32 protein-coding genes and 1 tRNA gene (1 of these 33 running past the window's edge) are annotated in these 51312 nt (G+C 32.8%); 7 read left to right on the forward strand and 26 right to left on the reverse strand.

The genetic code is table 11. The features are described from left to right. Nucleotides 1-355, reverse strand: partial view of a T9SS type B sorting domain-containing protein gene (locus tag FUA24_RS02615; RefSeq protein ID WP_148539951.1) — the beginning only. It extends 1805 nt beyond the left edge of the window; the window shows 355 of its 2160 coding nt (coding positions 1-355); it begins with the start codon at nt 353-355; its stop codon lies off the left edge, out of view. 121 nt (nt 356-476) lie between these two features. Between FUA24_RS02615 and FUA24_RS02620 the strand changes: the two genes are divergently transcribed. Further along, nucleotides 477-2516, forward strand: a complete 2040-nt coding sequence (locus tag FUA24_RS02620) for a ComEC/Rec2 family competence protein (protein WP_148539952.1) — start codon at nt 477-479, stop codon at nt 2514-2516. Nucleotides 2517-2521: 5 nt separating this feature from the next. Here FUA24_RS02620 and FUA24_RS02625 read toward each other — a convergent pair whose 3' ends face one another. From FUA24_RS02625 to FUA24_RS02645, 5 genes are all read right to left on the reverse strand, one after another. Then, the gene (locus tag FUA24_RS02625) at nt 2522-2992 is read right to left on the reverse strand and encodes a thioredoxin family protein (protein ID WP_148539953.1); all 471 of its coding nucleotides are present in this window, start codon (nt 2990-2992) and stop codon (nt 2522-2524) included. A gap of 7 nt (nt 2993-2999) precedes the next feature. Then, nucleotides 3000-3548 carry a thioredoxin family protein gene (locus tag FUA24_RS02630; protein ID WP_148539954.1) on the reverse strand — a complete coding sequence of 183 codons (549 nt, stop codon included), beginning with the start codon at nt 3546-3548 and terminating at the stop codon, nt 3000-3002. An 87-nt stretch (nt 3549-3635) separates the two neighbouring features. Then, nucleotides 3636-5384 carry a peptide MFS transporter gene (locus FUA24_RS02635; RefSeq protein WP_148539955.1) on the reverse strand — a complete coding sequence of 583 codons (1749 nt, stop codon included), beginning with the start codon at nt 5382-5384 and terminating at the stop codon, nt 3636-3638. 13 nt (nt 5385-5397) lie between these two features. Next, nucleotides 5398-6966 (reverse strand): peptide MFS transporter, encoded by a 1569-nt coding sequence (locus tag FUA24_RS02640; protein ID WP_148539956.1) that lies wholly within the window; start codon nt 6964-6966, stop codon nt 5398-5400. Nucleotides 6967-6999: 33 nt separating this feature from the next. Further along, nucleotides 7000-9234, reverse strand: coding sequence for a S9 family peptidase (locus FUA24_RS02645; RefSeq protein WP_148539957.1), 2235 nt, complete (start codon nt 9232-9234; stop codon nt 7000-7002). A 206-nt stretch (nt 9235-9440) separates the two neighbouring features. Here FUA24_RS02645 and FUA24_RS02650 point away from each other — a divergent pair, with 206 nt between their 5' ends. After that, nucleotides 9441-10796, forward strand: a complete 1356-nt coding sequence (locus FUA24_RS02650) for a hydroxymethylglutaryl-CoA reductase, degradative (protein ID WP_262713598.1) — start codon at nt 9441-9443, stop codon at nt 10794-10796. A 1-nt stretch (nt 10797) separates the two neighbouring features. Continuing rightward, nucleotides 10798-11706 (forward strand): GYDIA family GHMP kinase, encoded by a 909-nt coding sequence (locus tag FUA24_RS02655; RefSeq protein WP_148539959.1) that lies wholly within the window; start codon nt 10798-10800, stop codon nt 11704-11706. A gap of 70 nt (nt 11707-11776) precedes the next feature. On the opposite strand, the gene FUA24_RS02660 is transcribed toward FUA24_RS02655, so the two are convergent. The 7 genes from FUA24_RS02660 to FUA24_RS02690 form a co-directional block, all read right to left on the reverse strand. Then, a complete protein-coding gene (locus FUA24_RS02660) occupies nt 11777-13900 on the reverse strand; it encodes a peptidylprolyl isomerase (protein WP_148539960.1) in 2124 nt (707 codons plus the stop codon). Nucleotides 13901-14056: 156 nt separating this feature from the next. After that, nucleotides 14057-15346, reverse strand: coding sequence for a hemolysin family protein (locus tag FUA24_RS02665; RefSeq protein WP_148539961.1), 1290 nt, complete (start codon nt 15344-15346; stop codon nt 14057-14059). Then, nucleotides 15347-15538 (reverse strand): hypothetical protein, encoded by a 192-nt coding sequence (locus tag FUA24_RS02670; protein ID WP_148539962.1) that lies wholly within the window; start codon nt 15536-15538, stop codon nt 15347-15349. A 53-nt stretch (nt 15539-15591) separates the two neighbouring features. Beyond that, nucleotides 15592-16143 (reverse strand): LPS export ABC transporter periplasmic protein LptC, encoded by a 552-nt coding sequence (lptC, locus tag FUA24_RS02675; protein WP_148539963.1) that lies wholly within the window; start codon nt 16141-16143, stop codon nt 15592-15594. 43 nt (nt 16144-16186) lie between these two features. Then, nucleotides 16187-17566, reverse strand: a complete 1380-nt coding sequence (locus tag FUA24_RS02680; RefSeq protein WP_148539964.1) for a tetratricopeptide repeat protein — start codon at nt 17564-17566, stop codon at nt 16187-16189. A 21-nt stretch (nt 17567-17587) separates the two neighbouring features. Continuing rightward, nucleotides 17588-18892: a hypothetical protein gene (locus FUA24_RS02685; protein ID WP_148539965.1), complete on the reverse strand. Its 1305-nt coding sequence runs from the start codon at nt 18890-18892 to the stop codon at nt 17588-17590. Then, nucleotides 18889-19620 carry a type III pantothenate kinase gene (locus tag FUA24_RS02690; RefSeq protein WP_148539966.1) on the reverse strand — a complete coding sequence of 244 codons (732 nt, stop codon included), beginning with the start codon at nt 19618-19620 and terminating at the stop codon, nt 18889-18891. Before FUA24_RS02690 ends, FUA24_RS02685 begins: the two co-directional genes overlap by 4 nt. Nucleotides 19621-19794: 174 nt before the next feature. Here FUA24_RS02690 and FUA24_RS02695 point away from each other — a divergent pair. Beyond that, nucleotides 19795-19867: transfer RNA gene (locus FUA24_RS02695), tRNA-Phe, on the forward strand. A 104-nt stretch (nt 19868-19971) separates the two neighbouring features. Here the strand turns inward: FUA24_RS02695 and FUA24_RS02700 are convergent. From FUA24_RS02700 to FUA24_RS02745, 10 genes are all read right to left on the reverse strand, one after another. Continuing rightward, nucleotides 19972-21399 carry a TolC family protein gene (locus FUA24_RS02700; protein ID WP_148539967.1) on the reverse strand — a complete coding sequence of 476 codons (1428 nt, stop codon included), beginning with the start codon at nt 21397-21399 and terminating at the stop codon, nt 19972-19974. Between the two features lie 14 nt (nt 21400-21413). Continuing rightward, the gene (locus FUA24_RS02705; protein WP_148539968.1) at nt 21414-22085 is read right to left on the reverse strand and encodes an ABC transporter ATP-binding protein; all 672 of its coding nucleotides are present in this window, start codon (nt 22083-22085) and stop codon (nt 21414-21416) included. Between the two features lie 29 nt (nt 22086-22114). After that, the gene (locus tag FUA24_RS02710; RefSeq protein WP_148539969.1) at nt 22115-24541 is read right to left on the reverse strand and encodes an ABC transporter permease; all 2427 of its coding nucleotides are present in this window, start codon (nt 24539-24541) and stop codon (nt 22115-22117) included. Between the two features lie 51 nt (nt 24542-24592). Beyond that, nucleotides 24593-27025, reverse strand: a complete 2433-nt coding sequence (locus FUA24_RS02715) for an ABC transporter permease (protein WP_148539970.1) — start codon at nt 27023-27025, stop codon at nt 24593-24595. Nucleotides 27026-27036: 11 nt separating this feature from the next. After that, the gene (locus FUA24_RS02720) at nt 27037-29415 is read right to left on the reverse strand and encodes an ABC transporter permease (protein WP_148539971.1); all 2379 of its coding nucleotides are present in this window, start codon (nt 29413-29415) and stop codon (nt 27037-27039) included. A gap of 18 nt (nt 29416-29433) precedes the next feature. Then, on the reverse strand, nt 29434-31836 hold the full coding sequence (locus FUA24_RS02725) for an ABC transporter permease (RefSeq protein ID WP_148539972.1): 2403 nt from the start codon (nt 31834-31836) through the stop codon (nt 29434-29436). 96 nt (nt 31837-31932) lie between these two features. After that, complete coding sequence (locus FUA24_RS02730; protein WP_148539973.1) at nt 31933-33480, reverse strand: alpha/beta hydrolase-fold protein; 1548 nt, start codon at nt 33478-33480, stop codon at nt 31933-31935. Between the two features lie 24 nt (nt 33481-33504). Next, complete coding sequence (locus FUA24_RS02735) at nt 33505-35940, reverse strand: ABC transporter permease (protein WP_148539974.1); 2436 nt, start codon at nt 35938-35940, stop codon at nt 33505-33507. Nucleotides 35941-36084: 144 nt separating this feature from the next. Further along, nucleotides 36085-36762 (reverse strand): ABC transporter ATP-binding protein, encoded by a 678-nt coding sequence (locus tag FUA24_RS02740; RefSeq protein ID WP_148539975.1) that lies wholly within the window; start codon nt 36760-36762, stop codon nt 36085-36087. A 27-nt stretch (nt 36763-36789) separates the two neighbouring features. Then, entirely contained in the window at nt 36790-38040 is a 1251-nt protein-coding gene (locus FUA24_RS02745; protein WP_148539976.1) for an efflux RND transporter periplasmic adaptor subunit, read from the reverse strand. 206 nt (nt 38041-38246) lie between these two features. Here FUA24_RS02745 and FUA24_RS02750 point away from each other — a divergent pair, with 206 nt between their 5' ends. From FUA24_RS02750 to FUA24_RS02760, 3 genes are all read left to right on the forward strand, one after another. Next, nucleotides 38247-39602, forward strand: a complete 1356-nt coding sequence (locus FUA24_RS02750) for a sigma-54-dependent transcriptional regulator (RefSeq protein ID WP_148539977.1) — start codon at nt 38247-38249, stop codon at nt 39600-39602. Further along, nucleotides 39592-40935, forward strand: a complete 1344-nt coding sequence (locus FUA24_RS02755; RefSeq protein ID WP_148539978.1) for a sensor histidine kinase — start codon at nt 39592-39594, stop codon at nt 40933-40935. Before FUA24_RS02750 ends, FUA24_RS02755 begins: the two co-directional genes overlap by 11 nt. Nucleotides 40936-41099: 164 nt before the next feature. Continuing rightward, nucleotides 41100-44510, forward strand: coding sequence for a HEAT repeat domain-containing protein (locus FUA24_RS02760; RefSeq protein WP_148539979.1), 3411 nt, complete (start codon nt 41100-41102; stop codon nt 44508-44510). A 31-nt stretch (nt 44511-44541) separates the two neighbouring features. Here the strand turns inward: FUA24_RS02760 and FUA24_RS02765 are convergent, their stop codons facing one another. The 3 genes from FUA24_RS02765 to FUA24_RS02775 all read right to left on the reverse strand — a co-directional run bounded on the left by FUA24_RS02765 (nt 44542) and on the right by FUA24_RS02775 (nt 51001). Further along, a complete protein-coding gene (locus tag FUA24_RS02765) occupies nt 44542-46044 on the reverse strand; it encodes a reverse transcriptase family protein (protein WP_148539980.1) in 1503 nt (500 codons plus the stop codon). 258 nt (nt 46045-46302) lie between these two features. Further along, nucleotides 46303-47931 (reverse strand): SWIM zinc finger family protein, encoded by a 1629-nt coding sequence (locus FUA24_RS02770; RefSeq protein WP_148539981.1) that lies wholly within the window; start codon nt 47929-47931, stop codon nt 46303-46305. A 4-nt stretch (nt 47932-47935) separates the two neighbouring features. After that, on the reverse strand, nt 47936-51001 hold the full coding sequence (locus FUA24_RS02775; RefSeq protein ID WP_148539982.1) for a WGR domain-containing protein: 3066 nt from the start codon (nt 50999-51001) through the stop codon (nt 47936-47938). Nucleotides 51002-51312: the final 311 nt, after the last annotated feature.

Consider the following 51312-nt stretch of genomic DNA (forward strand, 5'->3'; position numbering starts at 1 on the left):
TAATCTTATCATTTTCTGCTGGCCAACTTAGAAAAACGTACCCTAAATGGTTTATTAAGATATCTGTTGGAGGAACAGAATTATCATTGGTTACCAGAACACTTGGAAGGTAACTTTGTCCGTTATCAACACTTTTGGCTACCCATAGCCCATTGCTATTCCTATAGGCTACATAAATATTTCCGAAATCATCAATATCAATACTATTCACAACGTTAGTAAACTCAAAATAGCTGCCACCAAGACCTTGGTTGTTAACTTGAACCCCCTGAAACAATGGTGTTTGAGCAATTAAATTGAAAGCAAACCCTAAAAAGATGCTGTAAACAATGCTATTTTTTAAACTAAGATTCAAAATAGGTTTTTGATTTGTCAGTCAATTTTAGACTAAAACCCCAGCTATTCAAAACTTTAAACATTGACAAAAACTTGACTAAACAAAATTTATTAAATTGTAGCTTTGTTCTGTCATTAAAATGAAGATTTTTAACCTCTCAATTTTTAAACTTACGTTTTGCTTAATAATAGGCATTATTATTGGCTATGTTCTGGACGTAACTGTTTTACCATCCGTTAGTTTAACTATTACGTTTTTTACATTATTAACACTTTCGTTTATAATGGCCAGAAACCAATTTATTAAAACCCTATGGTTTGGTCTTTTTGCCTTTTTAACTATGATGTCTTTGGGTATTCTTACCACAAGCATTCATGACCAAAAGCATTTTTCTAAGCATTACACGCATCAAGTTTTAAATGCTGAAGATTCAATTAACACTATTTCGTTTAGAATAAGGGAAGTCCTAAAATCAGGTAATTATTATGACAAATATGTCATTGATCTTTTAAAAGTTAATGACGAGGATGTAAACGGAAAAATCCTTTTAAATGTTGAAAAAGATAGTCTTAAACCTGCGCTTAATGTTGATGATATACGTATCACAAGAACCGTATTTAAAAACCTTATTCCTCCTTTAAATCCTAATCAATTTGATTATAAAAGTTATCTAAGAAAACAGTATATATATCATCAATTATTTGTTAAAAATCAATCCCTTTTAAATGTCAGTTCAGAAACACACACCATTTTTGGGTTAGCTGATAACATCAGAAGTTTTATAAACTCTAAACTAAAATCTTACAACTTTAAGCCAGATGAATTAGCTATTATAAACGCCCTCTTTTTGGGCCAAAGACAGGATCTCAGCAAGGAAATTTACGCTAGTTATACAAATGCAGGAGCCATACATATTTTAGCTGTATCTGGTTTACATGTTGGTATTATACTCATCATTCTAAATTTTATGCTTAAGCCATTTGAGCGTTTAAAAAAGGGACTTTTTATAAAAACTGTAGTATTACTGATTCTTCTCTGGAGTTTTGCAATTATTGCAGGTTTGTCTGCTTCTGTAACAAGAGCTGTAACCATGTTTAGTATTGTAGCTATTGCTATGAACCTAAAACGACCAACAAATATTTATAACACCCTTGTTATATCCATGTTCTTCATTCTATTATGCAGACCTTTATTCATTTTTGATGTTGGCTTTCAATTGAGTTATTTGGCCGTTTTTTCAATTGTAGCTATTGATCCTCTTCTCTATAAACTGTGGCAGCCTAAAAACTGGATATTGGATACCTATTGGCACACACTTACGGTTACTATTTCTGCCCAATTTGGTATAATACCAATTAGCCTATATTATTTTCATCAATTTCCGAGTTTGTTCTTTGTATCTAATCTTGTAATTATCCCTTTATTAGGCCTTATTCTAGGTTTAGGCATTGTTGTTATTCTATCAGCCTCAATAGATCTATTACCTCAATTTATAGCAGATGCTTTTAGCGCTATTATTCGTTTAATGAATTGGTTTGTTAATTGGATTGCCAAACACGAGGCTTTTCTTTTCAAGGATATTTCTTTTAGCCTGTTATACGTTGTTGCTTCTTACATCTTTATTATTTCAATTTTCAGATTGCTTTTAAAACGGCATTATAGCACATTGAAATTCCTATTGATAAGCGTACTTATTTTACAGGTAGCGCTACTCTACACCAACTATAACACTCCAGAAAATCAATTCATTATTTTTCATAAAAGCAGAAATAGCCTCATTGGAAATGTAACTAAAAACAAAATTGTTATTGCCCATGATATGGATAGCATCACTTTTTTGAAGAACAAAATCATTAAAGATTATAGTGTTGGCAACCATATTCATACTATTGAAAATGCTTCACTTAAAAACCTTTATATTTTGAACACTAAAGTTCTACTGGTTGTTGATAATTTAGGGGTATACAATATAAAATCTACGAAGCCGGATTATGTATATTTGAGACAATCCCCAAAGATTAACCTCAATAGGTTGATTGACTCGATTTCTCCAAAGCAAATTATAGCAGATGGTAGTAACTACAAATCCTATCTAAAACACTGGGAGCTTATTTGTAAAAAAAGAAAACTCCCATTTCACCATACAAGCAAAAAGGGAGCGTTTATTATAAGATATTGAAATGTCTAAATAGATCTATTTACAATACTATTAGCAACATTTAACCAAGCACTGGCACCACCATTAACATAGCCTGTACTTCCTAAACTTTGAAGATTGGTTTTACCATCTGGTTTTTTTTCGGGCTTTACAAAATGTACCGAAGGGTAACCTCTTACTTTAAATATGCTTTGTAAATACAAGTTCTGATTGCGGGTATTTTGATCTTGCGGTGTTCTTTTAGGAAAATCTAATTCCACTAAGACCACTTTGCTAGACCATTTCTCAAAATCATCTGTATGAAACACTTCTTTTTGAAGCCTCTTACACCATCCGCACCAATCTGATCCTGTAAAGAACAGCATTACTTTTTTATCTTCTTTAAAAGCTATTTCTAGAGCTTGATTAACATCTGTATGCCACTTTACTCTTTGTTGAGCGTCTAAATTACAAGCAAATAGAATTGCTATAAGAAGTGTTAGAATAACCTTTTTCATGGCTTAATTATCCTTTAAATTCTGGTTTAAACGCTTTGTAATACTCGCTAAATTTTTCTTGAGTATCTATTTCCTTATACTTATCGGACTCAAATAACTTTAAATACAGTTCTATTTGGGTTGGCGTTTGATATCCTCTTATCGGTGCTATAACCTCGCCTTTTTCATCAAGAAAAACAATAGTAGGATATGCTTGAATTTGTAAATATCGTGATAGTTGATGTGCAGAATTTCGGCTATTGGCTTTAGCAGGATTATACCCCGGATTAGAATAAGTCTTACCATTAAAGCTAATCTCATCATTACCTTCCGCATTAAACTTTACTGCGTAGTAATTTTGATTAACATAGGCAGCTACATCTTTATTATGAAATGTATTTCTATCTAACATCTTACATGGACCACACCAATTAGTGTATACGTCCATCATTATCTTTTTTGGTGCCTTCTTTTGAAGCTCTACAGCCTCCTCTAAACTTACCCAATTTATTTCTTGAGCAACACCACTAACTGTTGTAAAAACCGCTAGCAGCACTATTAATTGTACTTTCTTCATAATCGATTTGTTGCAAATTATATGCCCAACTTACAAAAAATGCCCCGAAAACAGAGCATTTTGAATTATTTTTAACGTTTATTTCGATTAACGTACACCGTGCATTAGCTTTTTGATTACTGGGTACATTATGGCCGATAAAACACCCAAACCAATTGCAACTGCAGTTAATATCCAAAAGAAATAACTTAAACCATCTTGTTTGGCTATATCCGTTGAAGCTTCTCCGAACATGCCTGCTAGTTTCATACCAATAGCAATAGCTAAGTAGTAAATACCAAACATCATGGCTATCATTCTTCCTGGAACTAACTTACTTATATAAGATAAAGATACTGGAGATATGCACAGTTCTCCCATTGTATGAAATAAATAAACTAGGACTAACCAAATCATACTTACAGATGCTGATTTTGCACCTGGTTCAATAGAAGATGAACCAATGGCAACACACGCCATTCCCAAACCTAATAAAACCATACCTATGGCAAATTTCATATTGGCATTTGGATTATGTTTGCTTTCCCACCACTTAGAGAATAATGGGGCTAGAGTAATTATAAATAACGAATTTAAAGTACCAAACCAACTGGCATCAATTTCTGCTACGTCTCCTCCCAATTTATCATACAATCTAAAAATTGAGATACCCCAAATAACCACAAAACTGAATGCCAAAGTTATATTGGACCATGAATATTTTGAAAAAGTTTGCTTAAATAACTTAATAAGAACCCAAGTAATAACTCCCAGCGGTACAATTGTCAACAAAGCATCTACTACTTTAAAAATTACCGCTGAATTTCCTTCTAATATTCTGTTGGTATAATCTCTTGCAAAAATTGTTAAAGAGCCAGGGGCTTGTTCAAAAATTGCCCAAAAGAATATAGTAACGAAACAAAAGAATACTACTGCTAACATTCTATCTCTAGTTATTTTAACATACTTCGGTATTCTAATAATTAATAAGAAAACAAAAATTAAAAGGGCTGTTATAATTGCAACATCTTCCCCTTTTTGTCCAAAGACTTCGAATCCAAAAAAGTTATATTCCCCTTCTGATATTTTAGAAATAGGATCATTTAAAATCCACGTTAAACCAAGAAAAGCAGATATAGCAATTAATAATAACTCAACTTTTGTAAAAGGATTTAATCTGTCTCCTTCCTCTAAAACTACATTCTCTTTGTCTTCTTTCTTTGGTTTTAAACCAATATTTCCAAAAATATTTTGCGCTAACCAAAACTGAACCAACCCAAAAAACATAAAAATACCTGCTACACCAAAACCCCAAGACCATCCTATTTGTTCTCCTAAATATCCGCAAAGTAATATTCCGACAAAAGCACCAGCATTAACTCCCATATAAAAAATAGTGTAAGCCCCATCTTTCTTCTGTGGCCTGTCTTTATACATTTCAGAAATTATTGAAGTCATATTTGGTTTAAAGAAACCACTACCAAAAACCAATAAAGTTAATCCAGAATAAATAAAGAAAGGAGTTTCAATTGCCATACATGCATGCCCCATTGTCATTAAAAGGGCTCCAACTAGAACAGCATATCGAAATCCTATGATTTTATCCGCAAAGTAACCACCAAGTAATGTAGACAAATATACCAAAGACACATACGTTCCAAAAATAGCATACGCCCATGATTCTGGCCATTCCCAGCCACCATCAAATACTTTTGCTGTGAAAAACATTATTAGTAAAGCCCGCATTCCATAATACGAAAAGCGTTCCCACATTTCAGTAAAAAACAAGACAAATAAACCAGAAGGGTGTCCTAATACCGTACTTTTAAAAAATTGATCTGTTGAGTTATTCTCCATGTCTTATATCTTATTAATGTTTTTCATCCATTAGTTCCGATCCATCGGCACTTGAATCATCCGTATCTACACCATGCATCATTTTTTTAACCAAAGGTGAAAACAATAATAAAAGAACTCCAAATCCAACACCCGTATACAATAAGTATTCAAAAAGTTGTAAATAGCTTTCTTTAGCTATATTAAGATCTGGCGCAGTTCCGTTAGAAGTATCTACTGAAGCAATATTAGCTAAAACAGAAGCAATGAATTCAGAACTAGCCGTAGCTAAAAACCAAACACCCATCATGAATCCAACAATTTTTGGAGGAGACAATTTAGTAACAGCTGATAGGCCTACTGGAGATAAACATAATTCACCACAAGTATGTAAAAAATAAGTAATTACTAACCAATAAATAGCAACCTTACCTAATCCAGATGCATTAATACCTAATACTAGAGAACCAAAACCAAGCCCTACTAGCATTAAAGCTAAAGAAAATTTCACGGCTGTATTCGGATTATATTTTCCTAGCTTAACCCATAACCATGCAAAAATAGGCGCTAAAAGAATAATAAATAAGGCATTTAGACTTAAAAAGGTTCCCGCAGCAATATCTCCTCTATCTAAGACCCTATCCGCAAAAAGGTTTAAAGATGTATAGGCTTGTTCAAATAACGCCCAAAAGATAACAGTAAATATTATCAAAATTGTTAAAGCGAACAATTGTTGTCTGGCAATCTTGTCTAGCTGACTTATGGCATAATATACTATATAAATAAAAGAAGCCGCCCCTGCAATCATTAAAGACATTGAAACCGCTTCATGTCTTTGAACCATTTGCCAAAATATAACTGTAGATAATATGCTTATAACATATATTAACCACTCATTTTTTATACCAAGAGATACTTTATTAAGAAACTCTGGTACCGGAGATTCTCCTTTACCCATTAAATAGTTCTTACCAAGTATAAACGTTATTAACCCTAATGTCATTCCTATTCCGGCTGCCCCAAAACCATAGCTCCAGCCAAACTTCTCTCCCAGCCAGACACATACAATAGTAGCAAAGAAAGACCCTAAGTTTATACCCATATAAAAGATGGTAAATCCAGAATCGCGTCTTTTATCTCCAACTTTATATAACTCTCCCACTAAAGAAGATATATTAGCCTTTAAAAACCCAACACCAAGTATAATAAGTGCAAGTGAAAAATAAAACACTTGAAGCGCTGTATTATCTCGAGCTATTTCACCAGTTACAGATTGTGTTGCTGCATTCCCTTCATAGGCCATCCCCAAATGTCCTAAGACTAGCATAACACCACCAAAAACTATAGCCTTTCTAAAACCTAAATATTTATCGGCAATAAATCCTCCAATAACAGGAACTGCATATACCAAAGCGGCATAACTACCAATTAGTAAATTACCCGCAGTATCAGAAAACAAATGATATTTGGTTAAATAGAATATTAAAAGAGCCTTCATCCCGTAAAATGAAAATCTTTCCCACATTTCGGTAAAAAACAAAATGAATAACCCCATTGGGTGTCCAAAAAGTTCTTTTTCCTTAATCGCCTCAGTTTTCGCCATAATCTTTTTGAGTTAATTTATTTAAGTTAGTTATTATCCTTTAATCTTGTTCTTTACTTCCTTTACGTCCTCATCTTCTTTCTGTCTTCTATCACCTAATTTATCGTGAATAAAATTAGTCATCTTTTTATATAAATGAAGTCTTGTGTTACCACCATAAATCCCATGGTTTTTATCAGGATAAACCATCCATTCAAATTGTTTATCGGCTTGAATTAAAGCTTCAACCAATCGCATGGTATTTTGTAAATGTACGTTATCATCAGCAGAACCATGAACCAAAAGGAAATCGCCCTTTAATTTATCTACATGGCTTAATGGCGAGTTGTCATCATATCCAGAAGGATTCTCCTGTGGTGTTGTCATGTAACGTTCCGTGTAAACGGTATCATAAAATCTCCAGCTGGTAACAGGTGCCACAGCAATAGCCATTTTAAAAACATCATTTCCTTTAAATAAAGCATTGCTACTCATATAACCACCATAGCTCCAGCCCCAAATACCAATTCTGCTAGCATCAATATACGGTCTTTCTCCAAGCTTTTTGGCTGCAGCAATTTGGTCTTCAACTTCATATTTCCCTAATTGATTTTGAGTTACTTTTTTGAAGGCCGCTCCTTTATAACCTGTACCTCTACCATCTACACAAACTACAATGTAACCTTCTTGCGCTAAATGTTGGTACCAGTAATCATTATAACTATTCCAACTGTTGGCTACAGATTGTGAGCCTGGTCCGGAATACTGTGTCATGAATAATGGGTACTGCTTTGATTCATCAAAATTAGCAGGTTTAATCATCCACATATTCAAATCGTTTCCATTAACGTTAATTGTACTAAATTCCTTTTTAGACGTTTTATAATTGCCAAGTTTTTGAGACAACCTATCATTGTCTTTTATACTTTTAATAAGATTTCCAGAGGCTGCACTATTTAAAGTGTATTCCGAAGGATTGGTAGCACTAGAAAATGAATTTATAAAATAGGAAAAGTCTGCACTAAATGACGCACTGTTAGTACCATCACTTTTTGTTAAACGTTTTTTGTCCCTTCCGTTTAACTTAATAGAATACACGTCTCTATTAATAGACCCGTTTTCTACGGATTGGTAAAAAATACGTTTCGTTTTTTCATCATAACCATAATAGTTAGTCACCTCCCAGTTACCTTTTGTTATCTGGTCTATTAACTGTCCTTTCTTATCATAGTGGTAAATATGATTAAATCCATCCTTTTCGCTTGTCCAAATGAAACTATTATCCTTTAAAAAAGTAAGATTATCTGTTACATCAACATATGCTTTATCTTTTTCTTCTAGCACTAAATTAGATGTATTGTCTTTCGCGTTAATAAACCATAAATCTAGTTCGTTTTGGTGTCTATTCAAATAATGCGCACTTAAAACATCGGCATTATTAGTCCATTTAATTCTTGGGATATAAAAGTCACTATATGCTTTACCAGCACTAACATTGTTGGTCTTTTTGGACTCTACATTATAAATATGCAAGGACACTTTAGAATTAGCTTCACCTGCCTTTGGGTATTTAAACACTTGTTGTGTTTGATATAAGGCCGTTCCATAAACATCCATAGAGAATTGAGGCACATTAGTTTCATCAAACCTAATAAATGCTATTTTATTACTATCAGTATTCCACTCAAAGGCTCTTACAAAAGCAAACTCTTCTTCATAAACCCAATCTGTTATACCATTTATAATACTATTCTTTTTACCGTCAAAAGTTAGCTGAGTAGTTTCTCCAGATACTAAATCTTTTATAAATAGATTGTTGTTAAACCCGTAAGCCACTTTTTCTCCATTTGGTGAAAATGTTGGTTCTTGAATTAATTCTTCGGAAATAAGGTCTAAGGTTCCATCTTCAACATTATACACAAAATAATTCCCAACGGCAGAATGGCGATAGATGGATTCCTCATTTGTGGCAAGAATTACCTTTTTTTCGTCCTTACTGAACGTGTAATTGGTAAAGTATTGAATAGCACTTAATGCTTTAGAACTTACCAAGGTTTTCACCTTTTTTAAAGTTTTATAGTCATAAATATCAATTGAAGTAGACCTTGTTGCTCTATCATAGTCTAATACCGAGTATTGTTGACCATTAGCCATTGAATGCAATACATCCATTCGTTCTGTTCTAAATGCTCCGCTCCAAATTTCTTCTAGTGTAATGTTTTGATTTTGTGCGCTTAAAAATGAAGTAATAAAGAAATAAACGCAAAATGAAAATTTAAGATATCTCATCTATTAATTTATATAATTTTGAACATCAAGATACAACTTCCACATTACAAATCTTACAATTTATAATTGAAAATAGTAGATGTTTCTTTAAAAAAAAATGTTTTTTCTGTAAAATGATGTCAATTTTACTAAAAATTATTCAAAAAACAGCAATTATTAACACTTAATTAGGCACAAACAATTAACATAATCGATATTCATATCAAGTGTACTATCTTTGCGGCATTAAAAACTATTTTATGAGCAAAACTATTGCTGGTTTTTCTAAACTTAACAAATCTGAAAAAATTGATTGGATAATAGATACGTATTTCTCCAATACCCCTAATGCTAAAACTATTTTAACGCAATATTGGAATAGTGATGAAAAACTCCAACAATTACATGATGAATTTATTGAAAACACCATCACTAATTACTATTTGCCTTTAGGTGTTGCTCCTAATTTTCTAATAAACAACCAACTTTATACTATACCAATGGCAATTGAAGAAAGTTCGGTTGTAGCAGCTGCCAGTAAAGCGGCAAAGTTTTGGCTAGATAGAGGTGGTTTTAAAACCTCTGTAATTTCTACCACTAAGATTGGTCAGGTTCATTTTATATACAAGGGCGATTACAATAAACTGCAACAGTTTTTTAAAGCTGTAAAGCCAAAACTTATTTCTGACACAGCAGCTATTACTGCTAATATGGAAAAACGTGGTGGCGGTATATTAGATATTGAATTAAGAGATAAAACTGAAGATATAAGCGGTTATTACCAGTTACACGCGTCTTTTGAAACATTAGATGCTATGGGAGCAAACTTTATAAATTCTTGTTTAGAACAGTTTGCTAAAACGTTTAAAAGTGACGCTTTAAATTTCGATTTATTTTCTGAGGAAGAACGGCAAATAGATATTGTAATGAGTATTTTATCTAATTATGTTCCTGATTGCCTTGTTAGAGCTGAAGTTAATTGTCATGTTGATGATCTTGTAGAAAAAGACACTATTTCCGGAAGGGCATTTGCTGAAAAGTTTGTTCAGGCGGTAAGTATTGCAGAAAAAGAACCTTATAGAGCTGTAACTCATAATAAGGGTATCATGAATGGAATTGATGCTGTAATTTTAGCCACAGGTAATGACTTTAGAGCGGTTGAAGCTGGCGTTCATGCCTATGCTGCAAAAAATGGTCGATACAGTAGTTTAACTCATGCCAAAATTGAAAATGATATTTTTAGTTTTTGGATTGAAGTACCGCTGGCGTTAGGAACAGTTGGTGGACTTACTAGTTTACATCCTTTGGTTAAACTATCTTTAGAAATGTTAGGTAAACCTTCTGCCAAAGAATTAATGCAAATTGTGGCTGTTGCTGGTTTAGCACAAAATTTTGCTGCACTTCGTTCTCTAACAACAACTGGTATACAACAAGGACATATGAAAATGCACTTGATGAATATTTTAAATCAGTTTGAAGCGTCTAAGGAAGAAAAAGCAGTTTTAACAGAGCATTTTAAGAATAATACTGTTTCGCATAGCGCTGTTGTTGATGCTATTGAAAATTTAAGAGCAAATAACTAAAATGCCAAAATTTAAAAGCAACGGTAAACTATTACTAACAGGAGAATATGTAGTGCTAGATGGTGCAAACGCTTTAGCGGTACCAACTAAACTTGGACAGTCTTTAAGTGTTGAAGCTATTGATATTTCCAAGATATACTGGAAAAGTTTTGACAATCTTAACAACCTTTGGTATGAAGGCGAATTTGAAATAGTTGAGGGCATTTTAAGAGCAACTGAACAAAACGATGTTTCTAATAGGATTGTGCAGATATTTAACGCTGTTAATACATTAAACGGCAGTTTCCTTAGAGGAAATAGAGGTTTTAACATTGAAACCTCTTTAGACTTCCCTACAAATTGGGGCCTGGGCACTTCATCTACATTAATAAATAACATAGCCCAATGGGCCAATGTAGATGCGTTTAAGCTTTTAGAACTCACTTTTGGAGGAAGCGGTTACGATATAGCTTGCGCGCAACATAACATGCCCATTACGTATAACATTAAAAATGGGGCGCCCGAAGTAAAACAAGTTAATTTCCAACCTAGTTTTAAAGACCAGCTTTATTTTGTTTATCTAAATAAGAAGCAAAATAGTAGAGAAGGCATTGCGCATTATAAAGCTCAGGATAAAAAAGATTTGGAACATACTATCTCTGAAATAAACAGGATAACATCTAAAATGATTAATTGCGAACATTTAGAGAGTTTTCAAAAGCTTGTAGAAGAACACGAGCAATTAATCTCAAGTGTTACAAAACAGGAAACTGTTAAACGTGTATTTTTTCCAGATTTTAAGGGCAGTATTAAAAGTTTAGGTGCTTGGGGAGGCGATTTTATTTTGGTGGCCTCAAAAGACAATCCAAGAGCTTATTTTGAACAAAAGGGATTTAATACTATTGTTAGCTATAAAGACATGCTATTATAAGCCTTAGCACACAGATAAAATAAAAAAGCCTCGTTATAACGAGGCTTTTTTATCTATTATATTGGACTTCTTATTGAATTTGAGAAGCTGCTCTATTGTCTTCGATTTCTGAAGCATCTTTCAAAGCATTGTATAACTTAGTATTTACAGTACTTGCTTTTTGTTGCTCAACTCTATTCGCTGCAGCTTGATAATTATCTAACTTTACAGCCGGCGTAACTTTAGTAACCTGTACCATATAAACACCGTTTTCACCTTCAATTAAACCAGAGGTTTCACCTTCATTTAAACCGAAAGCAGTTCCTACAACTAATGGCTCTCTACCAGCTCCAGAGATTGTTGGATTCTTCATGGTAATTGCAGAAGCGCTTCTTACAGTAGTACTTTCTGCTGCTGCTAAATCTTCTAATGTTGAAACTGAGATTCTATCTTTTATTAACGCTGCCTTCTTTTCTTTTCTTAAAATTGGTAATACAGTTGCTGTAGCATCATCTGCCGACATTAAACCAGCTTTATTGTTAGCCACAACTTGAGCTACTAGGTAACCCCCATTTGGTAAACTGAAACGTTTTACATCTCCAACTTTAGTTTCTTCTTCAAAAGTCCAACGTAATATTTGTCTTTGATTTCCAATACCAGGAATGCTTTCGTCTAAAGCTTTAATTCCTTCTAAAGGTCTCACAGCATATTTGTTTTCTTTTGCTAAAGCTTCAAAATCTCCTTTACCAGCGTCTATTTCAAACTTAGATGCATCTCTAAATATTTTAGCTGATGTTTCTTCTGAAGGTTCAATTTTTCTTGCAATTGTACCAATTTGAACAGCCTTCTTCTTATCTGTTAAACCTTCAATTTCTATAATATGGAAACCAAATATTGTTTTAACAACTCCTAAATCACCTACCTTACCTTCAAACTCAAAATCATTGAATTCTGGTACCATAGAATTGTACGGGTGCCAGTCATAACGTCCTTCGTTAGCTATACTTCCTTGATCTGCAGAAAACTCTTTTACCAAATCAGGGAATTTAGAACGATTTCCTTTAATAACAGTTAATAAGCTATCTGCTCTTTCTTTAGCTTGTTCTTCTGTTAAAGTTACATTAGGAGCAGCACTTTGAGAACCGATGTATGGGATTAAAATGTGTCTTACTTTTGCAGAGTCTGGTACTTGCTTTTGAGCAATTAACTTTGAAATCTTGTAGAATCCATTTTCCTTGTAAGGTCCATAAGTCTCACCAACGTCTAACTTAATTAAGCTATCGGCTACTTGAGATCCTATTCCGTTTTTAAATACAAAACGTTCATTAAATTTAATGTCTGATTTTAAATTGATGTATTCAGCATCGTTTTCAACTTTAGAAAATGCCTCAATTACATTAGTCCTTCCGTTCTCGTCAACTTGCTGACCATTTAAAAATGTTCCTAACTCCTTTACAATAGCAGTTTCATCTGCCATTGAAGCAACTTCTTTAAACTCAACAAATTTAATATCTCTTGTCTCTTCTACCTCAAAGTCGTTTTTATGACTGTTAATGTAACTAGAGATATCAGATTTAGAAACCTTTACAATGCTATCTGGAATTGAGTTATATGATACTTGTACGTATTTAATATCTACTTTGTCTCCTTCTAATTTATGTTCTAGTTCTCCTTCTGCTAAAGTACCAGTTAAACCAGCTCTAACAAGGTTAAAATAGTTTTGTTGTAATCCATTATTAGAAAGTGTTTCCTCATATTCAACCCAAGTAGCATAAGTCTGTGGCGATGTAGCTTTAATACTTGCTATATACTCATTTAACTTGTTTTCATCAAAAAGACCAGCTTCATTTACAAATTGAGGATTGGTTGCTAAAGCGTTTCTAAGTAAATCTCTTATTTGATCTTGCTCTACAGTGATTCCTAGCTCATCATACTGCGTTTGCATAACTGCGTTTCTAACTTCTTGATCCCAAACTCTATTCATGGCTTGTGTATTAGTTGCATTAGCCCCTAATTGTTGTTGTACAGCCTCTACTTTTTTAAGGAAATCATCACGAGTAATATCAATACCATTTACAGTACCTATTACACTTTGTTTACTAGAAAAACTCGCACTTCCATCAAAAACACCTGATAATACGAATGCAAATAACGCCAACGCTATTACTGCTATTAATACAAATGTTTTTTGTCTAATCTTACTTAAAATTGCCATTTTATATTCTTGATTTTACCTTTTCAGGACTATTGGTCTAACATCATAAAAATCAATCAAAACACTATGATTGACGAAAATATCGTGCGCGAAAATACCATTTTCTATTTAATAATAAAAGTAGAAATCCCCTTTAATTAGGTTAAACTATTAGTATTAACTTTCTTCTAGTATTTTAAGATTTACTAAATCTATTTTGGTATTTGAAACCTCAGCTATTGTAAATTGAAAGTTTTCGATCTTTACAACATCTTCTTGGTCTGGAATTTCTTCAGTGTGATTCACAATTAATCCTCCTAAAGTTTCGTAGTGTTCACTTTCTGGTAAATTAATTTTAAACGTCTCGTTTATATAATCTACTTCCAATCTTGCTGAGAATACATAGTTCTCTTCATCAATCTTTTGTTCTATTAAATCTACAGTATCGTGTTCATCTTCTATCTCGCCGAATAACTCCTCTACAATATCTTCAACAGTCATTATACCCGAAGTTCCGCCATATTCATCTAAAACAACGGCAATACTTCTTCGCTTTTTAGTAAGTACATTCAATACATCTTTAATAAGGACGGTTTCCGGCACAAACTCTACGGGCATCATAACCGAACCAATACCTTTATGTTTTTTGAAAAGTTCAAAAGAATGAACGTAACCTAAAATATCATCAATTGTATCTTTATAGACTAATATTTTGGTCCTCCCGCTTTCTATAAAGAGTTTCGTTAACGTATCAATAGACTCCTTAATCTCAACAGCTATAATCTCCGTTCTTGGTATCATAACTTCCCTTGCCTTAACATCTGAAAACTCTAAGGCGTTTTGGAATATCTGAATTTCTGAGTCAATTTCATCATGTTCTTCAACAGACTCCATCTGTTCACTAATGTAATTCCCCAATTCTACTTTAGAAAAAGCCATTTGGATTTGATCTCCTTCGGTCTTAAAAAACGTTTTTAGAACAAAATCCGAAATCCAAATTACCAATTCTGAAATTATGCTAAAAAGCAAGTAAAAAATATACGCTGGAATAGCTAAAACCTTAATAAGGGTGTTAGCATAAATTTGAAAAAACACCTTGGGAAGGAACTCTGCTGTTATTAAAATAATGAAGGTAGAAATAAGCGTTTGAGAAAGTAAAACTAAATCAGTAAATAAGTAATTCACAAACTCATAATCTGTTGGAAGTAAGGTTTGGAACCAATTAACCAACAAATCCCCCATAAAGAACCCATAAATAACTAAGGCAATATTATTCCCAATTAACATTGTAGTAATAAACTTAGAGGGTTTAGCTGTTAAACGGCTTAACACCTTTGCCAATAGTCCCTCTTGCTTTTTCTCTATTTCAATATGAATTTTATTTGAAGACACATAAGCAATCTCCATACCAGAGAAAAACGCCGAAAGCATTAAAGAAACAACTATAATAACAATGTATAGTGTCATTTACTTTTGATTGTTTCTGTCTTGAAACTTTTTACTAAATTTTCTTCTGAAGAAAAACATAAAAATAGCTAAAGCCGCTAAGCCCAGAGATAAATAACCATTTTCACCATTAGTAAGTTTAGAAATGCCATCGTATAAAAACAAACCGGCAAAAACTAAATAAACATACTGAAAGATACCCAAGTATTTCATTTTATAAATTTGATGTAAAGATAATTAAAATAGGAAAGAATGCCGGATAACTTCTAATCTTCTACTGTAAAAGTACTGTTATTAACTTCTAAAACTTCAGCATTAGTAAAGTCGCCGTTAGAATCGAAACCATGTCCATGAATAATACCTGCGTCAGACTCAAAAGTAACGGGTACATTAGTAAATATCCACTCTCTTTTTCGGTCAAAATATAGCTGTTCGGATTTTAGAATTCTATTATCATGTGTGGTAATAACAACATTACCTTGTAAATCTATAATGCTAGTTTTATCATACACAATAGCGTAGTCAGAGACTATTGTACTCTTTTTTTCTTTATCAAAAATATGAAGTGTAGCCCCCTCTGGGAACTCGTAATACGGGAAGTCTCGGTTAGAATAATCTAACATTCTTTTACCAATAAGATGTCTTGTAACCTTACCCGAATCTGTAAATTTTAAATTAATGTTTTCCGCTTCTCCAATAGGCTCATTTTCAGAAACACCAATTTTTTGAACTTCCTTGTAATTGTCCTTACAAGAAAAAAACATAGCCACAGTAAAAACTGTGACTATGCTTAGAATATATTTAGTGATTTGTTTCATTTATTGTTTTGAGTTATATAAACTCAAACCCTAATATATTATATTATAGTTTAGGAACTGTAACAGAACCTCCAATCCAACAACCAATCTTTATTACTTCCCCAGCTCTTCCTGAACTAAATACATCGGCCTTAGATGGTGCTTTAGCTTTATAGTTAGCTACGGATTTAGCAGCATTTTTCTTTTGAGTTGGATCTACTCTAGCAGCTTTTTGAGCTTCTTGAGCCGCTAACCAATATACTGCTCTTTTATTAAATGTTGTATCTCCACAACTGTTTGCACTTGCTGCATACATTGCTGCTATTGATATGTGCGGACGACCATTTGAAGGGTTAAGTTTTAAAGAGTTTCTGAAATACGTTCTAGCTTGCCCATATCTTCCCTTTTTCTTTAAAATTAATCCAATTCTATTCGCTAAACCAGCTTTTTTGAAAGTGTCTTCTTCTAAATCATAAGATTGTTTAAAATAGCTAATAGCTTCATTTTCTTTACCATTCTTAAACAATATAGTACCAACGAAATATTTTGTATCGGCTGAAGGTGCAGTTTCATCATAAGCCTTTACCAACTTCTCATATAATGGAGAATCTGTACACTCTTTATAATACATTCTACTTACTGCACGTTTTAACCAAACACCATCATTAGTATGCTCTGCAAAGTCTCTTTCGTATAAAGGAATTAAGTTATCACAATTTGCACGAGGTCCTAATTTACCATCAATACCAGAAGCAATTTTATCATAAGCACTTAATACCTGCCCATAGTACTTTTTGTACTTTCCTTCTTTAGAAGTTAAAGCTGTACCGCCTTCTTCTTTTGCCACTAAAGCATTTAGTTTTCCAGATGCAAATTTAATTTCATCCTGAATTTTCTCAACGATATCATCGTATTTGTTAAATAAGTCTTTTGCTGGCTTAACTTTAGCATCATAAAGTTCTACCATTAAAGAGAAATAAGTATATAAACTTTTTGGATTCTTAAAGTTCTTTTTGTCTGCTTTGTATACAGCGTCAAAACTGTCGTATAAGGCTTCATTAGAAGTTCCTAAATCTTTCCTGTTATCATACATTAACTGACTTTTTAAAGCACCATATTTACCAACAGGTGTTCTGCTTGCAAAATGCTCTGATCTTTGATCGTATAATTTAATTAAGTCATTAATATAAGCTACCTTATCTGCCCCTGAAGAATTTTTAATCTTGTGATTTAATATTTTCTCTCCATCTACATAGATTGCATTGTTAAACTTTGGATTTTTAGTTCTCACATCCATCCAAGGTTGATATGCAGCGTCATAGTTTTTAGCTTTCACATATTCATGAAATATAGACAATTTAGTTATGCTCTCTTCATCTTGTTGTGCAAAACCAAAACTTAAGCCTATAAATAATGCTATTAAAAAAGTAATTTTCGTCTTCATGATAAAAGTTTTGTTTTGTTATTAGTTATACTTCCTTTTCTGGAACCATCTGTCGCCCAAAGATAAACTTAATTGGAAATTAATAAAATTCTCTTGTATTAAATTATTATTAGTTGTGCCGCGTTTTCCAATTTCAACACCAAAGTTAGCATTAGAGATTCCACCACTTAATGGTAATCCTACCCCAAAAGATATGCCAAACTCTTTTATTGACTCTGTATTAATTACCAATCCTGTTTTTTCATAACGCACTCCTGCCCTATAAACACTACGCTTTAGGTAGTTTGTTAAAGATCGATAATCTGGAATAAAGAACCCTCCTACTGAAATTGTTGAGGCATCTTCATAACTTGTTGTATTACTGCTAAATAAATCGTTTGAAAAGTTAGATGTTTTTTGAGTGGTATACTCGGCTCCCGCAAACCATTTTCTAGGTTGACCTATACCTAAACCAAAAGATAGTTTTGATGGTAACGTAAGCTCTGTTTCTTCTAAACCTAAACCTTCTAAATCCACATCAATAGAATTGTTTACAATTTCTTGCCCAGTACTGGAATTGGTTATAATTGTGGCAATAGATCTTTCGTTCTTAGAAACCAACTCACTTTCTGGTGTATAGGTAGCTGTTGCTGCTAACTGTAGTTTATTAGTTAACATCCTATTATAGGATAAACCAAAATTAAAATTCAGTCCACTTAAATCAGATCTATTGGTTTCCCTTGATTGGTATTGCGTAATTACACCATTATCATAAACATATTCTACAATACTGTTTCTAATATTTCCAAAATTATATTGGGCATCTACACCAAAACTTAAACCATCTGTTATTTGATACGCCATTCCTAAAAAAGCCTTATTTAGGCCTCCTTCTCCAGTAAATCTATTTTCTAAATCATTGGCGTCATTTAAAGATTCTAGTTTATACCCTACAGATGTATATGGTAATAAACCTAAACCAAAACCAAATTTACCTGCTGGAATATTAATGGCTATATAATCGAAGGTAGTTGACTTAGACGTATCACTACCATCTTCAGCTTTTAGGTTTGTACTTGTATAACTTCCACCAACTGCAAACTTTACAGGTCTGCTTTGATTATCCCAAGCCTCTATATTTTTGGTAACATAACTAGCAGGGTTTCTTAAATTTACATGAATACTATCAATAAATACACCGATACCTCCCATGCTTCTATTTTCAACTGTCCCTTTAAATTTTAGACTTCCAATTCCATAAAAAGAATATGGGGAAGCTGTTCCCTCTTGCCCATAACTTTGGATAGCTATTAAAGCAACAAAAACTAATACAAGTTTTTTAATCATTCGTTCGAATTAAATTGTAAAATGTAGTTCAAACCTTCTAAAAGAAAATTTGAATTGGCAAATATGCTACTTTTTAATTGTTTAGACAAAAAATTAGCATCGCCGCCTGTTAAAATAACTGTTAAATCTAAATATTTGGTTTTGTACTCATCTATAACACCATCTAACTCTTTTAAAATACCAGTAACTACGCCAGAGTGTATTGATTCTTCTGTTGATTGACCTATTATATTTTTAGGCAACTCCGTTTCTAATAACGGTAAATTGGCAGTTAAATTATTTAGTGATTTATATCTAGTACGTAAACCAGGAGAAATTGCCCCTCCTAAATATTCGTTCTCTTTATTTATAAAATCATAGGTAATGCATGTACCTGCATCTATGATTAAAACATTTTCATTTGGAAATTGTTTTACTGATGCACTTACTAATGCAATCCTATCTACACCTAGTGTATGGGGCGTTTTATACGTATTCTTAAAAGGCAGCTTGGTTTTTGAATTTAACACCAAAAGGTTAATTAGACCTTCTACATTGCTAAAATCTTCAGAATTTAAATGGCCAACCGAAGAAATTATGCCGTGTTTTAGGGTAGAATATTTACTTTTTAGTTCAAAAATACCTTCTACAATTTCATTATGCTTAACAACTACCTTCTCTTTTAAAGTATTTCTACTATAAACGGCTAGCTTAACATAAGAATTCCCAACGTCTATTATTAAATTCATGCTTTTAAAGAATGGGCTAAAATTACAAAACAACTTCAATTTTATTCTTAATTATATTATAATATTGCCACCGTTATTTCTTATTTAGCCTTAAAATATGTTAAAGTGATTTTTTTTCAAATTTATTTTGGCGAATAACAAAATTGAATATATATTTGCATCCGCTTACAGCGAGGTACCTTAGCTCAGTTGGTAGAGCAAAGGACTGAAAATCCTTGTGTCCCTGGTTCGATTCCTGGAGGTACCACAAAAAAATCCCGAAGCATTTGCTTACGGGATTTTTTGTTTTTAAGTGGTAATTTGTTCTTAACCAAGATTTCTGAACATTTCTCTTATTTAATCATAAGCACCTTATAATGAGAGCATATCCCCTTTATAATAGTTTAATATTTTAGTGAGTAGTAGGTATTCATACTTAGTGTTTGCTAAATTGACTTTGGCATTATCCAAATTGTTTTTACTAGTAATATAATTTAGAAAATTTGAAACCCCATTATTAAAACGTATCTCGTTAATACGATAAGACTCTTTATACGCCTCAACCTGTTTCTGTAAACTTTGGTAACGATTATATACCGCTTCCATATCAAAATGAACCTGGGCAATAGTATTTTTTATGTCCAAGTGTGTACGTTCCAATTCTAATATAGACTCTTCCATTCGCATTTTTTCTATAGCCACATTATTCTTGGCTCTAAAACCATTGAACAAAGGGACATTAACAGCAACACCAATTACTGTATTTAAATTATTATCTAATTGATCGTTATAGTTTATTTTATCTGATGAGAAATTGGTTTGTTCTGTCATTACAGGTAAATCTTGACCATTTAAGGAAACAAAATCACCTGTTTCTATAATAGTAGTTCCTGTTGATGTAAAAACCTCAGCAGCGCTTGAGTAATTCGTATTAATACCACTAAATATAGATACATTAGGAGAAAATTGTGCTTTAGCCACACTGACCCCTTTTTTAGCCGCCTTTATTCGAAGCTCATTAGCCTCAAAAGTCGCCAAATTCTCAAGCGCAAGCAGGTACACATCTGCAGCAGATAGTTTATACTTTTCTAATGCTAGCAACTCCGTCTTTGTATCTAGATTTTGAACATCCTTTAAATTCATTAATCTTAATAGACTAAGTTTAGCATTGTTTAGGTTAGACTTTGATACTAAAAGGTTGGTTTCATCATTAGCAATTTGTCCTAAAATATCTGCATAATCTGCAGGGTTTCCTGATTGATTCTCGAAAAAATCTTTTTGAACTTCTAGTTGTTTTTTTGTGGTTTGATAACGTTGTTTATTTAGCTCTAATACTGCTTTATTGTTCAAAACTTGTAAATAAGCCAATGTTACATTTAGAATTAAATCTTGTTTAGCGACCTCCTTTTCTAGCTCCGAAGCCTCTCGATTTAATCGATTTTGTTTAGCGTTGTTTAACAATCTAAATCCATTAAATACAGTCATATTTAGACTTAATCCCATATTAGAAAACGTTAATTCCTGATTGATAAAATCATTCGTAAACGGATCTATACTTCTACCATCATTGATACCTAAATTAAAACTACCATTTATACTAGGCAACATATTGGCCTTGGCCTGTTGATGTTGTATTTTAGCAGAATTAGCTCGTAAAGCAGTAGACTTTAAATCTAGATTATTTTCTAAAGCAATAGTTATACATTCATTTAAAGAATAGCTTTTAACTCCTAAATCTTGAGTGTAGCTATTAAAACTAATAAACCCAAAAAAGATTAATACTAAGTGTTTGTATTTCATGATGCGCTAATTACCTAGACTATTTTTCCGTCTAATAAATTAATTATTCTTGAACCGTATGATGCGTTTTTTTCTGAATGTGTTGCTTGTATAATAGTAACGCCTTCCTTGTTTAACTCCGTAAAAAGTTCCATAATCTCAGTGCTCTGTTTGGAATTTAGATTTCCAGTAGGTTCATCGGCTAAAAGAAGTTTGGGTTTCCCTATTAATGCTCTGGCTACACCTACCAACTGCTGTTGTCCGCCACTTAATTGAACCGGAAACAAATCTTTTTTACCAACAATATTAAAACGATCTAGCATATCTGCGACTAGAGCTTTACGTTCTGCAGATTTTATACTTTTATACAATAATGGTGTTTCAATATTTTCCCAAACTGTTAGCTCATCAATTAAATGATACGCTTGAAATACAAATCCAATGTATTCTTTATATAGTTTAGACTTGCTTCTCTCTTTCATACTATGGACTGGTTCTCCGAGAAAAACATATCCGCCCCCTGTGAAACTATCAAGCATTCCAATACAATTAAGTAAAGTTGATTTTCCTGATCCAGAAGGCCCCATGAGGGAAATAAACTCACCCTCCTTAACTTCCAAGTTTAAATTATCTAATAAAACTACTTTATTACTTCCAGAATTAACCTCTCGAGTTGCTTGACTTAATTTTAATATTGTATTTGACATTTTTGTTGTTTAATTGATTGAAAATGAATTTACTCAGAACGCAATGAGTTTACTGGGTTTGCTCTAGCTGTTTTTAAAGTTTTAACACTTATAGATATTAGCACTAAAGAAAAAACAATAACAATTGGAAAAACAAACAACCAAATATTTAAATCTATTTTATACGCGAAATTTTTAAGCCAATTCTTAACTAGCAAATAAGTTATTGGCACACTAATAATTACAGAAATAAAAACAGTTTTCATAAAATCTTTTGAAAGCAGTATCAGAATAGTTGTGCTACTTGCTCCAACCACTTTTCTAATACCTATTTCTTTCTTTCTTTTAGCTACAGAGAATGATGCTAACCCTAACAATCCGAGACATGCAATTAGTATAGAAAAAGCCGTAAGAATCATAAATACATTTTTAAACCGATCTTCTGCTTTAAACTGCTTATCATATTCCTGATCCATAAAAAAGTATGAGAACACGGCATCAGGATAAATACTTTTGAACTTTTCTTTTACTAGAGAAAGATTATCACTTGGTAAACCTCCAGTAAATTGCACGGTAGCCAAACCTCTAAATGTATTGTTATATATATGAATTAAGGGTAACAATGGCTGTTTAGGTGATTGTTGATGGTAACTTTTAACAACACCCTTTATTAACCATTCCCCGCCCCAGAATGAAAGCTTTTTTCCAATAGCGTTTTCGGGCTCCAAAATATTCCACATTTTTAATGCTTCGTCATTTACTATTACTTGCCTTTGTTGAGCTGTACTGGTATCGTCAAAATTAGTACCAGCTAATACTTCTATTCCTAGAAGCGAGGTGTAATCTTTATCAATAAATGTGAGATAAAAATTATGGTATTTCTCTGGTTTAGTACCTGTAATTCTAATTCCTGCTGTTGTAGATAAAGCACCTGAAGGCTGCCCAGGTACCGTTTGTGATAAAGAAACGGCTTTTACATTTGCGCTTGCTAACAAACTTTGCTTAAATGCAGAGTAGTTTTTAGTTGCATCTTTTATTGGGGCCTCTACCACAATATTTTGTTCTACATTAACACCTCTATCTAAACCTCTCATAAAGTCTATTTGCTCATTAACCGTAAATGTTTGAATGAGTAAAATGATTGTTATGGCAAACTGAAACACAACTAACCCTTTTCTTAAAAGTGTTCCTTTTAAGGAATGAGAAAAATTACCTTTTAAAATTGAAGAAGGTTTAAATGCCGATAAAACAAAAGCCGGATAAAGTCCAGAAAGAAAGCCTCCTAAAATAACAAATACTAAAAGTGGTAACCAAAAAGACAGCTTTGTTACGAACTCAAAATCTACAGGTAAACCTGATAAGCTTAAAAATTTAGACTTTGTCAAAAAGACTAAAAATAGAGCAAGAATAGCTGCAAGAACATTCATAACTAAAGACTCTACTAAAAATTGAATTCGTAATTGAGATTTCGTAGAGCCTAAAACCTTTTTCACACCTACCTCCTTTGCCCTATCTAAAGCTTGAGATGTTGTGAGATTTATATAATTAACAAAGGCACTAAGAATTATTAACACAGCCACAGCTAAAAGAAAAAAAACAGCCTTGGCATCTCCGTTGGTTTCTGGTTCAAATGTTTTTTTAGAGTATAGGTGAATGTCTTTTATTTTTTGCCCTACAATAACTTCACTTTCAATCTTTTTCTCTTCAATTAACCGCTTATTAAACGCTTCCAGATCTTCAGTAAAGCGATCATAATTAGCTCCATTTGCCAGTTGCACATACATATAAGAATTATTGCCATTCCAATTATCTTTAGTTTCTCCATGTCTATTCACCATTTCCTTATCAGAAATCATTGTAGGATATGAAATTAACATATCAAATTTGAGATGCGTATTGAGAGGGCTATCATGAGTAACCCCAACTATATTGTACAGGATATGACCATTTACACCAGGTGATTTAAGAACTTCTCCAACAACATTTGTACGATTAAAATATTTCAAAGCTGTAGATTCTGTAATTACTGCTTCATTAGGTTTTGTAAATATTCCTTCCGCATTACCATGAATCAACTTGTAATTGAACATTTTGAAAAAATCGGCATCAACAGCATAAAGTCTTTTCATAAGGAACCGTTGCTCTCCAACTTGCATTGGCGCATTTGGTTCACCAATACCATAAACCCGAGTATAGTTTTCTACCTCCGGAACTTCTCTGCTTAATTTAGCACCCACAGGTGGATACATTTCACTGTCTTGAGTAGTTACCGTATTTCCTGTTAAGTAATTTAATGTAAGCCTAACTATTCTATCCGCATTAGGATGTGTGTTTTCATAACTTCTTTCAAACTTAACATATTGTAAAATGAGTAATGTGATTGCAAAACCCGTTGCTAAGCCAACAAGATTTATAAACGTAAGCCCTTTATTTCTATAAAGGTTTCTAAACGCTATTTTGAAATAATTTTTAAGCATGATTGTTCTTGTTTTTAACACTGAAAAAAAGTTCAGTTAAGATTGATGATTTTATTTTTCCCTAATAATGATTGCTGGGTTTTGTTTTAAAACCTTTACTGCGTAATAGAAAACATTTATTACAGCAATAATTAGTATTAATGAAATACCACCAATAAACACTCCCGATTTAAGTTCTATTCTATAGGCAAAATCATTGAGCCAATTTGATAAGAAATACCACGATAAAGGAATTGCTAAACATGCAGCGATACCAATAAGTAACAAAAAGCCTTGAGACATTATTAGAAAAACGGTTTTATTACTAGCTCCTAAAACTCTCCTTATAGCTATTTGCTTTAAATTTTCAGTTGTTGTTAAGGAAACCATGGCTAAAAGTCCCAAATTAGCAATGAAAATAGCTAGCAAGGTGAAAAAACCAAATATTTTTCCAAATTGAATATCCTTTTTATACTGTTGATCAAAATAGGCGTTTGAGAAAAAAGAATGGAAGGGATCTTCTGGATAAATTTTATGCCAAGTGTCTTCAATAGCAGAAAGTCCTTGCTGATAATCATCCGTATTTAATCTCACAAGATAAAATCCAAATTGATTAGGATGCACATTTAAAAATATTTCCGGACCAATTGGAACAGATAAATCTCTTAGATGAAAATCCTTAACCACACCAATTATTCTCCACCTAACATCTCTATACTTAATTATTTCTCCTATAGCTTCACTAGGTTTAGCAAAACCAAAAATTTCACAAGCAGTCTCATTAATTATAATTTCTTGTCTATGTTCTGTAAGGTCTAGTTTAAAATTTTCTCCTGCCAAAATTTTGGCTTGAAACACATCCAGAAAGCCTTCGTCCACTTGTCTAAAACTAAACTTATGGTCTGTACTTTCTCCAGAGCTTTCCCGTATTAAGCCATTTAATATTTGAATAGATTCTTCTCCAGGAACATTACGGCTAGAGCCAACTTGTTCAACAAATGCATGTTTTTTTAGCTCTGTACGGAAAAGATCATATTTTCTTGCCCTATCATGTACTGAATCAATATTCTGCCATGTTGCATTTAAGGTGGCCGGCCCGTTTATAACCAACACTTGATCCATATTGATTCCTAAATCATAGGATCTCATATATTTTACCTGTCCTAAAACTACCACTGCAGAAACTGTTAAAAAAATAGCAGCAACAAATTGGATTAACACTAAAACTTGTTTGAGACTATACCCTCTTCCTCTTAGACTAGAAATATTTCCTTTAAGTGCAAACTGCGGTTTAAATGAAGAGACAATAAATGCAGGATAAGCCGATGATAACAAAGTACATACTGTAAAAATTGTGAGAACAACAGCCCAATAGATTGGTTCATTTAGTTCGAAGTTTAAGGACACTTCGAAAAACTGAGTAATTGGTTGTTTGCATATAAGTACAATAACTAATGCAAGAATAGCTGCTAAAACATTAACTACAAAAGCTTCTGTGAGGTGCTGAAAAATAAGCTGTAACCTACTTGCTCCATAAGCCTTTCTAACCCCAACCTCTTCTGTTCTTTTTAAAGAAAGTGCTGTTGCCAGATTAATAAAATTAATTAAAACAATAACCAGTATAGCTACCCCAACAGCACTGATAATATAGATATATTTCCTATCTCCTCCCACTTCAAGCTCATCAATATAAGACGTATCTAAATGAATGTCTTGTACGGGTTGTAGGTTTAGATGTAAATCTCTACCACTTTCATGCATAAAGCCAATGTTCTTTTGGACATAGCTATTTATAGATTGCTCGGTATGGGTAGCACTACTTTCTTTATGTAATCGTACGTAAGAGTACATAAGTAGATTTTGCCAACCATTTTGATTCCTCAGATTCTCGTACTTTAACCAAGTAGATACAGAAAAGAGGTATTCGTATTTTAGATGGGTATTCTCTGGAGGATCTGCTATTACCCCCTTTACTTCGAGAGCTAAACCTTCGTTTATATTAATTGTTTTTCCAATAGGAGAAAGATTTCCGAATAAGGCTCTAGCTTTTGATTCTGTTAAAACCACTTTTGAAGGTTCTATAAGTGCCGTAGCTGGGTCGCCTTCTATTAATTCTAATCCGAAAACTTTAAAAAAGTCTCCACTTACCCAAAGAACATTTTGATTGACCAGTCTTTTCTCTTCAAAGTACACCAAACACTTTTCATAATAACTATTAGTAGCATATTGCACACTTGAAATTTGATCAGCAACCTCAAATGCCAGTTTTCTCGGTGTTTTAGAAGAATACCTAACTACTTCATCATTACTATACAATGCGGAATTTACCCTGTAAATATCATCGACTTGTGCAAAATAATTGTCATAAGATGTTTCATATCTCACGTAAGCAGCAATAAGAATAACCATAGCAAAGCCAATGGATAGCCCTATAATATTTGTTAAAGAATAACCTTTGTTTTTAAAAAGACTTCTAATTGCTATTTTAAAGTAATTTTTAAGCATGATTTATAGACTTATTCTGTTTTTAAAACTTTAACTGGATTTGAAATAGCCACTTTTACCGTTTGATAACTTATGGTGATTAGAGCTAAAATCAGAGTAAAAGCAATTGCTATTAAGAAATACCACCATTCTATATTGGTTCTATAAGCATAACCTTGAAGCCACTGTTCCATAACATACCAAGTAATTGGTATGGCAATAAGTCCTGCTATTAAAATCAGTTTTATAAAACCAACTGAAAACAGAGCTAAAATATTTCTAACATTGCTTCCGAGTATCTTCCTAATACCAATTTCCTTAAGACGTTGGTTTACAAAAAACAGAATTAAACCATAGATTCCCATACAGCCAATTAAAATGGCTAAACCTGAAAATAGTTTAGACAATGAAAGGTAACGCTGTTCGGTTTCGTATTGTTCAGCCACTCGTTCATCTAAAAAGTGGTAATCAAAAATGTAGTTACTGAAGGTATCCGTCCAAACATTACTAACTTGAGTCAACACCTCTTTTGTATTGGTATAATTGAGTTTTACTGCTATTTCTCTATACCATTCTTGATTCGGCGTTACTATTGCTGGGGCTATTTCTGTTGTGAATTTTTGATTATGAAAATTCTTGAATACACCAACAATGGTCATTTTGTGTTCATGTAATTCTAAAGTTTTCCCCAATACCTCCTCAACAGAAGTATCACCAAGTCTTTCTACAAACATTTCATTTACCATAACTTCTGTGGTCTTATCATCCTTAAAAAAACTACGACCAGAAACCAGTGGAATGTTAAACAGCTTTAAATAATCTGCGTCACCAGCTTTTATGGTATTACTAAATTCTTCATATTCGGGTCTGTTATTATACCTAATAATAGAACCCCAATTATTTTGGGCGGCTCCTGGGCTACCAAAACAGTTAGAGACTTGCTGCACTCCGGGAATATTTTTAAGGCGATTTTTTAGGGTATTTAGCATTTCTGGATTTTCATGTGGAGGAATACCCAACATAACAATAGACTCTTTTTCAAAACCCAAATCACCATCAACTGCAAAAGTTATTTGCTTGGAAATTACAATGGTAGCCACAATAAGTATAATGGATATTGAAAACTGTGTAACCACTAATACTTTTCGTGTAAAAGCCCCTCCAGTGTCGTTGTGATTAAGCTTTCCTTTTAATGCCAAAACAGGAACAATACGCGCAATTAATATGCCGGGGTAACTCCCAGCCAATAAGGATACACTGACCAACAATGCAATAAAAAAGGTAATAAACTTGATATCAAGAAGGCTATTTAAAGTTAATTCCAAGTCAAAAAGCGTATTGAAGGATGGTAGTGTAAAAGCAGTAACTAAAAAGCCCAGACACGAAGCTATAAAACTAATTAATAGCGTTTCCACTAAAAATTGCCAAAACAACTGTTGCTTTAGGCTTCCTAATACTTTACGGACTCCTATTTCTTTAGAGCGATAAAACGCTTGGGCAGATGAAATGTTTATAAAATTAATGGAGGCAATACCTATTAAAAACAGTCCGATAATCCCAAAAATGATTAGAAAGGCAGGGTTGAGTCCCCCATAGACAGGATTAAAATGCATGTCTGATAAGGGCTGAAGTTGATATACGTGTTTGTTTTTATAGTTTGGTCTGTATTTTTTAGGAAGCTCTAAAAGTGCGTTCTCAATAGCAGACATATCTTGATTGGGATTTAGCTTTATGAAGCATTGTAAACTAGATGTAATACCTCCCCATGTTTCAGAAGCTGTCCAATTAGAAAAGTCCTTTAGATTTTTGAAGGCTACGAAAATATCACCATCAAAAAACGTGGTTTCAGGAAAATCTTTTAGAACACCAGTGATTTTAATGGTTTTATCATTTTCAAGCACAAACGTTTCTCCCACCACATCTTTTTTTCCAAAAAGGTCTAATGCCTTTTGTTCTGTTATAACAGCGGTATTGGGATCAGAAAGAGATATGCTATGACTTCCGTCTAGAAGGGGAAAATTAAAAATTTTAAAAAAATCTTCCTCAACAAATGAAATGTCTTGTTTAAACTTGGTTGTACTATTGTTTTTAGGTATATCTATAATTAAATTTCTCTCTCTTGCAGTTTTTGCAACCTTGTCGGCATAGGCAAATTCTTCTCTGAATACTTTTGCAAACCCCGGAGGAGCTGACGTAATATAATGTGTTTGACCAATATGCTCCTCAGTAGTTATTCTGTAAATATTGTCTGAATCCTTGTGAAAGTTGTCAAACGACAAATGATGACTTATAAATAAGTAGATTAGTATACTACTAGCAAACCCCATGGACAACCCAAAGACGTTAATAGCTGTAAATACTTTTCTTTTCGTTAGATTTCGCCATGCGATTTTAAAATAGTTGCGTATCATGATTGATGATGTTATAATTTATTCTGTACGTAATGATCTAACAGGATTTGCAATTGCTGCTTTTACCGCCTGAAAACTCACAGTAACAAGTGTAATTATTAAGGCTCCAATACAGGCTATTGCAAAGACATCCCATCCCACAGAAGTCCTGTATGTAAACCTTTGTAGCCACTGACTCATAATGTAATATGCTAACGGAGACGCTATTAAAAGAGCAATAACTACAAGCTTTATAAAGTCTTTAGATAAGAGTAACCACAACTGACTTACTGATGCTCCAAGCACTTTTCTAACGCCTATTTCTTTGGTTCGTTGTTCCGCCACAAAAGATGCCAATCCAAATAACCCTAAACAACTAATTAGAATCGCTAGAATTGTAAATACCTTGGCTAGACTAGCTATTCGTTCTTCGGCTTCAAACTTTCTTCCGTATTCAGCATCTACGAACTGGTAATCGAAAGGAACACTTGGAAAATTAGCTTTAAAGATATTTTCAACAGTGGTTAAACTCTCACTTACACTTTTATCAGGGTTTAATCTTAAGTTATAGTAACTTGCATTTTCGTCTCTATCAAAAACATACATGGCTTGTTTTACAGGTTCATAGGCAGACTGTACAATCATATCTTTAATTACACCCACAATTTTTAGAGGAGGCATAGGATCTTCCAAGTCTGTATCTTTAATTAACTTTCCTATTGGGTCTTTTATCCCCATATACTTCACTGCCGTTTCATTAAGAATAACCGCAGAGCTATCTGTTGCAAATTCTCTTGAGAACCCCCTGCCTTCAATAAGTTCAACATCCATGGTTTCAGTAAATTCATAAGATACTGATGTATAAGCCAAATCTTCCTGGAATCCTTCTGGTTTTCCTTCCCATGTATAACCACTTCTATTAGACCACACCTGAGTTGCTGGACTGCTAGAAGTAGACATATTGGTAATTGCTCCAGATTGTAAAAATTGGGTGCGCATCATATCTGCCTTACCTTCAAACTCTGGACTCATAACCGGCAGTTGAACCAAACCTTTATTATTATATCCAATTGGTCTATTCTTGCTAAATTCAATTTGATTCATGACCACCATGGTGCCAATTATTAAGGCTACAGAAAAAGTAAATTGTAAAACAACAAGAATTTTACGGGGTAAAGCAGAGAAACGTCCTGCTTTAAAAGTTCCTTTTAATACAGTTACTGGGTTAAAAGATGACAAATACAAGGCTGGATAGCTACCCGAAACTATTGAAGTAAAAACTATAAATATTAAAGAAAAAAGCCAAAATTTTAAGTTTTGCCATGGAAAAACGATTGTTTTACTGGCTAAATCATTAAACCCATTTAAAAATAAAAGCACTACTCCAATGGCTAAGACGAATGCGAATACCACCACCAAAAAAGATTCGCTTAAAAATTGGGCTATTAATTGACCTCTCTTTGAACCAATAGACTTTCTAATCCCTACTTCTGTAGCTCGTTTTTCTGATCTTGCCGTACTTAAGTTAATGAAGTTAATGCAGGCCAATAACAGTACAAATATCCCAATAATTCCAAACATCCACACATTATCAATTCGTCCCCCAGTTTGCACGCCATTTTCAAAGTTGCTTCTAAGGTGCCAATCTTTCATTGGTAAAAGCATTAATTGCGGATTGAATTGTTCTATCTCTTCTCCCGCCACCTTCTTTTTAGCATCTTTAATTATAGCAGAAACTGCTTCAATGGATGTGTTTTCTTTAACTTGAACAAATAGCTGAAATGAATTATTCCCCCAAGAGTTTCTGGCGTTTCTCATCCACTCATAAGTTTGCATCATCATTTCCCAATTCCCTATGTATTGTAGATCATTAAAAGAAGTATTTTCTGGTATATCTTCATAAATTGCAGTAACCATTAAATCTCTCTGGAAGTTAACCGTTACAGGCTTTCCTATTGGGTCTTCATCTCCAAATAAATCTTTTGCCAAAGATTCAGAGAGCATTATTGAGTTTACTTCTTTTAATGCTTTATGATCCCCTTTAATCATTTTTAAATCTAAAAGTTCAGGGGCATCCTTTTGCATAAAATTCCCTGGCCTTGAAAGACTCTTATCTCCTACTTTTAGATAAACCGAATTATTCCAAGAAGACATCACTATATGCTCAAAATAATCTGCGTAATTTTGACGTAATTCAAACTCCAAGGGTCTTGGTATTGCTGGCCCTGTTCCTGTGTTCCCATTAAATGTTTGGCTTTGAATAAACTGAGCTACAGAATCTTTGTTAGAGAAATAATTATTGTGACTTAATTCATCATTAATCCACATACCTATCATAATGGTTACAGCCATACCAATAGCTAAGCCAAAAATATTTATGAATGAGTACACCTTATTTTTAAGGAGGTTTCTAAATGCTATTTTGAAATAGTTTTTAATCATGATAGTAGATATTTTATTGGTAATATTCTGTTACAAAAATTTTATAACTAGAATATGTTATGTTTTGTTAGATCTATAAATTTTGCGTCGTATTAGTTATATGTCATTAGTTTTATGATAGAACCTTGAAAAATCTATCCTCGAGACGCCTTCCTTTTCAGGAAACTTTGCGAAAAGGTTAATTACTAAATTTCCTTTGTATTGAAAATATTCAAACTTTATAGGATGTAATCCTTTTTTCAAATAAACAACTGTAGATTTAATATCATAAGCAGTATGTCTCCAGTCATTTGAAATAATTAATTTATCATGTAAGTAGAATTTAAATCCGTCATCAGATGAGTTTATAAAATGATGATAACCCTCTGTTTTAGCTTCAATAAATCCCTCATAAACACAAGCAAATTTCTCTCTTCTCGGAAAGGTGCCAAGGCCAAATCCTTGCTCTGTTACTACGCCAACTTCTTTAACATCAAGCGTTTTAAAATCTGGAAGCTGTTTTAATTCGGCCTCATAATACTTATAACTTAATCCCTCCTTAAATTTGTTACTATTTTTAATCCCTTTATATTTTTCGCCTTTAACAAAAAGGCCGCTTACCGCCGGAAGTGCATTACTGCGTGTAGTTGGTACTTTTATTTTTACTGTGGCAGGTTCACTAATTGTAATTTTTTCATTAAACAAAGGAGAACTAAAATTAGGTTCTGTACCATCAGTGGTATATCTTATATTGTCCTTATCTTCTCTAGATACAGATATCTCTAAAGGTACATTTGGAACAACTTCTCCTTGATTGGGTCTTAGTTTAATTAGACTATTTCTATAATCATCTGATATGAATTTTATACCATCATAATTCAATTTATAAATTATACTATTATGGCTCTCATCTTCATAAGCTACTACTTTCCAGTCTAAAGATTCGTGTGCGTTTTCTTTAAGCGCCTCTTCCATAGCGTCAATACCCATAGCTTTGAAGGCATTACCTTTTCGGCCAGCAATAAACAATGTTTTGCCCGAATCTATTTTTGGTAATTTTTCTTTGGCCATCTTTACAAGTAATTCGTCATCATACCATAATGATGGATCACCAATTAAATAAGCATCGAAACTATCTGGCGATTTTAAAAACGAATACATAACACACAACCCACCAAAAGAATGACCTGCAAAGGTATTATGACCTGTTGTTTTATATTTCTTTTCTATAAAAGGCTTAACTTCTTTGGTAATAAAATCTATAAAATTATCTGCATTACCAGAAGTAGCTATCCCATCCCATTTGGTTGGTGTCATATCTGAGTTTCTATCAGGACTAACAATACCTACCAAAATTGTTTTTGGACACATTGCATTCTTCTGCATAAAATCTAACAGCGATTTTCTTAGTTCCATGTTCCACACAGGGTCTAACATGTATTGTACATTATATTCGGTCCATTCATTATATCCCTTTGGAAGTGCTACCTGTATTTTTCGGTCTTCTTTCATGAATTCAGAAGAAATGGTAAACGATTCCCCTGGCATTTCTTGTACTGGTAATAAATCATTACTTCGTGCTGGTAAATCATTACTACATGAAAAGAAGCACACAATAATTGCCAAAAATTTAATAGGATACCATGTATTGCTTTTAAGTGTCATTATTAGTGTTTTAAGATTGATGATTTATTCTGAGCGTAAGACCTTTGCTGGGTTTATTAAAGCTGATTTCATAGCATGATAACTAATTGTGCACAAGGCAATGGCAATTACCATAATGCCTGCTAACACAAATACTGTCCAAGACATCTCAATTCTGTATTCATAGTCCTGTAACCATGTAGACATTAAGTAATAGGCAATAGGGATAGCAACCACTAATGCCAATAAGATTAATGTGAAAAAGTTCTTTGTTAATAGCTTAAAAATGGTTTCTACAGAAGCACCTAACACTTTTCTAATACTCATTTCTTTATTACGTTGTTCAACCATGTACGCCGATAACGCTAATAACCCCAGACAAGCTACCAAGATTGCTAAAATTGCAAAAGCTGTGAAGATTGACTTTATACGACTAACATTTGCATACATTTTTGCAAAGGAGGCATCCATAAACTCATAACGAAATGCCATATTGGGTACAAATGCTTTCCATTTGGTTTCCATTGTTGATAATACTGCTGAAACGTCTCCCGTATTAATCTTAACAGATGTAATTGTTGGACTGATACCTCTGAAAAAACTAAGCGGTCTTACACTTGTTTTCATTGTATCATAATTAAAATCCTCTACAACTCCGATAACCTCCCAAAGTTGCCCATATCTAGAAATCCTTTTACCTATGGGCTCTTCTAGCCTTAACTCTTTTACCATAGCTTGGTTGAGGATAACGGCTTGTTCATCTGTAGCTCTCCCTTCAATAAAATTTCGACCTTCAATCAAATTCATCCCCATAGTTTCAATATAATCTTCATCTATCACCCATGCCTGTCCTCCTATGGTTTCATCAATGCCCTCTCTTCCTTCTTTCACAAAACTATTCCCATTTCGTTTTGTACCTTCTATTGGTAAATAATCACTAATAGTTACATTGTTAACTCCAGGTAATTTTTTAAGTTCTTCTTTGAAAGTCTCTACGCGGTCGCCTAAAATATTGGTGCTGTAAATTTGAACAACTTGGTCTTTATCGAAACCTACTTTAGAATTCAAAATAAAGTTCATCTGTTTATTTACTATAAGAGTACCTACTATCAAAATGATTGAAACTGTAAACTGAAATACCACTAATCCACTTCTTAAACCTCCTGATTTGCTTCCTGTACTTAATTTTCCTTTAAGTACATTTATTGGATTAAAGTTGGACAAATAAAAAGAAGGATATAAACCTGCAAGTGTACCTACAGCTATTGAAGCAATTAGTAAAACAGGAATAAAACCAAAACTAGACCAAGGAAATACCAATTCAATTCCAGATATAGTTCTAAATAAGGGCATAAATAAGGCCGCCAAAGCAATCCCCATAATAAAGGCAACAATTGAAATGAGAATTGATTCTGTTAAAAACTGTCCTATAAGTTGTGTTCTTGTTGAGCCCACTACTTTTCTAAGCCCAACTTCTTTTGCTCTATTGGCAGATTTTGCAGTTGATAGATTAACAAAGTTTATGCTCGCAATAATCAAAATAAACAAGGCTACGATACCGAATATCCAGATAATCTTTATATCATTTCTAGAACTAGCTTCAAAGTCAATATGAGAGGAATGTAAATTAATGTCGGTTAAGGGCTGTAAATAAATTTTAAATCGCTCATCCATTTGTTCCCAACCTGGAAAACCAGCAGATTTCCATGATGGTTTCAAGTACTTCTCAATCAACACCCCGCTCATCTCTTTTTCAAAAGCGGCTACATCTGTATCTGGTCTTAGCACCACATAGGTAAAATAATTGTTTTGATACCATCTGGTTTGTTCTCCTTGTCCAAATTCTACATCTTTTAGGGTAATCAAAAAATCATAATCCAAATGAGAATTACTTGCAAAATCTTTCATAACACCAGAAATCTCAAACGGATCATTCATGTTACCATTTAAGAATAGGGTACGACCAACAGGATTTTCATTTTTGAAATATTTTGTAGCCATATATTCAGAAATCACAATAGTTTTTGGTTTTGCAAGTGCAGTGGCAGCATTACCATAAACCATTTCAATCCCCATAATATCAATCATAGATTGGTCGGCATAACTAAAGCCATCTTCATGATATTGCATATCTTGCCCTTCAAATCGAATATCATTGCTCCCAGCACCATAAAAAAGTTGATTAGCATTTAATCTCCCTGTATTTTCTACTTCCTTAAAGTCTTTTAAAACGGTAGGCGCTGTATTTGCAGAAAAATGAATGCCATAATCAACACGCCCATCATCAATATATTCACCAGTCATTCTATATACATTTCCAGAATTAGGCACGCTACCATCATAGCTACTTTCATGAAGAATATAAATTGAAATTAAAATACAAGCGGCAACACCAACACTTAAACCAAAAATGTTAATAGATGAAAAACCTTTGTTTTTTAAGAGGTTTCTAAATGCTATTTTGAAATAGTTTTTAATCATGTTTTCTAAGAATTACTGTTCGTTTTTTGATTGTTTTTTTGGTTTAAGTACTGCGGTATATTTTAACAGCTGATTAGGCTATATACCGAAGTACTTCTACCAGGTTCATTAATTGACCGATGATTTGATGATTGTTGACTAATTCTAGACCAAAATGTTTTCCGTAACCTTTTGGCCATCTAACATTCTAATTATTCTATGACTATATTTTGCATCATGTTCACTGTGTGTAACCATAATTATTGTTGTTCCTGTCTCGTTTAAATCAATGAGCAAATCCATAACTTCATTTCCGTTAGTACTATCTAAGTTCCCAGTAGGCTCATCTGCAAGAATTAATTTAGGGTTATTTACAACAGCGCGTGCAACAGCAACACGTTGTTGCTGACCACCAGATAGTTGCTGCGGAAAGTGATTTCTTCGATGCATTATTTGCATCTTTTCTAAAACTTCTTCTACTTTTCTCTTTCGCTCTGCAGGTTTAACACCTGTGTAGATTAAGGGTAATTCAACATTTTCAAAAACCGTTAGTTCATCTATGAGATTAAAACTCTGAAATACAAAACCTATGTTGTGTTTACGTAATTGAGATCTTTTGCGCTCATTGTATCCAGAAACCTCCTCTCCACTAAACTTAAAACTTCCACCATCCGGATCATCTAACAAACCTAAAATATTTAATAACGTAGATTTACCACAGCCTGAAGGCCCCATTATAGCAACAAACTCACCTTCTTTTACTTCAAAAGACAATTTATTAAGTGCTATAGTCTGAACCTCTTCTGTCTTATAGAATTTTTCTAAATCCGTAATTTGTATCATAGTATTAATGTTTTTAATTGATGTATTTTATTTTATAACAAGTTCTTCTACGTCTCCAAAGGAGTCGTAGCTTGAGGTTACAACCTTATCTCCGGAATTTAAACCTTCAACAACCTCGTAATATTCTGTATTTTGACTACCTAACCTTATATTCACCTTATAGGCCGAAGAGCCATCTTCACTGACTTTGAAAATCCAGTTTCCTCCGGTCTTTTGAAAAAACCCTCCCTTAGACACCAATAAAGCTTCTTTTTCAGCACTTAGTGCTAAACGTATTTGCAAATTTTGTCCTCTTCTAATACCTTCTGGCACCTCTCCATTAAAGGTCATATCCACCTGAAAACGACCATTGGTTACTTGCGTAAATACCTTCTTTATTTCTAAAGTATATGCTTTGTTATTTAGCTTAACTGTTCCAATTTGACCGTTATAAATTCTTGAAATATAGTGTTCATCAATGTCTACTCTTACCTTAAAACCACTAGTAACATCTACTTGTCCTAATCGTGTTCCTTTTGTTATTGATTGACCAATCTCAGCATCTAAAGATGTTAATTGACCATCTATTGGTGCTTTTACCACTAAATCTCCAACTTTTTTGCGCATTAATTCTAAAGCGCTTTGAGTTCTAGAGTAAGAATCTCTGGCTTGTCTAACTTCAAGTTTTGACGAAATTGAATCCTCAGATAATACCTGCTTAGCAAGCTTCATTCGTTCTTCTTGATATTCATAATTGTTTTTTGAAGACTCAAAATCCTGTCTACCAATTGCCCCTTTTTCATAAAGCCTTTTGTTAAGACTGTATACGCGTTTAGCCTCAATCAAACTATTTTCAACATCGGTAAATTGATTTTGTCTGTTAATTGTATTTTGACGGGCAGCATTTTGGGAAATCTGCATTTGCGTTAATAAATTATAGACTGATGTTTCCTGATTAATTAGGCTTAACTCCAAATCTGTATTAGACAATCTTAAAATTGGTTCTCCTTTTTTTAACATTGCTCCATCTTCAACAAACTTTTCTTCAACCCGACCTCCTTCAAGAGCATCCAGATATATTGTTGTAATTGGCAATACAATACCATTAACAGGTATGTTCTCCTGAAATACATTTTTACTTACTGTATGGATAGAAATACGTTCCTTATCTACATTAAACTTAGTGCCCCCCGAAGTTTGAATAATTACAAAAACTATTAAAGCAATTATTGCCAAAGCACCAATAATAAGGCCCAGTTTTTTATTAGAAATCTTTTTCTTTTCAATTGGTATATCCATTACTGTTTTTTTGTTTACACCTTTTATATAGTGAAGATGGTGCCAAAAACATAAGTAATTCAAAATCAATTATTTAAAATTTTAACCAAAAATAAAAGTGTTCGATTTTGATACACTTTATGTTCGAAACCGTACACTTTTAACCCAATTTTTTTTTCACTTTTTTTGGCTTTTGAAGCTGAATTTATTGTTGTATTATTGTATACATGGTTTTAAAGAATGCTTCAATATTAGTAATAGACGATGATGCCGACGTTCTTATGGCTTTGCGTTTACTACTAAAACCACTTGTTAAAGAAGTTACTACTGAAAAAAATCCTAATAATATTACCTCATACCTTGAACGTAATCATGCAGATTTGGTAATTCTAGATATGAATTTTAGCGGACTTGTAAATACGGGAAACGAAGGTATTTTTTGGCTAAATAAAATTCTAAAACAAAAACCTGATATATCTGTTATACTAATGACAGCTTATGCAGATATAGATCTTGCTGTTAAAGGATTGAAACAAGGGGCTTCTGATTTTTTAATGAAACCTTGGAAAAACAAAAAGGTAATTGAGACTATCTCGGAAATTCTTGATAAGAAGCAGTATACTAATTCACAAAAACAAAATACCCCTCAAATAAACACTGAAATTATTGGAGACAGTGATGTAATGCATGATGTTTTTGTAAAACTTAAAAAAGTTGCTCCAACCGACGCCAATGTTTTAATATTGGGTGAAAATGGTACAGGTAAAGATTTAATTGCCAGAGCACTTCATGATAATTCCAATAGAAGACATAAACCATTTATAAAAGTTGATGTTGGTGCACTAACCACCTCCTTATTTGAAAGCGAATTATTCGGATATAAAAAAGGAGCTTTTACAGATGCCCGAGAGGACAGAAAAGGACGCTTTGAAGCTGCCAATGGAGGCACACTATTCTTAGACGAAATTGGTAACATCACTTTAGGTCAGCAGGTAAGATTATTAACCGTACTGCAAAATAGGCAAGTTACACCTTTAGGATCTAACGAATCTATACCAATAGATATTAGATTAATATGCGCAACGAACATAGACCCGAAAGTACTAGCTGATGAAAAAAAGTTCAGAAAAGATTTAATCTATAGAATTAACACAGTTGATATTATAGTTCCTCCGTTAAGAGACAGAGGTAAAGACATCACTGAATTATCAAGACATTTCGTTGCATTATACGCCGAAAAATATAACAAAACCCCATTTACTTTCGAACCCGGATTCATCTCAAAGTTAAAGCAACATGATTTTCCAGGTAATGTAAGAGAGCTTCAATATGTTTTAGAAAGGGCAGTAATAATGACTGATGGCTCCGTTTTAAAACAAGAAGATTTGGTCTTTTCTTCGATAGAACGCCCCTCGGTTAAAACAACCAATATAGCAGCAACGAGTTTAAATTTAGATGACATTGAAAAAAATGCCATCTTAACTGTGCTCGAAAAAAATAAAGGTAATGTTTCAAAATCTGCAAAAGAATTAGGAATTACAAGAGCCGCTTTATACCGGCGGTTAGACAAGTATGAATTATAGGGCATACATTTTTAAACTTTTTATTAGAATACTTCTTATTGTAGTAGCTTTAATGTCTTTAGCCTATACAGTATACAAGGGGCACACATCTTATTCTATTGTTATTGGAATATTAGTTCTCGTTCTATTTATAAATACATATAGCTTTGTAAAACGCCGGTTTGTTGCAATGCATGATTTTTTTGAAGCTGTAAAATACCGTGATTTTTCAAGATGGTTTCCAGAAGATAGAGGTCCAAAAGATATTAGGTTTTTATATACAGGTTTTAATGAAATAAACCGAACCATTAAAGAAATTAACACCAAAAACGAGGCGCAATACGTTTACCTACAAAAAATCTTAGAAATGGTAGATATAGGTATTATTGCGTATAATCTGGAATCTGGAGATGTGCTATGGAGTAATGATTCTTTTGCGGAAATACTGGATATGCCATCGTTTAAAAATATAAGGTTTGTAGAAAATAGAAAACCAGAATTATTCAATACCATATTTGAAACTTATCACAGAGAACCAAATTCTATCTCCATTGCTTTACAAAATGAAAGCATTAAGATTTTAATTTCTGACACGGTTTTTCAAGTAGATGACGATGCCTTTAAGCTCATTGTTATTCAAGATATTGATACTACTCTTAACAAAAACGAGTCCGAATCTTGGAAGAAACTCTTAAGTGTAATGACTCATGAAATAATGAATTCAATTGCTCCAATCTCTTCACTGGCAGATACACTTCAGTATAATTTGCAAATAGCAATAGAACAGCCTAAAGAGACTAAGTTAGAATTAGATGATATTAATTCGGGTATTAAAACCATAAAAAACAGAAGTGATGGTTTACTAAAATTCGCTAAAACCTATCGTAGCTTAAGTAAAATTACTAATCTAAACCTACAGCGCATTAAAGTATCGGAGCTATTTAATAACATTAAATTGTTAATGGGACCATCAATTGAAGCGAAAAATATAAACATAGAATTTGATATTTCTACTCCTAAATTAGAACTTAATATAGATGCACACCTTATTGAACAAGTTTTAATTAATCTATTGCTTAACGCAGTTGACGCATGTAAACACAAAGATAATGCTCAAATAAAGGTCTTAGCTTCTCAAAGCTCTAATAGAGATATTATTATTAAGGTATATGATAACGGTTCTGGAATACCTCAAGATATCTTAGAAAACATATTTGTACCTTTCTTTACTAGTAAAACTACTGGTAGTGGTATTGGTCTAAGTTTATGTAAACAGATAATGTTGTTACATAAGGGACGTATTATTGTAAAAAGTATTGAGGGAGAAGGTTCTGTTTTTAGTTTGGTATTCTAGTAAGTAGACAGCAAATTATTAACCTTTTAATAGAAATACTTCTATTAAAAACCCTAAAACTCCAGATTTTAAACATTTATTATACTCCTTGCTTTAAATGTTTCAGTCCCTACCTATCCTATTTTATATTTTTATAAAAAATTCACACCAACTAGAACCTTAGTATGAGCTTTAAATCAGAATTATTATTTATTTCTTTTCTTCTTTTTTTATTTTCATGTAACTCAAAACCTGAAAAACCCAAAGAAATACCGCTTACTATTTATGAAGACTCTTTAACTATAAAAGAAAGAGCACTAGAAACCAAAAACAAGGTTATCACCAAAATAGCCGATGGACTTAATCTCAGTCTATGGGCATCTGATTCGTTAGCTCCAGATCCTGTTGGAATGGATATAGATGACTATGGAAACATTTATCTTACCCGAACAAACCGTCAAAAAAACTCAGAATTTGATATTAGAGGATATAGAAATTGGATGACACCTTCAATTTCCTTTACGTCTGTTGAAGATCGAAGAGCGTTTCTGCATAAAACTTTTGCCACTGAAAAAAGTGATAGTAACCTATGGTTAAAAGATTTAAATAATGATTCCATTCACGATTGGAAAGATTTTACCATAGAGAAAGAAGAAGTGTGGAAACTTGAAGATTTAGATAATGATGGCTTAGCTGATAAATCTACCAGAATTGTAAATGATTTTAATACTGAAATTACCGACGTTGCCGGCGCCATTTTGGTGAAAAATGATAATCTATATGTTGGCGCTGCCCCAGATATGTGGAAAATGGAAGACACTAATAATGATGGGGTTTATGATGAAAAGACTTCACTAGCCCATGGTTTTGCAGTACATATTGGGTTTAGTGGTCACGGTATGTCTGGTGCCATTGAGGGGCCAGATGGAAAGATCTATTGGGGAATTGGTGATATAGGTGCCAACCTAACAGATAACAAAGGGAATACCTATGAATACCCAAATGAAGGCGTAATTGTTAGATGTAACCCAGATGGAAGTAATTTTGAAGTTTTTGCTCATGGCTTAAGAAATACCCATGAGTTTGTATTCGACAATTATGGAAACATTATTTCTTCGGATAACGATGGAGATCATAAAGGAGAAGATGAAAGACTCGTTTATATTGTTGATGGTTCTGATGCAGGGTGGCGTATTAATTGGCAATTTGGAAAATATACAGACCCTAAAAACAACACTTACAAAGTTTGGATGGATGAAAAATACTTTAAACCGCGTTGGGATAACCAAGCAGCACATATAATTCCTCCTATAGCTAGTTTTCATAGCGGACCAACAGGTATGGCATTTAACCCAGGAACAGGGTTAGGAAAAGATTGGTTGAATAAATTCTTTCTAGTCCAATTTTCAGGAACACCTAGCAGGTCACACATTTGGAGCTTTGATTTAAAACAAAAGGGAGCTGGTTTTGAACTCAATACAGATGTTTCTATATTAAATGGAGTGTTAGCAACAGGGCTAAAATTTGGGCCAGATGGCGCCTTATATATGGCGGATTGGATAAGCGGTTGGGGTACTAAAAACTATGGAAGAGTATGGAAATTAGATGTGGATAAAGAAAATAATGATTTAGCTGAAGAGCGTATCGAGACACAAAGACTAATGACACTCGATTATACCGAACAATCTAGAGCTGAACTTGAAAAATTATTGGCATATCCCGATATGAGAATTAGAAAAAAAGCACAATTTGAATTAGTTGATAGATTCTTTGGCTTTAATTCTCTAAAAAGAGTCGCAAAAGAAAATAGTAACCAATTTGCGAGAATTCATGCTATATGGGGTATAGGTCAAATTGCCAGTAAAAAAGTAGAAAAGGCAAAAGTGCTTTTAGAATTGCTTTCAGATAAAGACCCTGAGATTATAGCCCAAGCATTAAAGGTCATTGGAGATGTAAAATACTTTGAAGCAGCACCTCAAATTTTAAATCTATTAAGCCATAAAAATGCCAGAGTTCAATTTTTCGCAGCTCAAGCATTGGGTAGACTAAAATATAAAGATGGCATAGAACCAATTTTAAATATGTTAGCAGAAAATAATGACCAAGATGTCTATCTCAGACATGCAGGTGTTTTGGCACTAAGTAGAATTGGTGAGGTAGTTCCTGTTTCAAATTTATACAATAACCCAAATAAAAGTTTACGATTAGCCGCAGTATTAGTTTTAAGACAATTACAAAGCCCTGAGATTTCAAAATTTCTACATGATTCTGATGCGTATATTGTTACTCAGGTGGCTAGAGCAATAAATGATGATTTATCTATACCCAATTCTCTACCAGACTTAGCCAAATTATTGAACAATAAAAGATATAAAGACAACGAACCTCTCTTAAGACGTTGTATTAGTGCAGCACTTCGCGTAGGCACAGAAAAAGAATTAGCTATGTTAATACAATTTGCAAAACGACAAGACGTATCTAATGTTTTACGAGGAGAAGCGTTAGCTACAATTGCTACATGGCATAATCCTTCGGTTCACGATAGAGTTGATGGAAGATACAGAGGATGGGTAACAAGAGATATCAATTTGGTAAAATCTAATATTGAAAAAGAAATATTGTCTTTTTTAGATGAAAATGACCCTTATATTATTGTTGGTATTTCAGCTTTAATTAAATCTTTAAATATCAATACTCATAATGACGCTTTATACAATAAGTATAAAAATAGTAAATCTCCAAAAGTGAGAGAGTATACCTTAGATGCCTTGGTTAATCTTGAGTTCAGTAATATTGAAAATGCTATTAAATCGGGAATGAAAGACAAAAACCAAAATGTAAGATCAGTTGCTATTGCAGCTCTTAAAAAATTAAATATATCTAAAAACAATCTTCCTAAAATAGTGAACCCCATTTTTATTAATGGATCAGTAAGTGATCAACAAAGTGTATTGGGCACATTAAAAAGTTTACCGTTAGAAAACACAAAACCTATTTTAACTAACCTTTTAAAAAGCGCTAAGACTAATAAATTATCTAATGGCATTTTATTAGATCTATTTGAAACTGTTGAAAGTACAAATAACAAAGAACTAATTAATGTATTGAACGCAATTAAGGATAATACTAATATTGTAAATCAATATAAAGAAACGTTATATGGAGGTAATGCAAGAAGAGGATATAACGTATTTAACTATAATTCAACAGCGCAATGTGTACGCTGTCATTCCATAAAAGGAGAAGGTGGCGATGTTGGTCCTCCTTTGGATGGAATAGGTAAAGTCCTAAGTCGTGAAAAAATTCTAGAAGCTCTAGTAGATCCCAGTGCTCGTTTAGCTCCAGGCTATGGTACTGTAATTTTAACTCTTGATAATGACCAATCCTTAATTGGTGTTCTATTGAATGAAACAAGCTCGGAAATTACCATTAAATCTACCGAAGTAGAGCCTTTAAAAATTGCTAAGTCCAGAATTAAGAAAAGAGAGAACATCCCTTCGTCCATGCCTCCAATTGGTACTTATATAGAAAAACGAGAATTACGGGATTTAATAGAATATTTATCTAATTTAAAAGGTGTCAAAACATCGCATTAAAAAACTTGTAACTAAAAACTAATAATGAAGATTAACTCTTTTTAAAAAAGGAGGTAATTTTCTTAAATAATCTACCAACAGAAATACCCGTCTTTTGGGAATTTAAAACATATGCTTTTCTATGATTCTCTTTATAATTATAAGAGTCTAAAATTGCTTTTACCCGTTTTTTATAAAGCATTCCCTTTTCTGAATCTATTTGATATATAAAGTTAGCATACCCGTCTATTTGTGCTAATACATTTCCTCCTTTATTCCAAAACTTACCTTCTATTCCATCTTTTTCAATTTGAAATAACAAAGCCTTAAACCTTTTTAAAGACTTTTTAGAAATATTTGGTTTTTCATTTACAACGACACCTGTTACCTCTTGTTTTGAATTACGTTTCATAACTCGTAATTTCTCCGGGTGCAACTTAAAGTTTTCTTCGTTTACTATAAAACGAGAATACTTCAATAATGGAGTAATTTTAGATAGGCTGTGTTTATCTCCTGAAAATGTAATATCATCAACATATCTTGTATAATCAAATCCATACTTTTTAGCTAAACCAGTTAATCTATAATCCAATTTTTTACATAATATATTGGTGATAGCCGGACTACATGGAGAACCTTGAGGCAAAAAACGCTCTCCCCTTTGAGCAAAATATTTTTCACCTAATAATTCTACATCTAATATTTTAGGTTCAGAACATAATAAAGCTAAAATCGTTGATACTTGCGAGGAATATCCAAAAGACACAAAAACGCCTTTTATTCGGTTAAAGGTGACTGTTGGAAAGAAATTTTTAAAATCTTGATTTATAACCACCGCTTTTTCAACATGTGGTATAGCATTGCTTTTTATAGATTTTTTCAAAACACCTCCATGTGCATTTTTGTGTATCACCACATGATTTAGAATATGTTCTAATATCCAATGTTGAGCCCTTTTAAGTTTAGGCATAGGCGCCGAAATTAAACGATACCCACCTGTCTTTTTAGGCACTTTAAATCTCTTGTAATGATTAGTCTTAGAGTTTTTTCTAGAAAAAGCTAAAAACCTTAGTTCTCCAATGGTAATATTCATAGCAGAAGCTAAATCTAAAGCAGTCTGTAAAACTGGTAAGTTTTGACTTCTAAGCTTTTCAACATTAGATATTTTTTTATTTAAGTTATTGGAATAACTAGTACCTAAATAAATAATATCTTTTTCTTTTATAGCCTTCCATCGTTTGGCTTTTTCTAAACGCTCTTTTTCTCTTCTTTCCTTTGTTTCTTTTTGAGATTGTTTAGAAGCTAGCTTTCGTTCTTTATGTTTTCTAGCTATAAATGCATCTGGATCACCTACGATGCGCTTTTCTTTAAGGAGTTCTTGTAGTTTTTTTGATAATTCAGCCTCTTCTTTAAAATAAGCATTTGCCGCTTCAAAATCAACATCACCTTCATTCCAAAACCCTAAGCGTTTCATCTCAGAGAGTATATATTCTTGTTTAGAAGAGCCTTTTATTTTATCATAAATCTCTTGTCTTCTTTCTGTAGAATTCCTCATAAAATAAGTAAGGTAGCGATAAGATGTATTTTGTTCCCTTCGTACGATTCTCAAGACTGAATTGAACAACTCCAGTGAAATAGGTACTATAGTATTATTTCACTTCGCAGAAGTCTAACCGGAAATAGTACTATAGTACCTATTTCACAAGTTAAGTTCGAGTCAGTGATGCGTTCAGTATCTGTGTGCAAGATTGGCGATCCACCAATCAAAATGCAAGGTTTTTATCTTATCACTACCGTGGGTTTAAATATAACATTATTTTCTGTCAAAAGTTATTCTTGTTGCCAAAATATGCCTACAAGGTCCTTTTGTTAATTTATCTCTATAATAATCTGAACACGTGCACCGCGCATCAATAATTTTTAAATCTTTATCTATAACAACTTCGGTACTATACTTTCCACTCACCAAAGCGGATAGAATAGTTTTTTCGCTGTGTTCTTTGACCTCTAATTGAGCAACAGCATTTTGCTCCATTAGCTTAAAAGCTTCTTTATCTGTTTCACTTGAAAATCGGAGCGATTCAATATCAATACCATCCCTTTTTAATTCTCTGACCCTATAAACGTTATTTTTCAAATCATAAATCACCTTTCCTGCTTGAGCAAATGTTTGTAACGATTTATTAACTATAGAAACATCTAAATTCATCTTCTCAGCAATTGTACATTCATTAGCAAACCAATCTTGTCTTAATTCTAAATAAACACTTTGCATGGTTGTAGCTGGTACTTGCCCTCTTGGAGCCAACAAATCTAATTGGCTAGATTGTGTCCAATCATTAGCTGTCCATCCGGAGAGTCCTAAAGTAAAATACATCTCGGAAGTCAAATGTGCTGTATAAAAAGACGGCATTCCAGTACCTAAAAGATGTACTGTAAACTTGTTTGTAATTGGTAGTAAACGTTCAAGAAGTAATATTCTTCTTCTTCCCCAAACTCTAATCTCTTCAGGAATGTCTCCTTTATAAATAGATTGTTTGCATACTATTTCAATATTCCAGGGTTCAAAAACTGCAACAACAGGTTCTCCAGGCGTTAACTTATATTTAATTGAGCGTGGGCTCTTTCTTTCTTTATTCCTTTTTAAAACCGAAATAAAATTTGCAATATCAATAGCTTCTAATTCAAATGACACTTTTTTAGATGTCATTGCGGTACTTACCTGAAGAAACCCGCGTACCCAACTTTCTGGCAGATCTATCTTAACCTCCTTATAATTCTCTTCTCCTGTAGTTTGAACATCAAAGCCTGATGGATCAATTTTAAAATCAGTCTCTTTATAAGTCCTTATCTTTTGAAATTCAGAATATAACTTCTTGGAGTAATCTATGTTAGTTGTTCCGCATTTAAAATCACTTATATTTTTAAACACATCATACCCACAAGATAACTTGCCATAAACCGATTCATCTTTACTAAAACATTCAAAAAAGACTTGATCTGGGTGTACCGTGATAACAGGGTCTAAAACAAACCATGCCGCATAATCTCTTACATATAAATAATTAAAATATTTCCTTTGTGCCTTATAATAAGGTTTCATGATAGTATCACGATCTTTACGTAATCCTTCTAGTCTTGTCTTAACTAGATGTATTTCTTCTTCAATTTTTGCTGAATTAGAAGTCGCCTCTGCTAACCATATTTCTTCCTGACTTTTTAACCAAGCTAAATATTCTGAATTATCTTTTGGTTGAAAATTAAAATCGGCCACAACTACATCATGTAAAGCCGAAATCGCTTCTCTAAAAGATATTTTCTTATCTAAAGTACCCACAAAAAATGTTGGTTCCCGTAAAACATCTGGAGCAAAACTTACATTGGTAGATGATACACCGTTATTAACCGCACTTGTGCCTCCATATTTATAATTAAACTGCATAATACTAACTCTGTTTTATTAATAACGGGATTTCAATATTAGGATAGGTTTCTGCAATACTCAACAAAACATCAATATTATGACTCTTATCTACAATAGTATTTGTATCCAAAACAGATTTTAAAAGCCTAACTGTCATATGCGCTATGACTTCACTTTTTACAGACTCCTGTTTCAAAAAATTATAAATTCTTGTCTTGGTTGCTCTGTTAGTATTTATGTTGAAAAGCGTAGTTTTAAAAAAAGCTTCTAGTTTTAAAATAACCTCAGGTCTATTCTTCGCATAATTATCCAAATAATTTGTTGTAAAAAACTGCATAGTTTTGGTTGGGTGTTCTTGCAATTTCAACAACAAAGGCAATCCTTTTTCATCACTAAAATGTTTTAAAATCATCTTACGACCAAAAGATTGTACTTCTTCTTTAGTATGGTCGCAAGCGTAAAGTAACATATTAACACTCCAAATTTCGGGTTTAATATGTTCCTCAAAATACTCACAAGACCATGTAACAACGTCTCCCCAAGAAGAATTAAACACTAACAACGCATGCTCTAATTCATAATTTATTTTTTCGATATTTTCCATAAAATACGTTTTTAACACCTGTCTAATGCTATAGATGTCACTATGTGATAGCTCTACTATTTCATTAATTTTTAACGTATTTACATCTATATTTTTATCAAATAGAGGAGCTCCTAGTTTTTGAGCAAAATCATATTTAGATAGTATTAAAGTAAAAATCTCTTTTTGAGTAATTGTATTTAAATACTCTCTATAATTTACAGTCAACAACTCATAACAATTTTCATGAAGGCCTTCATAAGTTTCTACCGACTCTAGGGCTTTTAATAGTGCTTTAAATAAATTATTTTTAAAGCCTTTATCAAGCTTAATAAGCTTTTCAACAGTTGGTTGAATTGCAGCTCTTACTTCATTGTAAGGTGAAAAGCAAAATGCACTAATTTTTTTGTGATGCTCTAACAAAAAATCATCTGGAAAATAAACTAATAATTCTATCCCTACCCTTCTAAGCTCTGATTCATTAGAATTAATGTAGGTATCTATTGTATCACTAAATAATTCATATACCTCAATCTCGTTTTTCTTAGCCAAATTGGCTGCAAACAATTTATTTGTGGTATGAGAATTCGATAGTTCCTTAATCCTATCTTTTGAAAATGTTCGAAACAATTCACCAAAATAACTACTACCAATAAGATTATTAACAGCTACTAAATACTCATAACTAAAATTTCTAGAACTTAAAAATAAGGGGTCTAAAGATTTAAAATCTAAAGACACTTTGAATTTCACACTGTCATTATAAAGTGAGCCCAAATATTCTATTACTTTAATATTTGCAGTTAAAAGCAATTGCTCAATAAAATTGGATTCTAAAAAGAATTCTGACTCAAAATCTTTCAACCAATTAAGCCCCAAAATATAGGCTTGCTCGTTCTCCGACCCTAATAAGCCAAATATAATCAGAGATTGAGGTTTCTCTGATGCATACTTAGTTTTAATGATTTCTAAGGCTGTTTCTAATACTTCGATGTTAGTGTGAGATACTAATCTGAGTAATAATGATGTGTTAATCTCCTCAAAAAAATGAGGATTATCCTTTAGTATCCTCAAAGCAAAAGAAATAGCTAAATTACTTTTTCCTTTGGCCAATATTGAAATTACTTCATTTGGACTTTCATTCCATAATTCTGATAATATTTCTTCCCTTGAAGTTGCATCCTCTAAAGAATTTTCGATGTAAAAATATTTTCCGTTTAAATTCTGCATTCTGGAGGAATTCCCATAAACGATGTACATAATGGCAAGAAAATCATGATATTTAGGGAAACATCTTTTTTCAGTTATATAACGTCTAGATTCAGTATCGTAAGTATAATTATACTGTATATCTTCTCCAACACCATCAACAGTATCATCTAAAGAAATTAACAATGTTGTTGCATATGAAATATAGGTCTTCTTACTAGTTTGGCTTAACTCATAAACAAATTTATAAATGTCCTTATTAAAATATGTCTTTGTTTTTTTTGAAAAAGCTATTGAAGGATTAGTTTTTTGTTTTTCTTCATCAGCCAATGACCATTGGTTGTTTACATATAAATAACGAGAAGTATAACCTGGTTTACTTACAGCTATCCTTTTCGATACAAGTGCAAGGAATTTTAAATCTTCAATCGTATTAGCCAGCCTATATATATATCTTATAGATTTAAATGTATTTACCCTTAAAGTAATATTATTAACAACATCTAGTAACTTATATCTAAGTTTTGGGATACTTGTAGAGATTAAATAGGTATAATATAATACCATGGCATCGATATCTTTATCTTTTAAAAGATATATACCTAACTTAGAAGTAAATTCTTCTGGCTTATTTTCCAAACCCCTTAATTCAATGGGTAAATTTTGTGATGCCGAATCAATAATATTAGATTTATCAACTTCATCTCCAAATTTTAAGATATAAGCTGCTGCTAATCTACCTACCTTGGTAGTAAATCCAGCACCCTCAAAAACTCTAAATACATCTTCTTTACGCGATAGGTCTCTAAACTTAATCAAGGCATGAATTGAGGTATATTGCTCAAATTCATCATCCGAATTTATAAACTGATTTATTAACGGAATTGCCTTGTGGATATTTAATATTTCAGCTCGCCTGATTATTCTAGAAACTTTCCAATCTCTTGTATATGTTCCTTTAGTAGCCTGTTCCAAATATTTTAAAATGACATCTTCTCTTTCTGCATTTATTTTGGTAGAAGTTACCTCATTTCTAGAAGTTTCATCACTATTACTTCGCTCTTCCGAATAGCCTTTCTTTTCTTTACTAGTGATGAGCTTACTGAATATTTGTAAAGCCTCATCATAAGACACAGGAAACACAGTTTTTGTTCCCTCTCTTAAATTAGCTCCTCTTCTTCCGTATCTAAAATTTACGATGAATAAGTCTGAACCTGAATCACATAAATCGACCTCATATACTTTATCCGATTTTCCCTCAGAAAAATATAATGTTTTTTGTTTTATTAGTTTCAATTACTCCTCAATTTACTAGTAAATATAAATATATTTTCTTACAAAACTTATGTATATGTCAATATTAAATTAAAATACATTACAACTCACTGCGTGGTAAAAATTTGAAAACATTAATTTCTATAGTTTTAAAAGAAAGTTCATTCCAATAATACATTCTCGATACAAATTTCACACCTTAAAAAGGTGCAAATTCACACTAATTAATAATGTTAGAGTGCTTCTTATTTTTTATTGGGAATTATAGAAGAGGGAGTAATTAAGATTTGGATTTCAGTATAAAGCAAAAAAAATCCCGATTCGTTAGAATC

Source organism: Seonamhaeicola marinus (genome assembly GCF_008085455.1).

Coding starts and splice junctions, on each gene's coding strand:
- FUA24_RS02620 (WP_148539952.1), top strand. CDS start 477: ATGAAGATTTTTAACCTCTCAATTTTTAAACTTACGTTTTGCTTAATA.
- FUA24_RS02625 (WP_148539953.1), bottom strand. CDS start 2,992: ATGAAAAAGGTTATTCTAACACTTCTTATAGCAATTCTATTTGCTTGT.
- FUA24_RS02630 (WP_148539954.1), bottom strand. CDS start 3,548: ATGAAGAAAGTACAATTAATAGTGCTGCTAGCGGTTTTTACAACAGTT.
- FUA24_RS02635 (WP_148539955.1), bottom strand. CDS start 5,384: ATGGAGAATAACTCAACAGATCAATTTTTTAAAAGTACGGTATTAGGA.
- FUA24_RS02640 (WP_148539956.1), bottom strand. CDS start 6,966: ATGGCGAAAACTGAGGCGATTAAGGAAAAAGAACTTTTTGGACACCCA.
- FUA24_RS02645 (WP_148539957.1), bottom strand. CDS start 9,234: ATGAGATATCTTAAATTTTCATTTTGCGTTTATTTCTTTATTACTTCA.
- FUA24_RS02655 (WP_148539959.1), top strand. CDS start 10,798: ATGCCAAAATTTAAAAGCAACGGTAAACTATTACTAACAGGAGAATAT.
- FUA24_RS02660 (WP_148539960.1), bottom strand. CDS start 13,900: ATGGCAATTTTAAGTAAGATTAGACAAAAAACATTTGTATTAATAGCA.
- FUA24_RS02665 (WP_148539961.1), bottom strand. CDS start 15,346: ATGACACTATACATTGTTATTATAGTTGTTTCTTTAATGCTTTCGGCG.
- FUA24_RS02670 (WP_148539962.1), bottom strand. CDS start 15,538: ATGAAATACTTGGGTATCTTTCAGTATGTTTATTTAGTTTTTGCCGGT.
- lptC (WP_148539963.1), bottom strand. CDS start 16,143: ATGAAACAAATCACTAAATATATTCTAAGCATAGTCACAGTTTTTACT.
- FUA24_RS02680 (WP_148539964.1), bottom strand. CDS start 17,566: ATGAAGACGAAAATTACTTTTTTAATAGCATTATTTATAGGCTTAAGT.
- FUA24_RS02685 (WP_148539965.1), bottom strand. CDS start 18,892: ATGATTAAAAAACTTGTATTAGTTTTTGTTGCTTTAATAGCTATCCAA.
- FUA24_RS02690 (WP_148539966.1), bottom strand. CDS start 19,620: ATGAATTTAATAATAGACGTTGGGAATTCTTATGTTAAGCTAGCCGTT.
- FUA24_RS02700 (WP_148539967.1), bottom strand. CDS start 21,399: ATGAAATACAAACACTTAGTATTAATCTTTTTTGGGTTTATTAGTTTT.
- FUA24_RS02705 (WP_148539968.1), bottom strand. CDS start 22,085: ATGTCAAATACAATATTAAAATTAAGTCAAGCAACTCGAGAGGTTAAT.
- FUA24_RS02710 (WP_148539969.1), bottom strand. CDS start 24,541: ATGCTTAAAAATTATTTCAAAATAGCGTTTAGAAACCTTTATAGAAAT.
- FUA24_RS02715 (WP_148539970.1), bottom strand. CDS start 27,025: ATGCTTAAAAATTACTTTAAAATAGCAATTAGAAGTCTTTTTAAAAAC.
- FUA24_RS02720 (WP_148539971.1), bottom strand. CDS start 29,415: ATGATACGCAACTATTTTAAAATCGCATGGCGAAATCTAACGAAAAGA.
- FUA24_RS02725 (WP_148539972.1), bottom strand. CDS start 31,836: ATGATTAAAAACTATTTCAAAATAGCATTTAGAAACCTCCTTAAAAAT.
- FUA24_RS02730 (WP_148539973.1), bottom strand. CDS start 33,480: ATGACACTTAAAAGCAATACATGGTATCCTATTAAATTTTTGGCAATT.
- FUA24_RS02735 (WP_148539974.1), bottom strand. CDS start 35,940: ATGATTAAAAACTATTTCAAAATAGCATTTAGAAACCTCTTAAAAAAC.
- FUA24_RS02740 (WP_148539975.1), bottom strand. CDS start 36,762: ATGATACAAATTACGGATTTAGAAAAATTCTATAAGACAGAAGAGGTT.
- FUA24_RS02745 (WP_148539976.1), bottom strand. CDS start 38,040: ATGGATATACCAATTGAAAAGAAAAAGATTTCTAATAAAAAACTGGGC.
- FUA24_RS02750 (WP_148539977.1), top strand. CDS start 38,247: ATGGTTTTAAAGAATGCTTCAATATTAGTAATAGACGATGATGCCGAC.
- FUA24_RS02755 (WP_148539978.1), top strand. CDS start 39,592: ATGAATTATAGGGCATACATTTTTAAACTTTTTATTAGAATACTTCTT.
- FUA24_RS02760 (WP_148539979.1), top strand. CDS start 41,100: ATGAGCTTTAAATCAGAATTATTATTTATTTCTTTTCTTCTTTTTTTA.
- FUA24_RS02765 (WP_148539980.1), bottom strand. CDS start 46,044: ATGAGGAATTCTACAGAAAGAAGACAAGAGATTTATGATAAAATAAAA.
- FUA24_RS02770 (WP_148539981.1), bottom strand. CDS start 47,931: ATGCAGTTTAATTATAAATATGGAGGCACAAGTGCGGTTAATAACGGT.